Origin of the sequence: Sphaerospermopsis aphanizomenoides BCCUSP55 (genome assembly GCF_001586785.1) — a bacterium.
Taxonomy (GTDB): Bacteria; Cyanobacteriota; Cyanobacteriia; order Cyanobacteriales; family Nostocaceae; genus Sphaerospermopsis_A; species Sphaerospermopsis_A aphanizomenoides_A.
The window spans coordinates 1-53,821 of record NZ_LUFH02000029.1 but is presented as its reverse complement, the minus strand read 5'-3'; the positions used below and the strand labels follow the sequence as shown (position 1 = coordinate 53,821).

The following is a 53,821-nucleotide window of genomic DNA, read 5'->3' as shown; positions in this document are numbered from 1 at the left end:
GTGTAGGGGTGTAGGGGGAGGAAAAGCCGTTTTGATTACAGAAATTGGATAATTTATTTTTTGCAGTTCCTTAGTAACTGACTAATGACTAATGACTAATGACTAATGACTAATGACTAATGACTAATAACTAATAACTAATAACTAATAACTAATGACCAATATATTTAGAGAATTTATCCAAAAAGTTGGTAGTGGTAGCCATACATCAGAAAACCTCACCCGTGCTGAAGCTGCTACTGCTATGAAAATGATGTTATTAGCTCAAGCAACACCAGCACAAATTGGGGCGTTTTTAATCGCTCACCGTATTAAGCGTCCTACTGGTGAAGAGTTAGCAGGAATGCTGGATGCTTATTATGAACTTGGCCCTAAGTTACAACCCATATCTCAACCTGTTATCGTTTTAGGCATTCCCTATGATGGTAGAACTCGCACTTCACAAATTAATATCATTACGACTTTATTATTAGCTGCGGCTGGACAACCTGTAATTATGCACGGAGGCGATCGCTATCCGACTAAATACGGTTTACCCTTAATTGAGATTTGGCAAGGCTTAGGAGTAGATTGGACTAATTTACCTCTGGAAAAAACTCAGCAGGTATTTGAAAAAACGGGTATTGGTTTTATTTACACACCGGCACATTTTCCTCTCACCCAAACCATTTGGGAATACCGCGACCAATTAGGCAAGCGTCCACCATTAGCAACAATGGAATTAATTTGGTGTCCATACACTGGTGATGCTCACATTATTGCTGGGTTTGTTCACCCACCTACCGAAGCCATGTTTAACACTGCTTTAAAACGGCAAGGAGTGAAAAAATATACTTTTATCAAAGGTTTAGAAGGTAGCTGTGACTTACCACGCGATCGCACCGCTATTATCAGTTTCTCTTCATCCGACAAGCAAGAATTAGAACGGTTAAATTTAGCAGCCCGTGAATATGGCTTTACTAGCAAAAATGTTGCCCTCGGTACTACAGAAGCACTCATCAAGGATATGCACTCCATTCTAGCTGGAGAACCCGGTGAACTTATGGACACAGCTTTATGGAATGGTGGGTTCTATCTTTGGCATAGTGGTATTTGTCCAGATATTCCCACCGCCATAGACAAAGCCAGAGAACTATTTAGCAGCGGTTCAGTAGCGGCTAAACTCAAAGAATTAATTTCGTAATTCGTAATTCGTAATTCGTAATTCGTAATTCGTAATTCGTAATTCGTAATTATTTATTTTCTCCCCTGCTCCCCCTGCTCCCCTACTCCCTGTTCCCCACAGGTAATAACATACCTTCACAAGCTAGTAAGACATTAGGAAAAGCAGATTTCACTTGGTCTTGAATTTTGTCAAGAAAGACATCATCATCATCTGGGTGATGGTGTGATATCACTAATCTTTTGACATTAGCACTTTGAGCTAAATCTACTGGAGTTTTCCATAGTAATTCAGCGTACTCATGGTTTTTATCAGTTGGTGGAGTATAAGTAGCATTAGTAATCAGTAAATCAGCACCTTGAATAATTTGTAAAATCTGTTTTTGCTCTTCTATATCAAGACTCTTATGTAAATCCGTCGCATAGACAATGCTGTGGTCTCCCCAAGTCACTCGGTAGCCAACTGATCTTTGATTTTTGTTGATGATTGCCGTTGTTATTTTTACCTCGCCTAATTCTACTGTGTTACCAGGAGTCACATTATAAAAATGCAAATCTGACTGCATTACCTGCAAAGGGTAAGGAAAGTGGGGTTGGAGCATCTGATCGCACAAACATTGTTTAATTGATGCACCATTGCTTGCAGCCGTTCCATAAATATGGAAGCAATTACCTGTAATAAAGGCAGGAGCAAAAAAGGGAAATCCCTGAATCCGATTTGATTGGGAGTTAGTAAAAAATAAATGAGCTTCTAAGGGTTTTTGCTGCTGTTGCCACATTTTCCCTAAGATGCGTAAGCCAGTACCTCCATCAAAAATTAAGTGTTGACCCGCTACATATATTTCTACACAAGCAGTATTACTACCATAACGGCAGGTATGACTGTTGGGTGTAGGAATTAGACCTCTTACACCCCAAAATTTAGCCCAAAACTCCCCAGCAAGGTAATTGTGCCTGGAAGTTAATTGTTCATTGGTGCAGTTTTGGAAATTGGACAGCTCAAAATTTGACATTTTCCTTGAAATTAGAGCTTACTAAGCAGATCATCGTAGTTTCGTACTTCTAACATCTGGTTTTTTTCATCCACGATAACAACTGTAGGAGAGTAATGTTTTAACTCTTCTAGTGTAAACTGCCCGTAAGTCATTATAATCAAGCGATCGCCAATAATGCCTAGACGTGCGGCCGCTCCATTTAACTCAATGACTCCTGAGTTAGCTGGAGCAGGGATGGCGTAAGTAATAAAACGCTGACCATTAGCATTATTCACTACTTGTACTTGCTCGTAAGGCAAAATACCAGCTTTATCTAAAAGAACTTGGTCGATACTAATACTACCCACATAGTTAATATTTGCCCCCGTGAGGGTACAGTTATGAATTTTAGCCAAAAGGAGAGTCCGCTGCATTTCGTTTCAGGTTTTTCCGCCACAAACGGAAGTAGTTGAATTCTGTGAAGTAGGTTAGTGATGGGTAATTGGACAAAGGCAAGAGGCAAAAGGCAAGAGGCAAGAGGCAAGAAGTTATTTTTCCACCTATACCCTTACACCCTTACACCCTTTTCTTTCCCAATACCCATTACCATCTTTTATTATTTAGCAGCTTTGATGAACTTTTCTACTAAGGGTGCAACCCTGTCTACATCCTGCCAGCCGAGAATTTCTGTCACTTTCTTTTCTAAATTTTTATAAGTGCGGAAAAATTCAGCAATTTCGTCTAAACGGTGGGGAGGTACATCTTTCAATGATTTTACATGGGCGTAACGTGGATCTTTGTCGGGAACACAAAGAATTTTTTCATCGCGATCGCCACCATCAATCATTTCTAAATAACCTATTGGTCTGGCAGCAATGATACAACCAGGGAAAGTAGGTTCATCCATGATTACCATGCCATCCAGAGGATCGCCATCATCAGCTAAGGTGTTAGGTATGAAACCATAGTCATAAGGGTATTTTACGGAAGAAGAAAGCACCCTGTCCAGAGCAAAAGCGTTTAATTCCTTATCAAACTCGTATTTATTTTTACTCCCGCCTGGAATTTCAATCAGAACATTAATCACACCCGGTTTTGGTTGGGCAGGAATAAGAGATAAATCCACAACTAAACTCCTTTGCTAACATTGAATCTAGGTAGCACGTTATTTTGCTCCCCGTGTAAGATAGATTTTAGGGCAATTTTGCATTTCTTCCCAAAGTCTTTGTGCAGAAAACACAGATCCCCAAGTTCCAGGAGAAGTTGGGGATCTTGTAGTTCACGGTCAGCTTGTCCGCAGAACTTATAATTTAGGGTTGCTTGAGTACAACTAAATTGGGGCTAAAAACAATTATTTCTTACTTCTGGCTAGGTGATAAGTCAGATTTTGCTGGTTACTCTGAACTTCTGGTGAAGAATAGTGGGAAATGATAAATACAGGTAGGGTAAGAGTTACGAGTGCGATCATCGTACCCACAATGTCTGCCAAACGTTGGGAATATGCATCGGGGGAATTGGCAGACTGGCTATTTGAATTCATACAAAATTTCAGTTTTTCTGATCACTGCTAGGTTTGCTCTCGATGAGAGAGTCTCAATTCTATTTTAGCGATTTTTATTCAATGAACTTTGTATTCATCATTAATCTTATCCAGTTTGAAAAGTGGCATACTAAGTTTTTGTTCACAACAATTTTGTTACAAATTGGATGCCAAACACCAAATGTTTGATACTGTAACTAATGTTTTTAGATGATCACTGACACTAAGTCATCAATCATTGACATTGAGATGATTGCTAAAGCATTATTCTTTACCTGTTTGATTGAATTGACATTGCATCAACAAAGTTGATAGACGCGATTTTGTTTGAGTATGACAGTCAAAATGCCTTGTTTATAGCTATTTGCGCTGTCCATGGAAAAATAGACCTAAGAAAATATAGGCTTACGTCACTGAAAGCTTGTGGGTGTCATAAATTGTTGAGCTATATATACACTCTGAATTTTGACCATTCCGCAAAATTAGTAAAAAACTATTTTGGGTAACAAGCATATTTACAGTACAAATACAGTTACCCCTATTAATAGGGAACTATATTGATGCATCGTAAACATCAACCTATAATCTCCGTAAATAGATTTTTTAGCTGTGAGTTGGATCACAACTAGGGCTACAAATCTATATATAGGTAGAGATTTCCTTGAGGATGAGATATAAATTGTTGATAACTATATACAGTAGGAGTCAGCAGTAAAAGCCTTTTGGTGCAAAGGTTTGTCATGAAAATTTGTACCTTATTGATCTGCAATATGCTGTATATGATTTCTGGTTAATAAATGGTTAACAATAGCAAACGGTTAGACAAGATAAAAAATGTATCGCAAACAACAATAAATGTGCTAATCATAATTTGATAATAAAACCGCCTCTAGGAAGAAGCGGTTTGATTAAGTAATCAGAGGGTTATTACTAGTTATCAATTGATAATTGATAATTGACAATTGATAATTGTTTCATTGTCAGGATTACTGATTACTTAAGCTAGGGATACTTACATTTTCTCAACCTTTGCTATATGCACTCATAGGTTCTTTGATAAACCGGATGTAAAGATGTCTAAATGTAGACCTAATCACGCGAGGCATAGCGAAATCAATAGGCATTAATGTTTCTGGTAGTTGCCAATCATTAATTTGTAATAAATCAGGGGATAAATTCGGAAATTCAATATCTGTTAATTCTGGACAAATTCCCAATCTTTGAGAAGCAGCTACTGTGGGAACTTGATGAGGTGAAACTTGCAGAACTTCCAATATTGCCCGATCTAAAGCAAACACATTTGTTGATGCTGCTAAAACACCCAAATCACGAGGTTCACCACCACTTGGTCCATTACCTTCATGACCAATAATACCATCTAAAATGGTTAAATTAGGATTAATTGCTCTAGCAGTTTCTACTAACATTTCTCCAAATCTGTTAGCATCTTTTCCCGCTTCCAGATGCCACCAAGCTTTCATTTTACCGGGAACGCAACCAAAGAGATTTTTTACACCCAAAGTTACAGTTAATTGGGCATGAGATTTTACTTTGGGCAAGTTAATAATTACATCTGCTTCCATTGCTTCTTTTGATAGCAGCAGGTGATTAAAATTGTCGTTCACGGTTTGGTAACGTTTACCGTGAAACTCAACAATGGGAATATTTAATTCTTCTAAAATTGGTAATAAACCATTGGCTATGGCTACACCTTTTGCACTACCAAAAGCGGGACTATCTCCTAAAAATGGTTTACCACCAACTTCTATAACCATTTGGGCAACAGCGCGGACTAATTCCGGGCGGGTGGTACACTCTTTAGTAGGACGAGAACCTGTGAGTAAATTGGGTTTGAGAAGGACACGATTACCTGGTTTAACAAAAGCTGCCATTCCCCCTAAAGGTTCTAGCAGCGTTGTCAAGGATTCTCTTAAAGCCTCTTGTTCGTAGGATTTAGCCCGAATTAAACTAACGGATGGTTTTGGTGTCTGCATAATTAATAATTGCGTTATTATCTCACAATATAGACGATTTTTAGCTAAAATTCAGGTAAGAGGAAAACACAACCATTCAATATCCAGTAATTCCGCAAGGGAGTAAGGACATTCTGAGGGGAAATTGACAGAATTTTGAGTTTTGATTTTCACAAAGCCTAACGCATCTTTGTAAATAGAATCTAATTCAGTTTCTAAATAGTTACGCAAGGTGGTATTGAGTCGGCGGTTTAATTGAGTTCTAAAAGTATAAATTTCTCCTTGCCAGTGAACTGCATTATTTTCTTGTTCTATTGTCCAATATTGCAGTATTAATAAATGATGAATAATTTGTTCTATAAGGCTGACTACTGCATTTCTATCTCTTTTTCCTAAATCTTCTAACTCCTCAATTAAATTATCTAAGTCTAATTCTTGAAATTGGTGATTTTTTAGCAATTTGATGGTTTCTTCTAACCATTGAGAATCATCAATTTCGTAGAGTTGTTTTAAATCATGAATAGTTTTCATAACTCTGACATATTGAGAGTATTCTGATCATAGCAATTACTGTGTCACTAAGATAGAGAAGTAAACGCAGATAAACGCAGATAAACGCAGATGATTGTGAATCATATCCCCGATTTCTTGAAGAAGTCGGGGAGATTGTATTATGTTAAAGGAACAATTGCGCTCATTTGTTCTAAATCTAAAACAGTTGCTAATTCTGCTTCTGTCATTAAGCCTTTTTCTAGAACTATTTGCCGCAGTGATTTTCCGGTTTCTAAAGATTCTTTAGCGACAGCAGCAGCGTTAAGATAACCGATGTGGGGATTTAAGGCGGTAACTAATGCTAAACTACCTTCGGCGTAGGCTAAACATCTTTCTTTGTTAGCGGTAATTCCTTGAATACAATTGTTAGTTAAGGCAGAAATTGTATTCCCTAAAATTTCGATGCTGTGAATTAAATTGTAAGCGATGAGGGGCATCATCACATTTAATTCTAATTGTCCCGCTTGTGCTGCCAGTGCGATCGCATTATCGTATCCCATTACCTGAAAACATACCATTGATGTCATCTCTGCCATCACCGGGTTATATTTCCCTGGCATAATTGAAGAACCAGGTTGGACTGGAGGGAGTTGAATTTCCTTAAACCCGGTTTTGGGGCCTGAGTCCATTAAACGCAGGTCATGGGAGATTTTAACCATGTCCTGGGCTAAATTTCGCACTGCCCCGGATACATTCACAAATGCACCCATACTTTGCATAGCAGCCATTAAATGGGGTGCTGGTTCTAAAGGCATTTCTAACAACTGGGAAAGCACTTCTACCACCCGTTGACGATATTGGGGGTGGGTGTTCATTCCTGTACCGGCTGCACTCCCACCTAAACCAAGTACCATTAAATCCCCAGAAGCAATGTATAATCGGTTTTGATGTTCGGTGAGAATTTGCGCCCAAGCCCGAAAGTTTTCGCCTAAGCGCACAGGTACGGCATCCTGTAAGTGGGTTCTTCCAGATTTGACGATATCTTGAAATTCTACTGCTTTGGCTTCTAAGGTGGAAATTGCTGTTTCTAAAGCGGGATGAAGGGTTTGGGAAAGTGCTAATAACCCACCAAGACGGATAGCAGTAGGGATGACATCATTGGTAGACTGTCCGTAGTTGACATGATCGTTGGGACTAACGCGCTTATAGTTGCCTTTTTCATCTCCGAGAATTTCTAAAGCCCGGTTTGCGAGAACTTCGTTAATGTTCATGTGGTGGGATGTTCCTGCACCGGCTTGGTAGACATCAACGACAAACTGATCACGTAGTTTTCCTGCTAAAATTTCATCAGTGGCTTGAATGATGGCTTGGCTGATGTCTGCGGGAATACAACCAAGTTCTCCGTTAACAATAGCAGTTGCTTTTTTAATATATAAGCCAGCATTTACGTAAGTAGCTAGGGGCTTAATACCACTGATAGGGAAGTTTTCGATCGCCCTTTGGGTTTGGATACCATAGTAAACATGATTGGGGATGGTGCGATCGCCCATCGAGTCTCGTTCAATGCGAAAATCTGTATTGTCAGTCATAGTCTGTGTGGATAATCTCAAAATACAGATCATCCCATGCTAGGATGCTAAACGTCTAATTTGGCAATGTTTTATTTTGGATTTATTGAGAATAGGTAATGATTTTTAGTTTAACGCAGATAAACGCGGATATACGCAGATGTTGTGATATATCTTTTTTTATTATTTGCAAATTGAATGTTTTTTATATTTTTATTTAAACACAAATTTAGGGTGTTAGAATTGCTCAACTTCTATAATATAATCGAATATAGCCATTCCCATTCAAGCGAGGTACAAGCAGTAATAATTGAACGCGGATGGACGCAGATAAACGCAGATAACTTTGTACTTCATTAGACTGGAAAACGCTATATTAAGCTACATTAATTAGTTGTTCTAAAGATTTGGCTGTAGGTAAGGGTTTACCATCTTCTTGATATTCGGCAATTAGCATTTCTATAACTTCCTGAGCATTTTTAACAGCTTCCTCATAAGTATCACCATGAGTATGATATTTTTGAGTAGGAAATTCTGGTAAATGAACTAAATAACATTTATCTTCACTACTCAATTGAATAATAATAGTCTATGGTAAATTCATTCTTATGACTCCTGTTCTTGAATTAATTTTAATTTAGCTAATTTTTCGTTACCTTCTTTTTCTATATATAGTTTAGCATCATCTCCATCTTTACCAGATATGGTAATCGGATCACTAGGTAATAAAGGATGATACCACCGGGTATGACTTCCTTTTGCTGAACGGTAAATAAAACCAGCTTTTTGGAGTAAACTTTTTAATTCTCTGATTTTTTTAGGCATTTTTCATGGTTTTTCTGAGGGTTAAATCTATGTTGATTTTAACATTAATGAGCTAATTATTATAAATAAATCTTTTCTCTGTCTAAATATTCTGCTTTGACATCCAGTTTAAATGTAGGAAAATGATACTTACGTTTTTTGATGGGAATGATGACAATTTCCACTTCATCACCATTTTGTAAGGTATCCGGTAAACTGTCTTCGAGAATAATTGTTTGAGGATATATCCTTTCATAATTTTCATGCTGTTAATCTCACAAAATCAGTGCGTCTAGCAGCAAATATCAAACAGGCTTGAATATCTTCTATTTCTAAATCGGGAAAGTCTTCTAAAATTTCATTGACACTGACATTTTCTGCTAACATTTCTAAAATGTCGCTAACTCTAATTCTCATTCCGCGAATGCAAGGACGACCTCCACATTGACCGGGTATTTGTGTGATTCTAGTTAATAGTTCATTCATTGATTTAATTAATTAATTAATTAATTAAAGGTGATAATAAAAGATATTTTAGCATATTTTTAGAATGAATTATCAATAAATCCGATAACCCGCCTGGGAATGAATTCCCAGTCTCATAGCAAAAGTCATCTAAAGATGACTAAAAATACAAATACCCATCAATCTATAGTTTACTTTAGTAAACTTTGGTTATTAGCCATGAAATTCATTTCATGGCGGGTGTGGAAGCTAACAGATAACTTTAGCAACTCTTGATTCTCGGTTAGCAGCAGCAGCTAGTCGTTGTGGTGTTAGTTTGGTTATTTTTGATTAGTTTAACCCATTGGTAGAGAATAGAAGGTAAATTCAGGGATGGGAATATAACTTACAGCTTATTTATTATTTCCTGTGCGTTTTGATATCCTTGTTTATCACCTTGTTGTTGAAATAGTTGTTTTGCAGTTTCTAAATCTTTAATTGCTTGTTGTTTATTACTTTGCAAACCATAAGCTAATCCTCGACCCAAATAAGCTTTTGGATTTTGAGGATTAATGGCAATAGCTTGTTTATAATTTTGAAGTGCCTGGTCAAGTTTTCTTTGTTGAATATATGTATATCCCAAATTGTTATAAGCGTCTACAAATTTAGGATTTATTTTAATAACTTGGGTAAAATCAGCAATAGCTAATTCTAGCTTTCCTTTTTGAGCATAAATATTCCCGCGATTATGATAAGCTTGTGCATATTGAGGATTAATAGCAATAGCTTGGGTGAAATCTTGAATAGCGGAATCTACCTTTCTTTGATTACCATAAATAAATCCTCGATTATAGTAAGCCTCTGCATATTGAGGATTTATTTTAATAACTTGAGTAAAATCAGCTATAGCTAAGTCTACTTTTTCTTGCTCACTATAAGCAATTCCTCGGTCATAGTAAGCTTGTGTATATTGAGGATTAATAATAATGGCTTGGGTGAAATCTTGAATAGCGGAATCTATTTTTCCTTGATTACCATAAATAGTCCCGCGATAATAGTAAGCCTTTGCATATTGAGGATTAATAGCAATAGCTTGGGTGAAATCTTGAATAGCAGAATCTATCTTTCCTTGCTCATAATAAATAACTCCACGATTATAGTAAGCTCTTGTGAATTGAAAATTAATTTTAATAACTTGAGTAAAATCAGCAATAGCCTGATCATATTTTTCCAAGTTACTCAATATTTCTCCACGAGTTGCATAAAGCAAAAAATCTTCTTTATGATTTTCTTTAGATTGTAAAAATCCTTGATTAATTGCTTCTAAAGCATTTTGATATTGTTTTAAATTCCGAAAAATTACACTCTTGAATAAATATGAACGATAAAAACTTGGTTTTTCTATAATTGCTGTATTGATAGCAGCTAAGGCTGAATGATATTTTCCTTTTCCTGCCCAAATCCAAGAAACATTGTAATAAGATTGCCAAGAGTTTGGATCTTTGATAACTGCATTTTCCATTGCTTTAATTGCATTATCTGTATCACCAGTTCGCCATAATTGAATACCATAATTAAGCCACTGTATTCCAGTAGCATTTACAGAATTAGGTTCAGAAGTAATTTGAAAAAATGCTAAAATAACAGAAGCTGCATCTGCTGATTTAGGTTCATTTTTAGCAACATTTAATTGAGGTTGAGGTAACTTCCATACATTATCTTTTTGATAAAATAAAAAAGTCTGAATAGATAAACCTAAACTAAATCCTAAAACATCCGTTTCTGAATAATTATGAATACCAATTAATCGCCCTTCTGTATCCCAAATACCACCTCCACTCATTCCGGGATATCCTTCATTACTATATGCTAATTCATACCCTCTTGGTTTTGCCCAATAATCTCTTTTCTCCGCACTTTGTATTTTACCCACACTAAACAAAGAAGGATGATTTAATTCTTCCCCCTTCCAACCATAAAGAAAAACATATTGTTCCTTTAACTCATAATCCCCCAAAGTAGCAACTTGATAAACCTGAGAACTACGAAACTGTAAAACAGCCATATCAAGTCCCTTCCTAGTGCGAATAGTCTCATTATCCACCTTATAAACTTGTTTATTAGGTGCAACAACTTGATACTCCTGTTTATTTTCCACCACATGAGCAGCAGTTAACACATAATAAACATCTTTATCCTTAGCAATAATTACCCCGCTACCAATACCACTTTTACCTTGAATTTTCACCGAAGACTGTTTAGCAATATCTAAAACCTTAGCCGGAATACCGCCAACTTTCCTAATTACCCTCTCAGGAAACAAAGTTAAATCAGGTGCAGCTTCATCAACTAAATTAACCGCAATACCCCAACTATAATTACCCCATTCTTTTAAAGTTTTCTCATCAGGTTGTTCACCTTGTAAATAGCGAAAATCAGTTTGTAAAACCGGATTAGCAAGCTTACTATTTATCCCCACCAAATAACCTTTTTCATTAATAATTGCTCCCCCACTCATTCCCTGTTGAATATCATTGTCATAAGCTATTTGCTGTCCTTTAATTAACGGCTGATTTAAAAATAATTTCGCTGTACCTTTGGTAGTTTGCAAATTACCCTTCACATATCCCCCAGCAAAAACCTTTTCCCCTGGTTTAATATCCTCTTCCCCTAAACCAGCAACTAAATAAGTAGTTTCACTGCTAAAAGTCAACTTAGCTAAATCATATAAATCATCTTTCTTATTATCTTGTCTATCTAATTTAGAAAATTCCACATCATGAGTTTTATTATCAGGAGTGACAACTTTTACAGATTTAGCATTTTCTATGACATGAGCATTAGTGAGAACTGTATAAAACCCGTTTTGTTTTTTGATAATCGTACCTGATGCGGTTTCTTTATCATCTACTATGACTTTGAAGGTAATTTCTTTTAAGATATTCTTTAATTCTGATTCTGAAAATGTCCCCGGTTTGCGTGCGAATAGGGAAGAACTGCAACCAGTGATAATAATCGGAGAAGCGGGAAATAGGAGGAGTAAGAATAATAATAGATGGGATAATTTATAGAGGTTTTTAGGTAATTTCATAGATGGTAATCCTGGTATTTATATGTAGGTTGGGTTGACGCAAGGAAACCCAACATTTCCAACATTAAGAAGGTTTTTGTTGGGTTGCGCTATCGCTTAACCCAACCTACAATTTTTATTGATTAGATTGATTTTGTTGCAACCAATTTTCCAAATCTGACAGAACAGAAAAATCTAACAAATCTTCAGCTAATGTTTCTATTTCTTCTCTAGTTAACTGTTCAATTTTTGGTAATAAATCTTGAGTAACTGCACCAAAACGACGGTTTAATTGTCGCATAACAAAGTTTATCGCTGCATTCTCTTGAGATTTTATTATCTCTTGGTAATTTCCAGATTTATTTTCTTTTTTATCTACCCATTTTTCTAAATCTTCCAAAGTTGAAAAATCTAAAAATCCTTCTCTCAATTCTTGTACATTATCTGTTGATAATTCCTGAAGTCGAATTGATAACAGTCGAGGAATTGTACCTAAGCGTTTATTTAACTGTCGTATTAGTAAGAATTTCACTCCTATCTCTATTCCTATTTCCATTCCTAATTTAACACCTAGATTAATTCCTAGTTCTGTTTCTTGTTTAATTCCTATTCTCTCTGCTAATCTCATTCCTAAACGAGTTCCCTGTTTTAAACCTTTATCTTTCCATTCTGCTATTGTTCTAGCTTCTTCACTCATTGCTGCTAACATAGGTTTTATTTCTCCTTATTTATTAAACACCTTGAAAATATCAACGGTACAAGTTAAATTAGCACCTGTTTGTTGTGGTACTGTACAGGAAGAATTTTGATATGCTTTAGAAGCATCACCATTTAAAACAGCAGTAAAGTCTTTCAATTCTTTATCAGGATCATCTGATTCTAATAATGTTAAAATCAAAGTATGACACTCTTTTCCTGTAGTCGTACATAAAGATTTAAATCTTTTATTAGGATCGTTTTCATCTTCAGAATAACCCCAAGTTAAAGTTTTCAAAGTTCCATTATCATAAGCATCTTGTAATTTTGGTGTGACTTCTTGACATCTCCGTTGTGGAGGAAACCCTGCTTTTACAAAGTCGGTGCGTTTCCACACTATTAAATCTCGTGTTTGGTTTTGATATTTAACTTTGGTTGTGTGTTCTCCATTTTTGTCTGTTTCACAGGAGAAAGCTACTTTGTTAGGTTCTTCGCATCCTGTTAAGATCAGGTTTAAACTAAACATAATCATGAATAACAACCACTGATAACTTTTCATAATTGCACTTGTGGGTATATTAGATTATTTGTTGTAGTATATTATGCCTCACATAGAGAGTTGATGTATATAAAATTTACGTAAATATTTGTTTAATTACGTCTTTCTCATTCCCATACTCTGTGTGGGAATGAATAAAGGAAGTCTCTGACTTCCGTTTTTGTAGAGTCCGAGATTTTGACTTCTGTTTGTGTCGAGTCAGAGACTCTATCAAAGCATTCCCAGTCTGGAGACTGGGAACGAGATAATGAGATATGGTTACTTAATATCTGTCACCCAAGCTTTAATTACATAGTCTCCTAAAGCTGCATTTTCTGATTTAATTTTCAACTCATATTCACCTTTGTCTACCATAATAGAAGCTGTGAAATTATTGTCTTTATTTGCGACATCTTTCACAGTCATAAAATTCGGATCATCTAATTTACGAACGGTGAAAATAGGACTAAACTCTTGACTCACTATTTGCACTGTTAAATATTGTTTTTTATCACTTTTGAATTTGTAACCATCAAAATTTTTACCGCCACCAAATTCTTTATCATCTGATGTTGTTAATTGTCCTGCTTTTTCTTTTCCATCTGCTATTAATTGATTTTCTGGGTTTCTCACTATTAAAGTGATCCCAATAACTACAACAACAGCTAAAACAAAACCTGCAATTAATTTAATAGGAAGTTTTATTTTTGGTAGTGGAGGTGGTGGAACTGGTTTTTTATTTAATGTTCTTAATGCTGCTAATGCTTCCGTTGCATTTTGAAAGCGTTGTTTATAACTTTCACAAATCATTTGATTTAATACAGCAGCAAATTCTGGACTGACATTTGCTTTTGGTTGCCAATTTTCAGCTAATGTAGGTGTATAAGTGGGGTCTTCTCCCGTGACTGCAAAAACCCCAATCATTCCTATAGAATAAATATCACTAGCAAATGATACTGTACCCAATAATATTTCCGGTGCAATATATCCTTTTGTACCGCCAAGAATTGAACCTATTTTTGTTCCGGGAACAGTTACTTCTTTCGCTAAACCAAAATCAATGACAACTAATTTATTATCGGTACTTTTACGAATAATATTCTCTGGTTTAATATCTCTATGAATTACAGAATAACCAGGATTAGTTTGAATATATTCAAAAACTTCTAAAATCTCAATTAATAAAGATATGGTTTTTTGTTCTGATAATGTTTGACCTTGTTTAACTTCAGTTTTTAAAGAATCTCCTTCAATATATTCCTGCACATAAAAATATTCATCCTGTTCATCAAAATATTCGTAAATTGTCGGTATCTGTTTATATTCTTCTCCCAGTTTTGCTAACACTTGAGTTTCTATTCGGAAAAGTCTCAGATATTCCTGCCAGTATTGATTTAATATTTGTTGCTGTTCTGGAATTGGGAGATTTTCAATATTTAATTTAGCTGCTGTTGGTTTTTTGAGTTGTTTTAAAATCCGAGTAGGTTGATTTGGATGATTAGAGTCTTTGACTTTATAGGTAATTCCAAATCCTGTATTACTAGATAAAATATTGGTAATTTTGTAACGTTCTCTCAAAACAGTACCAATTTGTAAAATTTTGTTCATAAAATGCCTAAATTTACAAAATATCCCAAATAAATTATACAATATTAAACTGTCTGATTTTGCTCTTATAGCCGTAGACAAAGCGTTGAGGACATTAACCAAAACTAAAACTTATACACTCAAAGGCTTTTAAAACTGTTACCTGTCACCTGTCACCTGTCACCTGTCACCTGCTCTTACCTCTAAATACAAGTAAACTTAATTTAGAGTACACTGGGAGTTAGATACTAAGAGGTAAAAATATTATGGTAGCCACACCAACCCGTCAATTAAGTTTAGAAGAATTTTTACAACTACCAGAAACTAAACCTGCAAGTGAATATATCAATGGAGAAATAATTCAAAAACCCATGCCACAAGGTAAACATAGCAGATTACAAGGGAAAACAGTTAACACCATTAACAATGTAGTTGAAGATGCTAAAATCGCTTTAGCTTTTCCAGAGTTAAGGTGTACATTTGGGGGACGTTCCATAGTTCCTGATATCGCTGTATTTGCATGGGATAGAATTCCTGTAGATGAAAAAGGTAATATTGAAAATGCTTTTAATACCTATCCAGACTGGACAATTGAAATTCTTTCTCCTGAGCAAAGTATAACTAAGCCTACCAAAAATATTTTGCATTGTTTAAATCATGGTACTAGCTTGGGTTGGTTAATTATTCCAGAAGAATTGAATATCATAATTTATCCACAGAACCAGCAACCAATATTTTTAGAAAATTCAGCAGATATATTACCAGTTCCAGATTTAGTTGGTGATTTACATTTGACTTTGGGACAATTATTTGATTGGCTGAAATTGTAGACAATCATCAACTGCATATCTCATCACAACTATATGAATCTACCCAACACGATTACTTTTTCCAGACTTTTGGGAATACCTTTTCTACTTTACGGTTTATATATTCCTACGTCCCAAGCTCAATGGATATGTTTAACTATATTTTTAATTGCGGCTTTAACAGACTGGTTAGATGGATATTTAGCTAGGAAACTTAACCAAATTACTGATTTAGGGAAATTTCTTGATCCCCTCGTAGATAAATTATTGGTACTTGCACCGTTATTAGTTTTGGTGGAATTGGGGAAAATACCAGCTTGGGGAGTTTTTATCATCCTAGCACGGGAATTAGCGATCGCAGGTTGGCGTGTTAATCAAACCACTATCACTGGTGCAAATATTTGGGGTAAGTTAAAAACAGTCAGTCAAATCATTGCCATAGCCCTACTCATAGCACCTTTATCACCAGCTTGGCAAATCTCTTCATTAATTGCTTTTTGGATTTCCGTAATTTTAACCATAGCTTCTGGAATTATCTATATACTACCGCCAAAAAACGGTACAATTACTGAATAAGCCAAATTAAGCAAGTTAGGTCGCATATAGTATACATCTCGTAATAAATTTTCTTGTTCTCCTAGCTTAGAACAGTATTTATGGTGACAAAAAATACTGGGTTTTTCTTAAAAACCCTAACTGTTAGATTGTTAACTGCTATTTTCATCATCTCCAGCTTACCAACACAGGGTAAAGCACAATTAACCCCTGGATATTTAGTTAGCGTTAAATTTCCATTAGCAACTAACCGGGGAGCGCCAGAACGAACTGCACCAGGAGGAAGAAGAGGCGGTTGTGATTTGGATAACCTCATAGAAGAAGCAACACCATCAGACTCTAATTCCAGCAAAATCAAGCTAACGGCTGTAGTACCAATCAATAACATGATTACAACCGTAGTTCCTAACCCTTCGGTTTACGTACATATTCCCGTCATTATAGATACAGAAGTTAAATTTCATGTAGTTGAAAAAGACACAAAAAAAGAAGTTTATACAACCGATTTTTCACTACCTCATATTCAGGGAATAGTGAAAGTCCAACTTCCAAAAACAGTGAAATTACAACCAAATAAAATTTACACTTGGGAATTTAAAGTCATTTGTGATCCTGATGATTCATCTGACGATAAATTATTAAAAGGATGGATAGAACGTACATCTTTAACTTCAGAAAAAATGGATAAAATAGAGCAACTTAAACAAAAACCACTAGAACAAGCTAAATTGTATGCAGAATTTGGTGTTTGGAATGAAACCGTAGAAATTCTTGAATCTTTGCGTGAAAATCCTCAAGCAGAAATAGAATGGGATGAACTTTTAGAATCTGTGGAACTGCAACAATTAGCTAATGCTCCTGTGAATAACTGTTGTCAAGTTGCTAATTCTCCCACTACACCTACCAACACAAATAACACCGAAAAAACTAAACCAACTTCTTCACTCAAAAATGACTTGGAGGGTAGTTTGTAGTTGTCAATTCCCACAAACAACTTTATCTTTAAACAAGCTTGAGCTTAATGCTCACTGAAAAATAATTACTCCTCCTAGCTCTTCCATCATTTGTTCTAGTAATTCTTCCATCATTTCTTCTTGTCTAGAACGTAAACTGGGAGGTCCTGCGAGAAACTCTTTAATGGTAATTTTTTGTTCTCTAAAATCTTTGATAAAGTCTCGAATATCAGCAATGACATTAATCTGAGTTTCCAAAGCTTTCAGCATGATACCAGTAGAATCAATACCTTTTTTAGCTGCTTTGCGAGCATCTGAAACCATTGCGCCTTCGGGAGTATTTTTAGCAAGACGTAGTTCTTGTTTCAGCTTCTCATATTGAGTTTTGAGGATTTCATTTTGTTGTTCTAGATTATTACATCTGCGAGTTAAATCATCTTCGCTATTGTTATCAATAGTTTCCCCTAACTGATGCTGTCGTTCAATTTCTAACAGTCTTGCTAAATCTCCCTCCTGATAGGCTTTGTTGATTTCTTTCATAATTTCTGTATGGGACTTATGAGTTTCACTGTCTTGTACTTTATCAGGATGAAAGATTTCAGCTAACTTCAAAAATGTCTGGCGGACTTTTCTTGATTCTTCCGTTCTACCAGCAGCAGTAGATTGTATTTCTTCTTGTGAGTCCCAATATTGACGACGGTTATTATGAGGTTCATCTTCCTCTGTATCTGGGTTCTCAAATAGTTCGTCTAGTTCTGCATCTTCTTCCTCTTCTTCGTGATTAGATTTTGGACTAATTATTCCTGACATTTGCAGGTTGAAGTAAAGTGATTCTATATTTTTTTGGGTTTGCTTACCAAATTTCCTAGTAGCAAAAATCTCCTTAAACAAAGCGTGGATTTCTTGATCTAAGTCTGCCATCCTTTTAAAGCTGGGACTGGCTTTTTGAAATATTTCTGTGGCTAAAGAACGCATTTGTTCTACAAAGTTGTTTAACTCAGTTCGCTTTTTCTTAATTTGTTTTAGAAGTGACTGATGTTCTTTTTCTAAAGCTGATAAATGTATATGCAGATCCGAAAGTGCCAGTATTGTGCTGGGGGATGTTGGTGATGCAGACTTGGGTTTTCTAGGCATGAAAAAAACAGGTAAGTTTACGGTTTAGGAAATAACTTAATTAGATGTGAGCAATTACTATTATTTTGGGAGTTGGAATTAATATTTTATTTTACTACTTTTCTTATCCGTGATGATGTTAAATAAATTTAATCTATCTCCAGGTGTATAACTCCTGAATTAAACGATGTTGCTGGTGGAGAATGGGTAATGAATGGGTAATGAATGGGTAATGTTTTGTTTATTACCCAATACCTAATCCCCAATTACCAGCTATAGCCGTGGACAGGATGGTTAGGACATCAACTGATAATAAAACTCCCTATACAAGAGGGTTTTACTCCTGACTCCTGCTATAATTAGATAGAATTCATCAACTGTGCTGCTGTCACCCAAGCACCGTGGAAACCATAGGGTACTCGTTGGGGAATAATTACTCTTGCAACAGGTTCACTGCTGACATCTTGAGCATTTATAACTACTAATTCAGAAGTTTCTGAATTTTCATCATGCACAAAAGTGACAAGCCAACCATCATCTTCTGCTGTTGCATTTAAACGAGGTGCAAACACGGCTTCACCACCGTAACGTCCTTGTCCAAATTCATGGGTTTGAGATTTGCCACTAGCAAAATTATATTTAATTACGCCGTCAAATAAAGGTACGGGACTATTAGCCATTTTCCCAGCATAGCCGTATTGGGTATTTCTTCCCACCAGGTTTTCGTTAACGCGGGGAAATTCTGCTGGTACGTCGTCTAGCATTTCTTCTGTGACTGCACCTGTGCTGAGATTAAACCGCCAACGATGTAAGAAAGGTAGGTTTGCTGTGGGATCAGTTGATGAACCATTTTCCAATACAGTTGTGGAACTCATACGACAAGCAATAAGTATTACTTCGTCTCCGGCTTCGTAGGCGTTAAGGGTGTGGAAGATGTAGCATGAAGGAGTTTCAAACCAGCGGATATTGCTGTTGTCTCCGTGACGTGGGACAATGCCAAAACGACTGGGAAGATGACTCTCAAACATCATCATTGCTTCCCCCCGTTGCATCCGTTCTACACTGAATGTTAGGGGTAAATCCATAAAAATCGTGTAATTTTCAGTAATAGCAAAATCGTGCATCATTACTCCCATTGGTATTTCAATGGGTACTGTCCGCAATAATTCCCCTTGGGCTGAAACTACACTATATTGCAAGTATGGAGGTGCAAAGGAGTAGCCAAAAAACATCATTTCCCCGGTAACAGGGTCTACTTTAGGATGGGCAGTAAAAGGGGAAATCAGTTTGTTATTGTAAGTATATTCACCAATAGTTTCTAACTCAGGAAGTCGAATATTGTGAGGCGTACCCCCTTCCCACACGGCTAAAAATTGTCCTGCGTGCCAAACTAGGGCAGTATTGGCGGTATTTTTACCAGGTCCGTAGGGGTTGTCTATTTGGGGTGGTTCTAAAAGTCCCGTCCAAACCGCTTTACCTTCTTGATATTCAATGTTCCAACCTCTGGTACGGACGTAACGGTTGCGATAGGTAGCTTGACCGTTGCTAATTTCTACACCATGTAACATTCCATCACCATCAAACCAGTGATACTGACCAATGGGTGAATGTTGGGGGTTGGGTCCATTGCGGACAAACATCCCGGAAAGGTCTGGGGGTAGTTCTCCAATGACTTTCAGGGTGTCTTGAGTAATTTCTTGGCGGACTGGTGCGAAATTACCATCTAAATAGGGATTTACTACGGTTGCTACCATTGTTATTGTTGAGTTTTATGAAGTTACTTGATCTAATATAGCCATACTCCAAAATCTAAAATCCAAAATCTAACATCCAAAATCCAAAATTTTTATGAGTCTCACTCTTTACCTACTCCGTCATGGAGAAACAGAATGCAGTCGAAATCATGCCTTTTGTGGTTCGATAGATTCAGAATTAACTCCTGAAGGTGTAGAAATGGCCAAGGCTTTTGCTGCTGCATACAGTTCTACCCCTTGGAGGGCGATTTTTTCTAGTCCTATGCGAAGAACTATAGAAACAGCAAAACCTTTGTATACAACTATAGGAATGCAACCACAATTGCGGGATGGTTTAAGAGAAATTAACTATGGTGCGTGGGAAGGAAAAACCCCAGAAGTGATTAGCCAGGAATATCATGATGATTATCTTCGCTGGTCTGCTGACCCTGCTTGGTATGCACCCAATGGAGGAGAATTAGCAGTCACAATTGCTTCTCGTGCTATGCAGGTAATTGAAGAAATTAAGCATCTTTATAGCAGCGGTAATGTTTTAGTTGTCACCCATAAAGCAACCATCAGAATTATTCTTTGTAGTTTGCTAGGAATTGATGTAGGACGTTTTCGTTATCGTTGGGGATGTCCTGTTGGTTCTGTGAGTATTGTAGAATTTACTGAACATGGGCCAATGTTGCAAACTTTAGCAGACCGGACTCATTTGGATGCAAGATTACGAAACTTAGGAGGAACATAAGAAGGCAGTAGAGATGGGGAGGTGGGGAGATGAGGAGATGGGGAGATGGGGAAGAAAATTTTAGATTTTAGATTGGAGATGACAAGAACAATCCAAAATCCAAAATCCAAAATCCAAAATTGAATCACCTATTAGGAGTTTTATTATGTTTCCTGTTATTGAAACTATTCCTTTACGTCAAATGGCTTCGGGTGATATCTTATCCCTTCAAGTTTACAAATTTATAGGTTCTCAGCCAGGAAAGAAGGTTTATATTCAATCTAATTTGCATGGAGCAGAAATTTCTGGCAATGCAGTTATCTATCAATTAATCGAGTTTTTATCAACGATCAAAGACAGTGATTTAGCTGGAGAAATTTGGTTAGTTCCTGTTTGTAATCCTATGGGAACAAATCAACGCGCTCAACATTTCTCTCCTGGGAGATTTTGTGCTTATGACGGTAAAGACTGGAATCGCATTTTTTGGGATTATGAGAAAGAAGCTAATGATGTGGTAGATTTTGCTAAATCTCAACTTGATCTGGATATAGAGGTCATCAGAAAAAATTATTTAACGGCAATTAGCAGGAAATTTTCCCAAAATTTAGCAAAAATCAATTCTCCTGCCAGTGTACCCTATAGTGATATCTTTCGCTATCAACTACAATCCCTGTCTTTAGATGCAGACTACTTGATTGATTTACATAGTTCTAATAATCAAGGGTTAGACTACGTTTATTATTTCCAAAATCGGGAAGATAGCGCCAAATACTTTCTGCTTGATTATGGCGTTTTATTAGATAAATATGATGGAGATGCATTTGATGAAGCTTTTATCAAACCTTGGTTAGCACTAGAAGCTGCTTTGCAAACACTGGGAAAAAATATCAGATTTGATATCGAAGCTTGGACATTGGAACTAGGAACAGGAATGCAAATGAAACCTGATTCAGTTGCTAAAGGTGTGCAGGGTATAAAAAATTATTTAGCTCAAAAAAAGGTTTTACAACTTCCTGACTTAATTCTCTCGCAAACACAATCTCATCAAATGTATTTTGCTGCCAGTAGCAAGAGAAAAAGGTATTATGCTATTGCAGGGGGTATGATTCAATCTAGAGTTGAATTGGGTAGTGTTGTCAAAGCGGGAGATAGGCTGTATCAAATTATCAGTTTTAATAAAGAAGGTAAATTACCTGCTGTAATTGATATTAATGCAGAAGCAGATGGCTTAGTTTATGATGTATCAACTAATCAGGCTGTCAATCAAGGTGAGTTTGTCCTGGGCGTGCTTCAACAATAAAATAAAAATCTAAGACTTATATTTGATATTTGATAGATTGCATGGTGCAACCTTACAAAACTCAGTACACCTAAATTCTCTAAAACCCTATTCCCTATTCCCTATTCCCTATTCCCTGCCCCCACAAATAATTTTAGTAATCAAACCGGATTCCTATATATTCTGTAATAGATTAAACTAAACATAAGGACATTCTGGCACATACCAGGGTGATTTTATGTCTAGTTTTGATTTGAGAAAAAACCAATTTATCCCGGCTGTAAAATATGAAGGTGGAGTCAAAGGTGAGTAATAGTGATAATTATAGCTTCTCGTTTTCAGAAGCAGTTACAATTCCCCAAGCTCCTCCTGAGTTTAAATCTGGTTTTATCGGCATTATTGGTCGTCCTAATGTCGGTAAATCTACTTTGATGAATCACGTAGTAGGTCAAAAAATTGCTATTACATCACCAGTAGCGCAAACTACCAGAAATCGGTTAAGAGGTATTTTAACCACAGAAAAAGCGCAGTTAATTTTTGTCGATACTCCAGGAATTCATAAACCACATCATCAATTAGGAGAAGTGCTGGTACAAAATGCCAAAATCGCCATTGAGTCGGTAGATGTGGTACTTTTTGTAGTTGATGGAACGGCTGCTTGTGGTGGTGGCGATCGCTTTATTGCTGATTTACTTAGCCGTAGTCACACACCAGTAATTTTGGGAATTAATAAAATTGACGAACAACCATCAGATGCAGAAAAAATAGATGCTAGTTATCTTCAGTTAGCTAAAGAACATGAATGGCAAGCTGTGAAATTTTCTGCTAAGACAGGTTTAGGATTAGTAGAAACCCAAGAATTATTAATTGAACATTTAGAACCTGGTCCTTTTTACTATCCACCAGATTTGGTGACAGACCAGCCAGAACGATTTATCATGGGGGAATTAATTCGGGAACAGATTTTATTATTAACTCGTGAAGAAGTTCCTCATTCAGTAGCGATCGCCATTGATTTAGTAGAAGAAACCCCAAGCATTACCCGTGTACTTGCAACTATCCACGTGGAAAGAGATTCCCAAAAAGGAATTTTAATTGGTAAAGGTGGCACAATGCTAAAAGCAATTGGTAGTGCTGCTCGTGAACAAATCCAAAAACTAATTGCGGGTAAAGTTTACCTAGAATTATTTGTAAAAGTACAACCAAAATGGCGACACTCACGAGTAAGATTAGCAGAATTAGGTTATCGCGTGGAAGAATAGGCAATTAAGAAGCATGGAATCAGGCTATTACCCACATCCCAGCCCCTGTTCTTCTCCATTCCCCGATATGTACAATTAACCACACCATTTCCTGATAAAATTACTGTGTTGTTCTTCTGGAAAGTCAGCACCAAAGATAGGAAACTATGATGAAATCTTGGATGGTAATCGGGGGTGTGGCTTTCTTAGTAGCCTTTGTGAGTAACCGGATTACACCTAGCGATCGCCAGTGGTTTAGGCATTTACAAAGACCTAGATGGCTGACTTTTGAAGGCGCAATTCCGCTCATCTGGACAGTAATCTTTATTTGTGGCGCTTGGTCAGCTTATATTATCTGGGAAGACAAACCCAATAATAGTATAACTTGGTTAATGATGGGTTTATACCTACTGCTAGAAATATTTACCATTGCTTATACACCTGTCATGTTTAGGTTACGTAGTCTCAAAGTTGGTACAATACTTGGTGGTACAGGTTTCATCATCTGTTTTTTAGTCGCCTTCGCAGTTTTACCCGTTTCTATTTGGGCTGCATTATTACTAGTTCCTTATTTATTGTGGAGTCCCATTGGCACATATACCACTTGGGAAATGATTCGTCTTAACCCACAAGATGCTTAACTGAATAATTCGTAATAGTGCCTCCGGCACGCTGCGCGAACGTAATTCGTAATAGTGCCTCCGGCACGCTGCGCGAACGTAATTCGTAATTCGTAATTATTTATTTTCTCCTCTACCACCCTGCTTCCCCTGCTCCCCTATTCCCTATTCCCTTTTTAAACAAGAAACATATCTTGTCAACATTCAAATCAGCGTTCAATTTGAAAGTCCAGGAATACTCTTAATTTGTGAGATTGAGTTATCACAAGCTTCAGTAAAAGCTAAATAAGAAAAGATATATAACCATTATATCATATTTGTGAAGCTAAAAAATATGTAATAAGAAATAGTTTTTGTTCATAGCCATGTTCACTGCGATAGGATTCCTAATTAAGTTTGGCAAAGCCAGGGAGACTGTTTTTTAATTTTTTTGTTCCTGATGAACTATTACTTGCATCGATAAATAATTTTAAGGATTAAAACGTATTCATACACGAGGTTTTGAGCAGCTAATTTTACTGATTAATTAAGTTGTACTTATCAGATGATTCCTTGTTACTAACTAAATAATATTGAGGTTAGCTTATGTAACGTATATGACATTTTTATAGAGATTATCCGTTCTACAATTGACTGAGAGAATAGGCAAACATTTCTCAAACATTGATACTGCTTCAGTTCAGCTATATTTTAATTTCTACAGTGACCTTCTGTAGCACTGGATACTTTTATCACCCTATTTTTTGTGATTGATATAGGGGATCGCAATATTCGATATCAGTAATTAATAAGTTAAGGTAATACCATTTTTATTATTTCTTTGTTATTTTGTATTTAACGGGACAGTTATTCAACACACTGTGAGTTTAAATAACAATTAGTTGAAAGATGTCTCTGCTGATTCCATGTAAGATATCTAAGTCAAAATTGTCTTAAACACAATTACCAAGACAACGCAGAGTTATGCAACAAATTGCATGGACATAGCCCATATTGAAAAAATTTCATCAATCTAAAGACAACAGGGTTTATAACTATGGTCACCACAAATACTCAAACTATCATTCTTCCTGCTTTAATTAGTCCTATTGGCGCAAATCATCAACAAGGAAATAAATTTGATTTATTACAACCAATTCGTCAATGGTTAGATGCTATCGAAATTCACAACCGTAAACTCGCCAAATTGATTGCTAAACTAATTCCTGCTCAGTGTCCCTTTGAACGTGATATAGTTTTATTCGGTCATAAAATTGCTCACATTCCCCCAATGTGCAAGCTAAATCCACTGTATGATCAATTAGTTGGCTTGCGTTTTCGCGCATTGTGTTATTTAGTAGATCAATGTGGAGAGGATATCCAATCCTACTGCTAAATACAACTAGATCAAACACCAGATGGAAATTAAGATCGAGCATCAACCTAGTCAAGAGAGCCTTCAGCAATTAGGTGTATACAAATGGGAAATTTGGCAAAAAGAAGCTTCCAAATTCCCGTGGACTTATGATTCTCAAGAAACTTGCTACTTTTTAGAAGGTGAAGTCATTGTAACTCCCGATGGTGGTCAACCAGTGCAAATGGGTAAAGGGGATTTAGTTACTTTTCCGGCTGGTATGTCTTGTACATGGGAAATTATCCAAGACGTAAAAAAACATTATTGCTTTGATTAATTCTGCTCCAAGAGCCAAAATTTATCATCTTTGTCTCCTGGTATAGTTGACAATTCAGAAAACAAACATCTCATCATTTAATTTGGAGTTATATTTGTCTGGAGATTCGCAACGAGTGTTATTAACTAAAGTTGCAGTATGGGTAAATTGTTTGTATCCTTATCTTTCCGTACTTGTTGCGACTCCATCCCTAAGTAGAGAATTGCTGTGATAATTATAGCGGCGCTTCCGCCAGTAGCGTAACCCAAAAGCTCCCCCTAGAATCAGTAACCCGGAAGTGGAATTGAATTCAAAAGGAACAGCAGTAGTATTTTGAGTAGCATTCAATTGTATATTATCAATCCCGTTACCGCCTGTAGCAGTGGTAGCACCGTTAAAAGTAATGCGAAAGAACACTGTAGAAGCACTATCGAGAGCATTGACATTGCTGAAGTCGAAAGTTTGTATACTTACACTTGATACTGGGATGTAGGGATTCGTTCCGATAATTCCTGCTGTGGAGAATGTAGAACCATTAGTAGACCATTGAACTGAATTGTTATTGAATCCGTTGGGTGTTCTCACGGTTGCAAATGAGAGAATTGGGTCAGAATATTGAGAGAGATTAAACTGAAGTGTAATATTTCTGCCATTATTAATATTAGATGTACCAGCTTGCAGGACAAGAGCATTACCAGCAGGATCGCTACCTACTGCATTGACAGTTGTACCTGGGAAATAGTTAATGTTTGCAGGCGCAAAATTACTTGTTAGCGTACCATTACCTTGACTAGAATTAAAGTTGTTGCTGTTGAAGTTCCAGGAATCAACAAAAGTGAGAGCTTGAACATCATCAGGAGAAATCATGGTGAATCCCACAGCGAGGGTAGGAATTAACACCAAAGGAGATAGTGAAAGAAAACTCTTTTTCATAACAATTTATACTTTAAGTGCCACGATGATTATATCAAACCTGGTGCTTTTAAGCAAGATGTTATTTGATATTCTTATGTTTGAGGATGTTGGGAGGTTAAGCCAATGCACTCAAATTTACTTAATTTATTCAAGTAGTAATACTGCAATAATAGACAATCATTTATAATAGATTTAAGAAGAAATTTAAATATACAGCAGTTTCTGAAGATAGGAGGTACACCTGTAACGGGTAAGATGCCCGCACCACAAGAGTTTGATGATTCCAGTTTGTACCTCATTTGAATGAAATAGGCTGTAAAATGCTATTACATCTCAGCACCTGGCCAGAAATCGAAACTTATTTACAGCAATCTTCAGGAATTATTATCCCTATTGGTTCTACAGAACAACATGGACCGACTGGTTTAATTGGTACTGATGCTATTTGTGCCGAATCTATATCCCGTGGAGTTGGTGAAGCGACTCAAGCTATGGTTGCACCAACCATGAATGTGGGTATGGCATTACATCATACTGCTTTTCCAGGGACTATCAGTTTGCGTCCTAGCACTTTAATTTTGGTAGTGCGAGATTATATAACTTGTTTAGCAAAAGCTGGTTTTAGGAAGTTCTATTTTATCAATGGACATGGTGGAAATATTGCTACTCTCAAAGCAGCTTTTTCAGAAACATACTCTCATTTAGAAGATTTGCAAATTCCCAATTCTGCAAAGGTACAATGTCAAATTGCGAATTGGTTTATGTGCAGTTCTGTGTATAAACTAGCCAAAGAATTATATGGAAATCAAGAAGGTTCTCATGCGACTCCTAGTGAAGTTGCTGTGACTCAATTCGTTTATCCAGAAGCAATTAAACAAGGATATTTATCTCCTGAAGTTGCTTCTGGACATAGAATTTATAGTGCTGTTGATTTTCGTTCACGTTACGCTGATGGAAGGATGGGTTCTAATCCTGCTTTAGCAACTCCTGAACATGGTAAGCAGTTTTATGATTTGGCTGTTGAGGAATTAAGTAAAGGGTATTTGGAGTTTGTGAAAGAAGATTAACGGAGGCAGGGGGCAGGAGGCAGGAGGCCGTTTTTGTCACGAGGATTTATACCCCGTTCCAAAAACTTTGGACGAAGTCCGTTTTTAGACCCGATTGTTTCGATACTTAATAAGTATTTATGCGATTAAGTATATAATTAAAAATACCGTATGATTAATACTGCACTACTTTTTTTCAAGAGATGTAGGTATTCAATTATGCGAGAGATAAAGCCTTGGACTACTACCTTAGTAGTTGTAATATCTGTTATTGCTACTTCAATAGGAGTTTACAATTTTGAATGGGTTTTAAACACTACTTGTGTAATCAAAACATTGCCCAAGGTGAGTAAACATTGTTCATAGGATTTATATTATATCATTGCTTTATCTCCCCGACTTCTTAAAAAGTGGGGATTCTTTTTTTCTAATTTTGTGTTTAAATTAGTTCTTGAAATTGCGTTTTCCTTTGTAACCAGAAATGTTAGCAATGGTTTCTAAAGATTGCATTCCTGGATATTTTTTACCTTTAATTTCCCAAGTAGGATAACCTTGAATTTTGGCTTTTTGACACAAATCAGGTCGGGGTTTAGTACCTTTTGGATCACATTCAATATATGTAATTGTTGCCCATGCTTGTTTACCAAAGAGTTCTTTTTGGTGGTGACAATGTGGACACCAAAAAGCACCATACATTTTCGCTTTGATTGTTTTGAGATGTTTGGCTAAAGCTATTTCTGCTGCACCTGATGAATTTTTGATATCAGTTTTTGTTTGTTTGGTTAATGTTTGATTGCTCGTGACGTTGGCAGAATCCAAGGAACATAATAATAGTTGTTCTTGAGCTTTGGCTACAGTAGTAAATAAAGTTAATGTAGCTGCTAGGGAAAAAGTAATAATTGGGTATTTCATGGTTGATCGAAATTCAGCAGTTAGATATTAGATAAAAGATGATTTGCCAGAGGGAATAGGGAATAGGAATGAGAAAGTTTAAAGTTGATGATTTATATCCTATAACCTAATTCCCTATATAGGACTTATTCAACAATTAAAAATTAAAAATTGACAATTACCTCTCCCTATAAATGAAAGGATTGGGGAATAGAAACTGTTGGATTTTTTCTCCTTTACAGAAAATTGTCAATTATCAATTATCAATTGTCAATTAACTTTGTGCTATTCCTTCTTCCCTTGCGGCTTGTTGTACAGCAGCAGCAACAGCGGTAGCTACACGACTATCAAAAACGGAAGGAATAATATGTTCTCGATTTAAGTCAGAAGGTTTAACCAAAGAAGCGATCGCACTTGCAGCTTGTAAATACATGGTTGTAGTAATCGTTTTCGCCCGACAATCTAAAGCCCCACGAAACACTCCTGGAAAAGCCAAGACGTTGTTAATTTGGTTGGGGTAGTCACTGCGACCTGTGGCCATAACTGCCACGTTTTTGGGGGCTAATTCTGGTTGTATTTCGGGGATGGGATTAGCCATTGCAAATACAATTGCATCCTTGGTCATTCCTTGTACCATTTCTGGTGTTAAAACTCCAGGGGCGCTAACACCGATAAACACATCTGCACCTTGGGTTGCGCCGGCTAAAGTTCCTTGGGCTTTCACTGCAAATTCCAGTTTTTCTTCGTTTAAATCAGTGCGATTAGTGGATATAATGCCTTTAGAATCACACATCAAGATGGTTTCTGCGCCGGCTTTGCGAAGTAAACGCGCGATCGCCACTCCCGCTGCACCAGCACCATTAATCACAATGCGGATGTCTGCAATTGATTTATTGACTAATTTTAAAGCGTTAAACAATGCAGCCAAAGTCACAATTGCTGTCCCATGTTGGTCATCGTGAAACACTGGTATATCTAATTCTTGCCGCAGTCTTTTTTCAATTTCAAAACAGCGCGGTGCAGCAATATCTTCTAAATTTACACCACCAAAGACAGGGGCAATATTTTTTACTGCTTTGACAATCTCATCTGTATCTTGGGTATCCAGACAAATAGGGAAAGCATCAATTCCTGCAAATTCTTTAAATAGCATCGCCTTACCTTCCATTACGGGTAAAGCTGCACCGGGTCCAAGATTTCCCAAGCCTAAAACCGCACTACCATCGGTGACAATGGCTACAGTGTTTTGTTTGATAGTCAGGTTGTAAACTTCCTCTGGATTTTGGGCGATCGCTGTACAAATCCGCCCCACACCCGGAGTGTAAGCCATTGCTAAATCAGAAACACTTTTTAAAGGAATTCTACTAGCAATGCTAATTTTGCCACCACGATGTAAATTAAAAGTCCGGTCATAAACACTAATTACCTTGATGTCGGGTAATGCTTTTACTGCTTGAACAATGGTTTCCGCGTGTTCGGTACTAGCAGCATCAACTGTAATATCACGGATGGATTCTTGGCGGGTTTGTTCAATTAAATCAATTTGACCAAGATTACCACCATTGACAGCGATCGCTTGCGTCACAGATGCTAACATTCCCACGCGATTGGGAATCTGCAAACGCAGAGTAACACTGAAACTAGAATTAGGAGTTAAGTTTGTCATTGTGCTGTTTGATTTGAAAGTTTAGATTTTATAGTGAATTGCTGGTAAAAATTCTATTTCGATAATTAAATATGAAATTTATATCTATGTAGTTAGGTATTCAGTGTCAAAAAAATATTTCCATTTGTATAAAAAAATACAAAATTAGACAATGAAAATCTTCAGCGATTACGCATCTGAAAATTTTATCATCCCAAGATAGTAAATTCTTGTAGTGCGGTCATCTTGCCCCCTAGACCTATAAAAATTAAATATACAACAGCTTAACATCACCCATAATAACCCTAAAATTGCTATGATAATTGCGTATTTACAACAGTAGTAGAAAACGGCAACTAGAGAATAAAACGCAGCTATGCCAGAAATAGCTAACGGGACTTAAAGAAAATAGAAAAATTTATCCTATGAAAGACAAATTATTTTTAAGAATTGCCATTTTTGGTGGTGTAATTTTATTACTTGGAACTCAAATTTATGGTTATACTAAATATAGTCTTTCTCCCTTTAATCAGTTATTTTTGCTTACCCATCTTCAGAGTAAATTCTTGCTGCAATCTACAAATGTGATTGGTAATACTGATCCTCTTGATTCTATAGCTATCAGCCCCGATGGTAACACTTTAGCTAGTGCGAGTAGTAATAGTGTTGAAGTTTTGGTCAATAAAAATAATGTTAGTGGTTGGATTACTTCTATCAAAATCTGGAACTTGCGAACAGGGGAATTGAAATCTACCCTCACTGGCAATCCTGGTTTTAATGCCCTAGCAATTAGCCCAGATGGTAACACTTTAATTAGTGGAGATCGTGACACTACTATCAAAATATGGAACTTGCAAACAGGAAAATTGAAATCTACCCTCACTAGTCATTCTGAAGGAGTTTATTCCCTAGTCATCAGCCCAGATGGTAACACTTTAGTCAGTGGAAGTTGGGATACAACTATCAAAATTTGGAACTTGCAAACGGGAAAATTGAAATCTACCTTGATTGGTCATTCTGGTTTACTGCATCCCCTATTTATAACCTCCGATGGTAAAACTGTGATCAGTGCGAGTAGTCTGAGTGCGGGTGATACCGATGCCATGACCATCAAAACTTGGCGGTTAGAGTAGTCTGCATCCTGATTCTGACAATAAAAATATCCTCTAAATCTCCAAATCCCCAAAAATCACAACTCTAACAAACATCCTGTAAATCCTTAAATTTTGTAAATTCTGATATGGCTACGCCACGCTACGCTATCAGACAATAAAAATATTAATATCGCTCATAATCACCCCAAAGTTGCTATGATGATTGCTTATTTCCCACAGTAGTAAGGAATAGAGAATAGGTGAAATTTATTATTATTCTTCTAACCTCCTGACTACTGACTCCTGACTACTGACTCCTTTTAAATTATGCTTTATCCCATTGTTTGGAAAAATAACTCAGTTTTACTCATCGACCAAACCCGCTTACCAAATGAGTATGCTGTGGTAGAGATTAATCGCAGCGAAGACATGGCAGAGGCCATTACCACTATGATTGTCAGAGGTGCGCCAGCGATTGGTGTTGCTGCGGCTTATGGTATATATTTGGGTGCAAGAGAAATTGAAACCACCGATAGACAAGAATTTTTAAACCGCTTAGAAAAAGTTGCCCAGTTATTGCGTTCTACCCGTCCCACAGCGGTAAACTTATTTTGGGCAATTGGAAGAATGATGCAAACTGCCTATGAAACTTTGGGAACAATTGCCGAAATTAAACAAATTCTCCTGGAAACTGCCCAAAAAATCAACGCAGAAGATATCCAAACTTGTCAACAAATAGGTGATCATGGTTTAGAGGCTTTACCCAAAACTCCCGACAAGCTAACCATACTTACCCACTGTAACACTGGTGCTTTAGCAACTGCTGGTTATGGTACAGCATTGGGTGTAGTGCGTTCTGCGTGGAGAGAAGGAAGATTAACAAGGGTATTTGCAGATGAAACCCGTCCTCGTTTACAAGGTGCAAAACTCACAGCCTGGGAATGTGTACAAGAAGGAATTCCTGTGACAGTTATTACTGATAGTATGGCTGCCCATTGTATGAAACAAGGTTTAATTGATGCAGTGGTGGTCGGTGCTGATAGAATAGCCGCAAATGGCGATACAGCTAATAAAATTGGTACTTACAGTTTAGCAATTGTTGCTAAAGCTCATAATATTCCTTTCTTTGTTGCTGCACCTATTTCTACTATTGATTTTACCTTAGCTGAAGGCAGTCAAATTCCTATTGAAGAACGTCATCCATCAGAAGTTTATCAAGTTGGTGATACCATTCTCACACCTTCAGGCGCAGAATTTTATAACCCTGCTTTTGATGTGACTCCAGCCAAGTTAATTACAGCCATTATTACAGAAAATGGTGCTTTTCCTCCTGGTGAGTTAATAAAATCTCAGTTAAAGCAAGGGGCTTAAATGAAAAGCTAATGCAAAAATTAATTCCTACAATTTCCTTAATTCTTTCCTGCATCTCTCTTGTCAGTTGTAGTAATTCACCAAATAGCACAACACAAGAAACATCAACTAATACTGTCGCCCAATCTCAACCACAAACTTCTCCAGAATCTGAAGGAAAAACAGAAATTCCAGTTCAAACAGAATCTACTTCCCAAACTGTTAGCAACACCAGAAAAAAAAATCAAACGACTCGCAAGAAATTACCCAAACAACCCCAAATTGGCACAGTCAAAGAATTAGTCAATGGTGATTTACTTTGTTATGTCACCTTAGTTGATGAAAAAGGTAAAGAAAGCCAAGTTGGTGCAAGTTTTGAAATTTGTGCAGAAGAAAGCAAATTTTTAAATAAGAAAGTACGCGCTGTTTATACTATAGAATCAGTCAATGATTGTCAAAGTGCTGAACCCTGCGGTAAAACTCGCCAAGAATCTATCATTACCAAAATGGAAGTTGTAGATGAGAAAACATCATCTAAACCTGAGAATAGTAAATCAGCATCGGTTATTGTAGGAAATGAAATAGTCAGTGGAGAAATAGCGAAAGAACAAACTCCGTCTGCAAATAATAAAACCCAAACTATCAGTAATGGTGAATGGACAATTACAACAGGTAATCATGACTCTTGGACAGGAGTTAATAATACAGGAGATATTAGTTATAAAGGATGTGATGCCAAAGGTAAATGTATTGAACTCTCAGGGGGAAAAGTTTCCTGTCGGGATGGTAGATGTGTAACAGGTTGGACAAATGGCGATTTTAACTACATTTTAGAACAACCAATTACAGAAGATGGAAACGCTGATTCAACCCTGATAGTGAGAAAAGGTGAAACCGAAATTCTCAAAGCTACAGGATTGAAAGCTGTACCTAATAATTAAATTTTGGATTTTGGATTTTGGATTTTGGATTTTATTTATGGGGATTACCTTCTACCTCCTGCCTTCGTCCTCCTGCTTCCTTAATCACTATCTATCTCTAATATTAGGTAAAGTGCGGATATTAGGAGGAAATTTTATTTTCGCTTGCTGTTGAAAGTATTCACGGGAGTAGTAATTCTGACGGCCACTATTATCTAGAAATTGAGTGTAACCTTGCAACATAATTTGGCTGCTACCGTAACTAAAAGTTAATAGAGAACTCGCAAAACCTTTATTATAGTTTGCTGTTCCATAACCATGATTTGCATCTTGGACATTCACACCATAAGTTACTAAGGGAACAGTTCCCCAATCACAATCTTGTGGATGACATTGACCAAATACTTGAATATTTAATTTATCACCACCAGCAGAGGTAATTACTAAGCGAGTAACACCACGAGTATTACTATCTTTGTTTACCCAAGTACCAATAAAATCAGCAGGTGCAGCTATAGCAGGACTAACTAAGGTTGTAGCTAAAGCTAAACTGGAAATAGCAAGACTTAAAGACTGTTTCAACATTTGATTTACTGTCTTTTTTTGATGTTGTGAATTAGCAAATTAAAATCTTTCTGGATTCTTATTTATTGCCTCCATTTTTCACTCCATGCACCTGTAACATCAAACCCACCAGTTACAGGAGTTAGTTTCAAAGACCCATAACCAAAGGTGTTGCAAATTGGACCAAAACCAGCAGCACAAATATCACCTGCACCGTAACCATTAAAGGAACGAGTTCCAATGTGGGAATAAGTTGTTCCTCCCCAGTTACCATTACCAAACCAAGTTGTGTTTTTGGGTCCGATACGAAGAACACAACGCAACCCTTCACCTTGACGATTTCCATTCAGGTCAGAAACTTTATATTCATCTAAATAGTCACCACAAGTTGTTGGTCTGGGTAAGGGTTTGTAGTTGGTAGATTGGACTAATTGCCATTCTTCATTCCATGCACCAGTAACATGAATTGTTGATGAATTTAAGATTTTAATTTTGATATTTCCGGGAAAATTATTGTTAATATCTTCGCCATTACCATGAATATCGGAAGCAAAACCAACCAGGTTAGAACCTCTATAAATTGCTTGTCCGAGATGGCGATATGTTGCACCACCCCAATTACCTTCACCATACCATGCTAATCTGGGAATAGTATTACCTGGTTTACCTTCACTCAATTTAACGCAGCGAATACCAAAGCCTTGGCGATTATCTAACGGTTTAACAATATAAGTACGAAGATGGGGCGCACAAGTAAAATTGGATTTTTGAACTATTGGAAAGTTGTGCAATGTTGGTACTTGGGCTAAGGTGCTAGTTGTAGCAGTTAGGGCAGTGATAGTACCAATTACTAAAGATTTCATGGTTGGGCGAAACATACTTATCTTTCCTTGTAGTAAAGTTGGTTGATGAAAGCTTTATTAACGCCTTCACTGGTTGTATAGGTAGAAAAATTATTTTTATGCAGTCTCGAAAAAACATCATTGAAATTTTTTCCACTTTTGTGCAGTTTGCGGGCGATCGCTTTGCTAACTGGGCGGTAGAATCTAAACTACGGCGTAGTATGCAAAGTTGTCTCAACCACACACCCCAAGCAAATTCTGAGTCAGAATCTTTTTGGGCGCTTTATTGGTATAAATATTGGCAAGTGACGGAAACAGAATCTTTAGCCAGGGAACATCTCACCGCCTATTTACAGGAAAGTTGTTATTGGGTATCGCAAAAAACAGTTGCGAGTTTCGCTAGTACACAATATCAACTCTCAGACTGCTTCCAAATTGCTATTTCCCAAGTTGAGAAAATTCTCAAAGCCTTTAACCCCAATCATAGTAATCTGAAAAATTACGCCACTACGATTTTTAGTAATTCCATTCGGGAAACTCTGCGTCAACGTCACGAAATTGATATCTGCACAGATTGGGGTTTATTGCGGAAAATCACCAAAAAACGATTGCTGGAGTCGTTAGCAACCGCTGGTTTATCTCCCAGTGATGTGAATGCTTATGCACTTGCTTGGGAATGCTTCAAAACTTTCTATGTTCCCACACCCACCGGTACATCTCGTCAACTTCCTCCACCAGATGTGGAAACTTGGAATGCGATCGCTAAAAGTTATAATTCTCAAAGCAGTCAGTCAGTAAATCCCCAAAATATGGAAAAATGGCTGTTAAATACCGCAAAAGCTATCCGCAAATATCTTTATCCCACCCTCAATTCTCTCAACACTCCCCAAGCTGGAGATAATTCTTTGGAATGGTTAGATAACCTTCCCGGCTTACAGCAAGAATCATTAGTTAACGAAATTATCGCCCAAGAAGAAGAACAAACACGAAACGACCAGCAAAAAGCCATAAATCAGGTTTTAATTACAGCAATATCCCAAATAGAACCACAATTACAACAAATTTTGCAACTGTATTACCGTCAAGGATTAACCCAAGACAAAATTGCCAAACAACTAGAAATGCAACAATATACCGTATCCCGCAGACTCAAAAAAGCCCAAGAAAATTTATTAAAATCCTTAGCTAACTGGAGTCGAGACACCCTGCATATTTCCATCACCTCAGACCTACTCAAAAAAATGAGTGTAGTCATGGAAGAGTGGCTACAGACTTATTACTGTAATTCATAATATATCTTCTTCCTTCTTCCTTCTTCCTTCTTCCTTCTTCCTTCGCGTTCTTCGCGTTCTTCGTGGTTCATTTAATCCATATTCTTTTAGTGAAAAACTCTTAACAAGTCCCCAATCACCAACTATGCTAACCTTTACTAATTCTACAGACTTGATTTTAGAAATTCCCGATACCACGCAGCAAAAAGCCAGACTGAGTAGTCAATCTTTTTCTAACTCCTATTCTCGCTATCAAGCATATATTAACGAACTTTGCTTAAATACAGTTTTGCAATGGCTACAAGAAGATTTAACACCACAAGCCAAGGTATGGCTATCTACCAATACATTACCCAGTTTTTGGGAATTTGTAAATGGAACTTCGGTAATAATAGACTCCAAAAAATTAATTTTAGTTCCTCAAGATACCATTGATTTAAGTGAATTGCGAGTACCTCAAGAATGGGTGGATATTCCAACTTGGGTGGGAGATTATTATTTAGCTGTACAAGTAGAACCAGAAGATGGTTATGTGAAGATTTGGGGTTATTGTACTCATGAACAACTGAAAACAAAAGGTAATTATGATGCAAGCGACCGCACTTATTCTCTAGATGCAAATGACATCACCCCAGATATCAACATCCTCACTTTAACATTACAACTTTGTCCCACAGAAAACACCCGCCAAACTATAACCTCATTACCACCTTTACCACAAACCCAAGCGCAAAACCTCATCACTCGGTTAGCAAATCCCGAAATTATCAACCCCCGTTCAGACATTCCATTTACCTTATGGGGTGCATTAATTGAACATGGTGGGTGGAGACAAAACTTATATCAACAACGTTTAGGAATACCAGAACAATGGTCAGTTTTGCAATGGTTACAACATGGTGTTTCCCAAATAGCTGAAAATTTTGGTTGGGAAAAATTAAATTTACAAAACGCCGCTGCTGGTGCTAGAAGTGTAACAGAAACCCAACCGCAACAAACACTGTCTCGTCAATTACAAATAGCTGGACAATTATACGAATTACTAATAACATCCCAAACAGAAGATACATGGCGCTTTGAACTACGTCATCTCACAGTTGGTTTAACCATTCCAGCAGGTTTTAAACTCCGACTTCTCACCGAAGATTTACAAACCTTTCCAGACAACGAAGCCGTAGCCACAACTGCTGTAGAATCATTATATATAGATGTGGCATTAGAACCAGGAGAAGGAATAGTTTGGGAAATTGAACCCTTACCGGAAAATTATGACCGTGAAATTCTCCGGTTTTAATTATGTTGAAATAAATGATTTAATTCTACTTTCTAAATTTCCAATATCTTCTTCACAAAGCTGACGAATTCTATTGTAACGTCGCGCTGCTTCTTCTGCTAAAATTTTCCTTCCCTCACCAGGTGCATCTAAAACATTTCGCTGTGCAGCAAAAGGAATAAAGTAAGCTTCTTTAGGATTAATTTCATGGCGAATTTCTTGCCAATTATAAGCTAAATCATGTCCAGCTAAAACCCAAACCTCTATTTCTTGCCAAGCATTTTCCGCTAACAATAACTTACCATCAGTTAAAATATTTTTAGCTTCTTCCTCAATTTTATCAAGTTGGTTTTTTCTTCCTGCTTTTCCATCTCTATCTACACACAGCAAAAAAAGGTCAACCATTCCTTTATATCTGTTAATAATGTTTTGGATATTCTCCCATTTTAGTGCTTCACTCACACCACCTAATAATGGGTCTTTGCAAACTATAACTTTAGTTTTAGGTTTTCCTAAAGCTTCCATCATTGCTGCAATAATCGGTTGCAGCATATATTGGTCTTTACGGAAATCTTCTGGAATGACAAGCACTCTCATTCAACTATTTCCTCATCTTCCAGAAATTCCACAGCATCTTCCAACCATCCAGATTCATGAAGTCGTGCTAAATCTTGTTCTTGAATAACTCGCTTTGCTTCTGGAATATCCAGAATACGTTTTATTTTAGCATCTGGTCTATCAGCTAAACGATAAGTTAAAGAAGCATATTCTAATGATTGTGGACTTAAAAGTCTGAGTAATTGCGGTGAATGAGTAGTAGCTACAACTTGAATTTTACCTTGAGAAACTTGGCGTTCAATTAATTGCAAAAGTAAATGTAAGCGAGTAGGGTGAATACCATTATCTATTTCTTCAAAAAAATAAAGTTTTGCAGGTTCTGAACCTAGTAAAGCTGCTATCATCGCTAAAAAACGCAGTGTACCATCAGATGCACTAATAGCAGAGATTTTTGTTCCATTTTTTTCCACTAAAGTTAGTAATGTCCTACCAGTAAAATCAGTAGGAAATTCAAAATCTACAACATCCATCGGGGTTAATTCTTGCATCCATTGTAATAAAGTTTGTTTGCGTTCTGGGTTTAAGCAAATATCTTGTAATACTGAAGAAAGATTTTCACCCCTATCACCTAAAATAGTTTGTCCTGGGATAGAAGGTTGTCTCATAGCATCGGGATTTAAATCTAAGAATCGCATTGAACTAAGAAAGGATATTACTTCTTTTGCTGCTTCTATCCTTGCTTTTAATTCCTCAGAGTTTGGTGATAATATTTCTGCATTTTGGTGAAGCAGAGAACGACGAATAGAAAAAGTAATTCTTTCTGTGATGGGAGGTTCTCCCAATATAAGAAATTTTTGCTTTTTGAATTCAGGTACTTTAACATCATGACCCGAATTAACTTCTATTCCATAATCTACTATTTTTTTAACGGAATTCATCAAAAAATTCAACTCAACTTCTAATGCAAAAGTTTCCTCACCAACAAAGGTGACTTCTCTTGTTCCTCCACGAATACCCCGCCATTGTAAAACCCCACCTTCAACCCATTTTTCACCAAAAATTTCAGCTAACTTATATCCTCTAGCAAGACCATGTAAAAAGCGAAAAGCATCCCGAATATTACTTTTACCAGAAGCATTAGTACCCACTATTAAAGTTAAATCGCCAAGATGTAGTTCCGCCTCTTTAAAATTTTTAAATCTTTCCAGCCGCAGTTTTGTAATCATAATTTTCCCAATACCAATATTATCAGGACTTACGCAAAATATCTCTCAAACCCTCTTTCCTTCGTGTACTTCGTGTCTTCGTGGTTCATTAATCCGTAACTTGTGCGTAAGTCCTAATTATATTATTTATTGGTGTAACCATACAATCAAAGCTTACGAAAAAATCTCTCTTAAATTCTCTTTTCTTAGTGTATTTGTGGTTCATCTCTTTATAGTTAACTGTGTTAGTAATAATTATACCTAAAATACACATTGAAAATTCTGAGTGTATTTTCACAATTTAATGTATAATTATAATATTCCAAAAACTACCGTTTTAACCCTTCAATTTTTAACTAACTATGATTGGTGTTGCAGTTGTCGGTACTGGATTTGGTCAAAAAGTACATATTCCCGCATTTCAAGTTCATCACAAAACCGAGATAGTTGCTATTTATCATCGAGATATTAATAAAGCTAAAACCATAGCCGCAACTCATCATATCCCCCACGCTAGTGATAACTTAACAGAAATTCTCGCTTTACCACAAGTGCAAGCAGTCAGCATTTCCACACCGCCATTTTTACACTATGAAATGGCCAAACAAGTCCTGCAAGCTGGTAAACATCTCTTACTAGAAAAACCCATCACCTTAAATGCAACCGAAGCCAAAGAACTATATCATTTAGCCAAAAAGCAAGATGTAATTGCATCTGTAGATTTTGAATTTCGCTTTGTTCCCGCATGGCAATTTTTTTCTCAACTTCTCTCCTCAAACTATGTTGGTAATTTGCGCTTAATCAAAATTGATTGGTTGGGTTCTTCCCGTGCGGATACATCCCGTCCTTGGAATTGGTATTCTAGCCAAGAACAAGGTGGTGGTGCATTAGGTTCTTTAGGTTCTCATGCTTTTGATTATATTAACTGGTTATTCGGTTCAGTTCGCAGATTAAATGCCTATTTAACTACAGCTATTCCCGAAAGAATTAATCCAGAAACAGGAAAATTAAAAGCAGTAGAAACAGATGATAATTGTCTGGTATCTTTGGAATTAACAAATGGTACACCTTGCCAAATTTCTATTAGTGCAGTGGTTCATGCAGACAGACCACATTGGCTAGAAGTGTATGGAGATAAAGGCACATTAGTTTTAGGAAGCTATAACCAAAAAGATTATATTCACGGTTTCCGGGTTTGGGGTTCACAACCAGGTCAACCTTTACAAGAAATAGAAATTCCTCAACATTTACTCTTTCCTCAACATTATAATGATGGTCGGATTTGTGCTTTTCTGCGTGTGGTAGACCAATGGGTAAAAGGTATTGAAACCAAGCAGGAAACTACACCATCTTTGTATGAGGGTGTGTATTCTCAATTATTAATGGATTTATCTCATCAATCTAATGAGTTAAGAACCTGGGTGGATGTACCAAGTTTAGATTCATTTTTAACAAATATTACGCCGTGTTGACAATTTTAGGTGAGATAATATACCTTTTATGAAGTGCGTTGAAATTTATCGACACCACTCGTCCGAACCTTGAAAACCGCATAACTTCGTTGACTGGTGTCGATAGCTTGCACCGTAAAGGTTTCAGCCTTTAAATGGCATTACTTGTTGAGAATTTTCTGGGTTTTATTGAGAATTTAAAAAGTGGTGTCGAAATGGGGGTCTGAAAGCCTTACTACGCAAAGTTTCCAGAAGTGAACTCTTTACAAACCCACTTCCCCGCAAGGGGATGGAAACGCAACAATGTTACCTTCACTTTGGAAGCGAAGCAGACTTTACAAAACCACTTCCCCGCAAGGGGATGGAAACCGGAAAGCACAACATTTTTAATGCTTTGGTGCTTTACAAAACCACTTCCCCGCAAGGGGATGGAAACACTTATTTTCGTGATTGCTTGTGGCAATAAAAATAAGTCTTTACAAAACCACTTCCCCACAAGGGGATGGAAACAAAAAAGAAGAGTCACCTTTTCAAGGAATTAGAGAAAAGCTTTACAAAACCACTTCCCCGCAAGGGGATGGAAACTGCCAATTACCTGGAATTAAAAATGTTATAACATAAGTTATAATGACATTAGCACCCCTAAAAATAATGCGGTGTCTTCACTCAAGAATTATCTTATGGCTGATAAAATTTATCCTATCAATCCGGCAAAAATTGGTAATCAAGATGGGTTTCGTCTCCCTCGTTCTTTTTTTAAAGACCATCCCCATTTAGCAAATGCTTCAGGTTACATAGAAGTATTATCAGATAACACATTTTTGGTAAAATTAGAGCCGGAAAATGTTAATAATCATGATGAAGATGAAGGGATAATGTTAAGCCTCTTTTTAGATTTTCTCGTCAAAGATGCTGTTCAAAATCCTAAACAATTAGTTATGTATACTCAGGAAATAAGTCAAGAAATAGATGATTTAGTTGCTGATGTAATCTTAGATTAGATTCAGAAATCAGGAACAAGGTAAATATTCTTTATTCACCAATACAAATTAGCAATTAATGGCTGAATTTACTTGTAATGGCTGGAAAATATTTTTTTATCCATTATTTAATACCCAATGGTTAGAACTGCGTGAAAAAGTCAAAAAATTAAAAGATGAATTACCCAAGGAGGAATTTCTACAACATCCAGATGCGAAATTATTAAAAGCGTTGAATATCGGAATTAAGGAAAAAATTCCCCAAGATCCTTTAGCATCATACTTTGTTTTACAAAAACCTTTACAAAAATATGGTCGTCTCAAAAAAATGGGACTGCCAGAAAGGTATAGATTATTTTTTAGAGTATTTAAAGAACCAAAAATAATTATTATTCTGTGGTTAGGATTTCCCCGCAAAGAAGGGGATAAAAAAGATTGCTACCAAGTGTTTACTAAAAAAGTAGAAAACGGTGAATTTCTCGAAAGTATTGATCAATTTATAGTTGAATCTAATTTAGATAATTCTGAATAGCTAAAAGGATTTTTCTAAATCAAATACGGATTTATTCATTAAAATGCTCCTGTCTGCGTTCCTGAATGAGTTCATCTACCAAATTTCTATCCGGGGATTTATCTTTTAATAACCCTCTTAATTTTTTAACTTGTTGTTTGAGACTAACTAATTGCAGTTTGCCATTATCTTCAAGTGTTAAAATTAATCTATCGCCGTCTTCTAAATTCAGAATTTGTTTAATTTCTTCAGGTAAAGTTAACCGTCCTTCTGGTTCAATGTCAAGTGTATAGTGTTGAGGAATTGATGAATTAGCAAGTGTCATAACTTGATATTCTCTTATTTTATACATCTTATTAGTTTAGCAAAACTCTAAACCAATGCTGATAGTATTACCTTTCTGACTCAGAATTCTTTATCTTCTCTTTCCCCACACCCTACACCCTTTTTCTCCATCCTGCCAACCATTAGGTACAATAATCATCTATTTAGAATTTTGTCGTCCAAAGGAAACTGGGGAATTATGGCGCGTCTGGCATTGCTGAGTGTATCTAACAAAACTGGTATAATTGACCTAGCCCGCAGCTTAGTGGAAGAATTTGGCTTTGATATTATCAGCAGTGGGGGAACAGCCAAAACCCTCAAGGATGCGGGAATTCCAGTGACAAAAGTTTCTGATTATACAGGTTCACCAGAAATTTTAGGTGGTCGGGTGAAAACTCTCCATCCCCGTATTCATGGCGGTATTTTAGCACGGCGGGATGTGGAGCAAGATATCAAGGATTTGGAAGATAACCAAATTCGTCCAATTGACTTAGTGGTGGTGAATCTGTATCCTTTTGAAGAAACCATTGCTAAACCTGGTGTCACTTTAGCCGATGCGGTGGAACAAATTGATATTGGTGGCCCTGCAATGTTAAGGGCTTCATCCAAAAACTTTGCCCATTTGACGGTATTATGTGATCCTGCTCAATATGATGAGTATTTGCAAGAATTACGCACAAATGGGTCAGCTTCTTTAGAATTTCGCCAAAAATGCGCCTTGAAGGGATTTCTGCACACAGCAAGTTATGATAACGCCATTGCTGCTTATTTGGCTGGTACACAAAGCGAAGGTCTACCAGAAACATACACTGTTTCCGGGACACAAATTCAACCTCTGCGCTATGGAGAAAACCCCCATCAACCCGCTGCTTGGTATCAAACAGGAACTAAACCCACAGGTTGGGCAGCAGCAACGAAACTGCAAGGTAAGGAACTCAGTTATAATAATTTGGTAGATTTGGAAGCTGCACGTCGCATTATTGCAGAATTTACTGAAAGTCCGGCAGCGACAATTATTAAACATACTAATCCCTGTGGAACTGCTGAGGCAGAAACCATTTTCGACGCTTATCAAAAAGCCTTTAATGCTGATTCTACCTCGGCTTTTGGTGGGATTGTGGCTTTAAACCGTACTATTGATGCAGCAACAGCAACGGAATTAACGAAGACATTTTTAGAATGCGTGGTTGCACCTGGTTGCGATGAAGAAGCCAAGGAAATTTTAACTAAGAAAGGTAATGTCAGAGTTTTGATTTTACCAGATTTGCTGACTGGACCGAAAGAAACAGTAAGAGCGATCGCAGGTGGTTTTTTAGTACAAACTGCTGATGATATCATTGCTGACACCAGTAAATGGCAAGTTGTCACCGAACGTCAACCGACACCTGCTGAGTTAGCCGAGTTGTTGTTTGCTTGGAAAGTTTGTAAGCACGTTAAATCTAACGCGATTGTCATCAGCAAAGACCGGACAACTTTAGGCGTAGGTGCTGGACAAATGAACCGCGTCGGTTCGACCAAAATAGCCGTAGAACAAGCGGGAGAAAAAGCGCAAGGTGCAGTTTTGGCTAGTGATGGTTTCTTCCCCTTTGATGATACTGTCAGAACCGCAGCCGCAGCCGGAATTACCGCCATTGTCCAACCAGGAGGAAGTCTGCGGGATAAAGATTCTATCAAAGCTGCGAATGAACTGGGTTTATTGATGGTTGTGACTGGGGTTCGCCATTTCTTGCACTAAGAGGTGACAGGTGACAGTGAAGAGGGAATAGGCCAGAAGTAATATGTCATTCTCCACATCACCCCATCACCCCATCACCCTAACCTTAGTGCAGTTGTGAAAGTGGCACTCAAGATACTACTTTTTCAATTCGCACTGATAATATTACTCTTGTGTGTGAGGAGCAATGTTGAATATAAAAAACGCTTGGGGTGGAAACACGGCAACACTCCCAGGCGTTTTTTATTGTGGCTACTAATAATATATTTAATTTACTAATATAAAATTTCCAATAAAACACTTGCTATTTAATTGAACCAGTGATATAGTTTATTTGTGTGTGAGGAGCAAAGTTCAAAAAGCGTTTGGGGTGGAAACACGGCAACACTCCCAGGCGCTTTTTGCATTAGATGAGATATGCAAAGCCAAAGATTAAATCAGCAAATTCAATTCATCATTGAAATTGACCAATTGAAGAAAATTTTACGACAAACTCTTCTTACCGATGCTTCAAGAAGAGAAAACAGTGCAGAACATTCTTGGCATTTAGCAATGATGGCTTTAACTTTAGCAGAATATGCCCCTCCAGAAGTTGAGATATTTCACGCTATTAAAATGTTGCTGATTCATGATTTAGTGGAAATTGATGCAGGTGATACTTTTTGCTATGATGTCCAGGGTAATAACAACAAAGCAGAACGAGAAACAAAAGCAGCATCTAGGTTATTTGGACTTTTACCAGAAGCACAAGCAAAAGAACTACATTTACTTTGGGAAGAGTTTGAAGCAGTCGAAACTCCAACCGCTAAATTTGCTGCTGCCCTAGACAGAATCCAGCCTTTATTGCATAATCAGCAAACTCAGGGTGGAACATGGAAAATTCATGGCATTACACAAAATCAAGTCATGAAAAGGATAGCACCAGTAGAAACAGGTGCGCCAACACTTTGGCCGTTTATTTTGCAGTTAATTGAAGATTGTATAAAAGCAGGATATCTCAAATCTTCTGCAAATTAAATTGTGTCAGAATTTCTTCCCACTCAGTTTCAGAAAGTGGTTGAACTTCTACCTGCATATTAAAACAATCACAAGCTGCAACAATTAAAGCCTCTATTACTGTTTTTCGATGGATATTTTGCGGAAGTTGAAGAGGAGTAAAAGCATCTTTTCCAAATACTTCCTTCAATAAATCTGCATCTGAATCTAGTAAAATAGAACCATGTTGTAAAATTGCCTTGCCTTTTGCCAGTTGGGCGCTACCAATTAATTTACTACCATCTGCTAAAATTAAATCTGCACCTGTCGCAGTTCCAAAACAGTTGGGATTGTGGATATAACCCCGGCCAGCTTGACCATAGTTTAACTCTACGCCGAGCGATCGCCATCCTTGAATCAAAAACTCACAAATCTTTGCATACACCTGTAAACGACTTCCCAGCAGTCCAGAAGTAACTACAGCGTAAGTTAAATCACCTTGGTGTAAAACTGCCCTACCACCACTAGGACGACGCACCAAATCAAGTTTATTACCTTGCCAAATTAAATTTGTCCAAAATTCCGGGTATTGTTTTTGATGATAACCCAGGGAAATAGCGGGTGGCGACCAAGTATAAAAACGTAGAGTGGGAGGATGCTTTCCTGACTCGTGTTGTTCCAGTAACCATCTATCAACTGCCATTTGCACATTACCAGCAGCTGTTAAAAAAGGAATTAGTCGCCAAACCTGTTTTATCAATTCAAAATCCCAAATCTAAAATCTAAAATCCCAAATCTAAAATTACCTATGCTGCACCAAATTCAGCAACCAACGCTTCATCATTATCATCGGCAATGGTGGCAACAATAGTAATGATGCGGGAAATTTCTCCTGGTGACAACTCTGCTAAAGTGCGTGTGGAAATAACAACAACTTGATTTTCAATAATCCCAAACCGGGCTTCAAAGGTACTCGTACAATTCAACTCTAACAGATGGCGTGTTAATTTGGGTTCATCTTTGGCGGGTAACTTCAACACCGCAGACCAAACGGTGATAGTATCTTCATCGGTAGAACCAGTGAGTTGTACATATACTTCCACGCTACCATATTTAAACTTCCACAGATAAGCACCCCCTGGTGTGTGGTTAACCATTGCGCTGTTATCTTGTTCCAGGGTGCCAATAACGTTTTCGATGACTTCTATATGGTTAAGAACTGATGTTTCGGCAATAATTTCATCAACTAATTCATCAGGAGTTAGGGTTTCTTGGTAAGTTGCCATACAGATTTATTCCTCAATATAGTTACTGCTTTAATCTACAACTACTTTATCGAAAATAGGGAAAAGGTGACAGGTGACAGGTGACAGGGAAAAGGAAAGAAAAAATAAAGGTGTACCTAGTTTCGTAAAAATCAAATAAGTAAGTTGGTGTGAAACAACAGAGGTATGTAACAAAATGTAAACTTGCTAAAAGTCCTTTCCCTCTTGCCTTTTGCCTTTTGCCTCTTGCCTTTTGCCTTGTGCCTTGCCATAATGACAATTTTTAATGCCAACCTACTTATGATTCCTATACCATATATTTTAATATACCTAAGTTTTAAGATTTTATGCAGCAAATAATACCTGAAGCTAATTCTTCTATCTCGCCAGTTTTACAAAAAAGTGTGCGAGAATTAGGTATTAACCCGAATCATTGGTATGTAGTTGCACGCAGTAGTGAAGTTACAAATAAACCTTTGGGTGTAACGATTTGGAAACAAGCGATCGCACTCTACAGAGATAGTAATGGCAAAGTTCACGCTTTAGAAGACCGTTGTCCCCATCGTCAAGTTAAACTCAGTCACGGGCAAGTTATCAACAACCAATTAGAATGTGCTTATCACGGATGGCAGTTTAATGGTGAAGGTGAATGTGCAGTAGTTCCCTATTTAGCAGCTAATCAAAAATTACCAACTTGTAAAATTCGCCGTTATCCAGTCAAAGAACAGGACGGTTTTATTTGGTTATTTCCCTCAAATATAGAACCATCTGTAGAACCATTGGGTTTACCAGAATGGGAACATTTAAATTATATTGCCACCGTTGCCGTTATTCAGACTCAAGCCCATTATTCCTATTTAATTGAAAACTTGATGGATATGTATCACGGACATTTACATCAAGATTTGCAAGCTTGGGCAGAAGCATCACTGCAAAATATTGATGAAGATGAAAATAGTGTTCATGCCCATTATACCGCCCAAAGTTATTACAAAATAGATAAAATTTGGTCGATATCCCAACTATTTTTCCCTGCTTTACGACGTTTACATCCTGAACCCTTAGATGTCAGTTATGTTTATCCCCATTGGGTATCTACCTTGGGTCAGGATTTTAAAATTTACTGTTTATTATGTCCTATCAATGAGACAGAAACCAAAGCCTATTTAATTCATTTTACTTCATTAAATGCCTTTTGGCGCTTGCACAAATTACCTTTATGGTTTAGGCGGTTTATCAAAGATAGCTTATTTGGTGCAGCCCAGAAATTACTTGATGGTTTGGTAATCCAAGATGTAAAAATGATTGAAGAAGAACAACAAGCTTATCTACAGAAGCCGGAAATACGTAATTATGAGTTAAATCGAGCTTTAGGTAGTGTACAGAAGCTGATGAAAACTCAAGTTGAGAAATTGAGGGTAGGGAATAGGGAATAATTAACCGTACTTGATATCACCTAATATAACTTGGCAACAATTTCTCCAGCTTTTGCGTCAAACTCAAAAAGATACTCAAATAATCAGATCCCCAATTTTTCAAACATTTGGGGATCTAAATCCAATACTCATCAAATATTTCTCATTTGCTGAAAATGAAAAACTTCTCTAACCTAAAAACTAATCTTTATCAAAGAAAAACTGCCGTTTCTTTGCTGTTAACTGCCATTTTATCCATCAGTGGCGGTTTAACTTTCATTAATAATTCTGCTGCTTCTGCAAATCCCGTTAATGCCCAACAAAGAAACATACAAAACACAAAAATTAAACCTGTACCAATTCCTAAAAACGAATTACCACCTCCTTTAGATAAAGGTGTAGTCTTCCGGGAAATTTCCAGTGGTGGTATAACTGGGGCAATTTATCAAACAGTTCTACTCAATGATGGAATTTTAACCCGCGTGCGTATTGGTGATGCTAATGATTCTGAACGTAGCGTTCGCAGGGTTTCTTCACAAGAACTAAAACAGTTTCAAAGGTTGTTGAAGAAAAACAACATCTCTAGATACAACAACCTCAGTTATCTAAGTTATGGTGCTGCTGCTGATTACATTACCTATACCCTAACTAGTAAAGAAGGAACATTTCAGTACAATGATCTTACCCAAAATGGACTGCCGAATAAATTACAGTCTGTTGTTTCCGCTTGGAATCAGTTGAAAAATAATGCTAAACCACTGTAATATCTGTTTGAACCTTTATCATATCTGTGGGGGCAGGGAATAGGGAACAGGGAATAGAAAGGAGGTACAAGGCAAAAGTTTTTGAATTTTTAATATTTAATAAGTAAGTCGGCACGAAAAAACCAAGCAAGTACAAAAATGTAAAATTGCTAAAAACCTCTTCCCTCCTGCCTACTGCTTTGCCATACCGACAATTTTTAACGCCTACTTACTTAGATTTGCTTGTACCTTCTACAAACTCCAACCTAAAGCAGATGCGACTTGACCAGCTAATGCAATAGGATCAAAAGGTTTAGCGATCGCACTTTTCATGCCTAATTGAGCATAGCGACGACGGTCAGTAGCTTGAATTTTTGCAGTTAATAAAATCACCGGAATCTGTTTTGTAGCTGGATTTGCTTGTAATTTTTCAAAAGCAGCAAGTCCATCCATATCTGGCATCATCACATCTAGTAAAATCGCATCGGGTTGGTCATTTTCTGCTTGTATTATCCCTTCTTTTCCTGAACTAGCAGTTAGCACTTCCCAACCAGCAACAGTTTCCAAGCAAACCTTGACAACTTCTTGAATAGTTTGTTCATTATCAACTACTAAAATGCGCTTTTTTTCCATGATTCTATCTTCTCATTTTTAATTTTTATTTTTTAATTTTTAATTTCTATGAGTCATTTTTTTCAATAAAGACATAACTCTTTGTTCAAATTCACTAGTAGTAACTCTTCCTTTGGTCAAAAATTCTGTATGTCCTAATTTTAGCCTATGACGTTCCGATACATCCAAATCCTTGGCAGAATAAACAACCACAGGAATACTGCAAAGTTGATTATGTTGCTTCAGCCAATCTACGACTGTAAAACCATCACTTTCCGGCAAAATTAAATCCAGAATTAGTAAATCAGGATTAACTTTTTGACTGACATGAATAGCTTCTCGACCGGTTCTGGCGATAAAAGTGTCAATATCATGTCTTTCAAATAAAGTAGCTAACAAATTTGCTAAATCATGATCATCTTCAACAATTAAAATTTTGACTTTTCTCGAAGGTTCATTGACAACTTTACTTAAAGAATGTAATAGAGATATTTCCTCTACTGGCTTGCTTAACCAGTCTACAAACTCAGCGTTAGGAGAACTACTTTTACTAGGTTTATAAACACTACAAATCACAATGGGAATATTCTGTGTATCTTCCCGTTCTTTTAAAACGGCCATTGTTTCCCAACCATTCATCTTGGGCATCAATAAATCTAGGACAATCACATCTGGATGGGTAGTCACTGCTTGAGCGATCGCTTCTTCTCCTGTACCTACTGTTATCACTCTATATCCACCCTTTTCTAATAAATTTTGTAACTCCAATCGAATTAAATCATCATCATCACAAACCAAAACCAGCGGAGAATAGGATTGTTCAGTGATAGATTGATCTACACCATAATCTTCCACATCATCACTGTAATTAATTGCTAAAAACGGCAACGTAAAATAAAAACTACTTCCTACCCCCAAGGTACTCTCCACCCATATTTTACCACTGTGTTGTTGGACAATGCTCTTACAAATTGCCAAACCTAAACCAGTACCCTCATGATTTCGAGAATCGGAAGAATCAACCTGTTGAAATCGCTCAAAAATACTCTCTAATTTATCTACTGGTATTCCCCTACCACTATCTTTCACTGTTAACAGAATTTGTTCATTTTGTTGTTGTGCTGTTAGCCAAACTGTTGATTCAGCAGTAGAGAATTTAATAGCATTACTCAACAAATTAGTTATAGTCTGCACAATCCGGTCTGGATCAGCCCATAGTTGTACAGGCACACTAGAAATAGATAAATTTACTCCGGCTTTATCAGCAAGAGGCTGCATAATATTTACAGCAGAAGCAATTAAATCCTGTAAATTACAGGTTTCTCGCTCCATTTTTACCTTACCCGATTCAATTCTTTCGATATCCAGAATATCATTAATTAACCGCACCAATCGCTCAGTGCTATCAGTAGCAATTTGCAGCAAACGTTTACCTTGTTCTGAATCTGTTGGCAATAAACCACTAGCTAACATCCCTAAAGAACCATGAATTGAAGTTAGGGGAGTACGCAGTTCATGACTGACTACAGACACAAACTCATCTTTCATTTTTTCCACTTGCTTGCGGTCAGTTATGTCACGCAAAATCACAGTGTAAACACATTCATTGCCCATATCTAATTTAGAAATAGAAGCCTCGGCGGGAAATTCAGTTCCATCTTTATGCCGACCAAATATTTCGCGTCTTTCTCCCATTCTTCGCGCCGGACTAGGAGATTTACCAAAATCAGTTATATGATGACGATGTTGTTCACTAAAACGCATGGGTAACAACATATCCAAATCTTTACCGAGGACTTCATCAGCAGAGTAACCAAAAATTTTTTCTGCACCTTGGTTAAATAAAGTAATCCTTTGACTACCATCAATAGAAATAATCGCATCATCAGCAATACTCAAAATTCCTTCAAATCGAGTTTGAGAAATTCTTAAAGCTTCCTGTGTACGTCGGCGTTCATCCAGTTGGGCTTGCAACTGATGATTAACAGTAATTAATTCGGCTGTGCGTTCTGCTACTCTTAATTCTAGTTCTTCATTGGCTCGATACAAAGCTAACTCTGTCTGCCTACTTTGAGTAATATCACGAATTACAATTTGCGCTGCGGGTTTACCTTGATAAGTCACAGCAGCAGCCACAATTTCTACATCAATAACAGTTCCATCCAGCCGTAAAAACTGTTCTTCATGTAAAGGAATTGACTGTTGATTTGTTCTCAGATTTTGCAGTTGTTGTTCAACTCCTGTTTTTGAATTTGTTGATACAAAATCAAGTAATTGTTTGCCTAATAATTTCGTCGGTTGCTGGGCACCAAACAGCTTGACTGCTGCACTATTAACTAAGACTACCTTTCCTTGGGTTTCTACCAAAATTGCTTCTGGAAAAAGTTCTACTAACTGTTGATAATTTGCCTGGTTTTGTAGTCCTGTTGCCACTGCACTAGTGACAGTACCATTGGCGATGTCTGCTAGTTGCGCTGCTGCTAAAGTTTCATCAGCATCTGTTAACCGTTGCTCACCAATTGAGTCTTGATCAGCAATCATCACTAAAGGTAATTCCTGAGTATTTGTAGATGGAATGATATTTTCTTGCTTCTTACCCTCAATTTCTTGACGCAATAACTTGACCCAAGTTTGCAGTTTAGTCGTTTCAGTTGCACTTAAAGTTTTACTAGATTTCAGTAAATTCTCAATTTTTCTAGCTAACTCTGAACCAAATTTTAAACCAAAAGTTCCTAAAGATCCCGCCAAGGTGTGAGCTTCTGCCACTGCTTGGGTACGCAATTGTGGAGTTAAAACTAAGGCGGCTTGCTCTAATATACTTACCTGTTGATTTATCCGGCCATAAAATCGTTGCCAAATATCTGCAATGGCTGTCAGAATTCGCTGGGATTTTGAATTGGTATCATCTTCATCTACTTCCCCTACTTCCCCTCCTCTCTCCCTGCTGGTTGCTTGTTCCCCCTCTTCTTCCTGAGCTTTGAGGCGATAACCAATGCCATATACTGTTTCTATGAAATCATTGTTAGCCCCCACGGATCTCAGCTTCATTCGCAAACCTTTAATATGGGTACGAACGGCTTCTTCTCCTGGTGTGTCTTCATAAGACCAAAGATGCTCTAAAATCATCCCACAGCTAAATACACGGCGATTATTTCTTAAAAATAGTTCTAATAGTGCATACTCTTTTGGTGTCAGGGAGAGTAAATTTTGATTATAAGTGACTTCACAATTGCTAGGATCTAATCGTAAATTTCCCCATTCCAATATAGGTTGTGAAGCTACACCACCGCGTCGTAATAATGCTCGTACACGCGCTACCAGTTCTTCTGGCTCAAAAGGCTTAACTACGTAATCATCAGCACCGGCATCCAAGCCAATCGCTTTTTCGTGGCTGCTATCACATCCTGTTAATAATAAAATAGGTACTGACCGACCACTAGAACGGATTTTCTTGCATAAGCTAATACCGTCTAGTTTCGGCAACATGATATCTAATAAAATTAAATCATAATCGTAAGTTTCCACTAAATCCCAAGCAGCATTCCCATCATTGGCTATTTCTACAGCATAATTTTGATCTGAAAGCACAGTAGTGAGTGCATAAGCATTTAACTCATCATCCTCAACAACTAAAATCTTCATTGTAAATGCTTTCCTAATGTAGTGTTTTAAAAATCGGATACTCAGTAAAATAACTTTATAGTAAAATAATTTATGATCAATTTGTAAAAAATTGAATAGGCTTAAAGATAGATCCTAAGTATTAAATTTAGTTTAAAAAATAAAAAAACTTAAAGTCTGGGTAGTATAGCAGTAATCAAACAGGACTTGAGCAAAATATCTCAGCAAACCCTATTTCCTTAGTGTTATTAGGGTCTGTGTGGTTTATTTTTCAGCTACCTGTGCGTAAGTCCTATAAAAAATATATCCTCACAAGTTCCTCAAATTCTTGGTTTATAAGGAGATTGTAGAACACAGCTATGGGAGTAATATCAAGTCCGACAAATTACTGATGATTCCCGCATCTGTAGAACATCATCAGGCATATCTTTCCTACATCTCCTACCCCACAGTCTTACATCCTGACCAGGAGAAGTTATCACTTGTTATCAATGCAAGCAACAAAATTATCTCCTTTACTTTTCATTCAGCACTCCGCACCCTATTGGTGAGACTACAGAAAGGTATTCTATGTTTAACAACATTCTCGTGGCATTAGATCGGTCAGAAATGAATCAATCGGTTTTTGACCAAGCCTTATCTTTAGCAAAGTTAACATCTGCTAACTTAATGTTACTTCACGTTTTATCACCGGAGGAAGACACTATTCCTGATGTCATGATTTTACCTAATACGGATTACTATCCAGGCTGGGGTGATGAAAGTATGAAATTGTACCTAAAAAAACTAGAAATTCATAAAAACGAAGGTTTGCAAATGTTACAAAAATTCAGCGCCCAAGCTAATAATGCCAATATTGATACGCAGTTTATCCAAAAAGTCGGTAGCCCAGGTAGTGTTATTTGCAACTTAGCTAGAGAATGGAATGCTGACTTAATTATGATGGGGCGGCGGGGACTTTCTGGAATCACAGAATTCTTAATCGGTAGTGTCAGTAACTATGTGCTTCATCACGCGCCTTGCTCTGTGCATATTATACATTTGCCTGTAAAAGTAAAAGCTGATTGAGTCAACAACAGGGTGTGGGGTGTGGGGTGTGGGGTG

At 37.0% G+C, this 53,821-nt stretch carries 53 protein-coding genes; 25 read left to right on the top strand and 28 right to left on the bottom strand.

The window, feature by feature from the left end:
* The first annotated feature begins 154 nt into the window (after positions 1-154).
* Positions 155-1,183 carry an anthranilate phosphoribosyltransferase family protein gene (locus tag A0J48_RS09645; protein ID WP_200322560.1) on the top strand — a complete coding sequence of 343 codons (1,029 nt, stop codon included), beginning with the start codon at positions 155-157 and terminating at the stop codon, positions 1,181-1,183.
* A gap of 82 nt (positions 1,184-1,265) precedes the next feature.
* Here A0J48_RS09645 and A0J48_RS09640 read toward each other — a convergent pair whose 3' ends face one another.
* From A0J48_RS09640 to A0J48_RS09575, 14 genes are all read right to left on the bottom strand, one after another.
* Complete coding sequence (locus A0J48_RS09640) at positions 1,266-2,174, bottom strand: MBL fold metallo-hydrolase (RefSeq protein WP_200322559.1); 909 nt, start codon at positions 2,172-2,174, stop codon at positions 1,266-1,268.
* Between the two features lie 11 nt (positions 2,175-2,185).
* Positions 2,186-2,569, bottom strand: a complete 384-nt coding sequence (gene panD, locus A0J48_RS09635) for an aspartate 1-decarboxylase (RefSeq protein ID WP_200322557.1) — start codon at positions 2,567-2,569, stop codon at positions 2,186-2,188.
* 182 nt (positions 2,570-2,751) lie between these two features.
* Positions 2,752-3,261 (bottom strand): inorganic diphosphatase, encoded by a 510-nt coding sequence (locus tag A0J48_RS09630; RefSeq protein WP_200322555.1) that lies wholly within the window; start codon positions 3,259-3,261, stop codon positions 2,752-2,754.
* 225 nt (positions 3,262-3,486) lie between these two features.
* A complete protein-coding gene (locus A0J48_RS09625) occupies positions 3,487-3,675 on the bottom strand; it encodes a TLTLP motif-containing protein (RefSeq protein ID WP_200322553.1) in 189 nt (62 codons plus the stop codon).
* Positions 3,676-4,697: 1,022 nt separating this feature from the next.
* Positions 4,698-5,669 (bottom strand): Npun_F2552 family protein, encoded by a 972-nt coding sequence (locus tag A0J48_RS09620; protein WP_200322551.1) that lies wholly within the window; start codon positions 5,667-5,669, stop codon positions 4,698-4,700.
* Between the two features lie 51 nt (positions 5,670-5,720).
* Positions 5,721-6,179: a DUF29 domain-containing protein gene (locus tag A0J48_RS09615; RefSeq protein WP_200322549.1), complete on the bottom strand. Its 459-nt coding sequence runs from the start codon at positions 6,177-6,179 to the stop codon at positions 5,721-5,723.
* Between the two features lie 140 nt (positions 6,180-6,319).
* Positions 6,320-7,729, bottom strand: coding sequence for an aspartate ammonia-lyase (locus tag A0J48_RS09610; protein WP_200322547.1), 1,410 nt, complete (start codon positions 7,727-7,729; stop codon positions 6,320-6,322).
* A 355-nt stretch (positions 7,730-8,084) separates the two neighbouring features.
* Positions 8,085-8,282 (bottom strand): type II toxin-antitoxin system HicB family antitoxin, encoded by a 198-nt coding sequence (locus tag A0J48_RS09605; RefSeq protein WP_234300820.1) that lies wholly within the window; start codon positions 8,280-8,282, stop codon positions 8,085-8,087.
* 32 nt (positions 8,283-8,314) lie between these two features.
* The gene (locus A0J48_RS09600) at positions 8,315-8,533 is read right to left on the bottom strand and encodes a type II toxin-antitoxin system HicA family toxin (RefSeq protein WP_200322545.1); all 219 of its coding nucleotides are present in this window, start codon (positions 8,531-8,533) and stop codon (positions 8,315-8,317) included.
* 240 nt (positions 8,534-8,773) lie between these two features.
* On the bottom strand, positions 8,774-8,998 hold the full coding sequence (locus A0J48_RS09595) for a DUF433 domain-containing protein (RefSeq protein WP_200322544.1): 225 nt from the start codon (positions 8,996-8,998) through the stop codon (positions 8,774-8,776).
* Between the two features lie 364 nt (positions 8,999-9,362).
* Positions 9,363-12,047 carry a serine protease gene (locus tag A0J48_RS09590; protein ID WP_200322543.1) on the bottom strand — a complete coding sequence of 895 codons (2,685 nt, stop codon included), beginning with the start codon at positions 12,045-12,047 and terminating at the stop codon, positions 9,363-9,365.
* 115 nt (positions 12,048-12,162) lie between these two features.
* Positions 12,163-12,735 carry a DUF4351 domain-containing protein gene (locus tag A0J48_RS09585; RefSeq protein ID WP_200322542.1) on the bottom strand — a complete coding sequence of 191 codons (573 nt, stop codon included), beginning with the start codon at positions 12,733-12,735 and terminating at the stop codon, positions 12,163-12,165.
* A gap of 15 nt (positions 12,736-12,750) precedes the next feature.
* Positions 12,751-13,281: a COP23 domain-containing protein gene (locus A0J48_RS09580; RefSeq protein WP_234300819.1), complete on the bottom strand. Its 531-nt coding sequence runs from the start codon at positions 13,279-13,281 to the stop codon at positions 12,751-12,753.
* 258 nt (positions 13,282-13,539) lie between these two features.
* Positions 13,540-14,868 (bottom strand): serine/threonine-protein kinase, encoded by a 1,329-nt coding sequence (locus A0J48_RS09575; protein ID WP_200322541.1) that lies wholly within the window; start codon positions 14,866-14,868, stop codon positions 13,540-13,542.
* A 245-nt stretch (positions 14,869-15,113) separates the two neighbouring features.
* Here A0J48_RS09575 and A0J48_RS09570 point away from each other — a divergent pair, with 245 nt between their 5' ends.
* The 3 genes from A0J48_RS09570 to A0J48_RS09560 all read left to right on the top strand — a co-directional run bounded on the left by A0J48_RS09570 (position 15,114) and on the right by A0J48_RS09560 (position 17,185).
* On the top strand, positions 15,114-15,677 hold the full coding sequence (locus A0J48_RS09570; protein ID WP_200322540.1) for a Uma2 family endonuclease: 564 nt from the start codon (positions 15,114-15,116) through the stop codon (positions 15,675-15,677).
* A gap of 33 nt (positions 15,678-15,710) precedes the next feature.
* Positions 15,711-16,232 carry a CDP-diacylglycerol--glycerol-3-phosphate 3-phosphatidyltransferase gene (gene pgsA / locus A0J48_RS09565; RefSeq protein WP_200322539.1) on the top strand — a complete coding sequence of 174 codons (522 nt, stop codon included), beginning with the start codon at positions 15,711-15,713 and terminating at the stop codon, positions 16,230-16,232.
* A gap of 80 nt (positions 16,233-16,312) precedes the next feature.
* Positions 16,313-17,185, top strand: coding sequence for a DUF928 domain-containing protein (locus A0J48_RS09560; protein ID WP_200322537.1), 873 nt, complete (start codon positions 16,313-16,315; stop codon positions 17,183-17,185).
* A gap of 51 nt (positions 17,186-17,236) precedes the next feature.
* Here A0J48_RS09560 and A0J48_RS09555 read toward each other — a convergent pair whose 3' ends face one another.
* Both A0J48_RS09555 and A0J48_RS09550 read right to left on the bottom strand, forming a co-directional pair.
* The gene (locus A0J48_RS09555; RefSeq protein ID WP_200322535.1) at positions 17,237-18,298 is read right to left on the bottom strand and encodes a J domain-containing protein; all 1,062 of its coding nucleotides are present in this window, start codon (positions 18,296-18,298) and stop codon (positions 17,237-17,239) included.
* 338 nt (positions 18,299-18,636) lie between these two features.
* Positions 18,637-20,031: a carotenoid oxygenase family protein gene (locus tag A0J48_RS09550; protein ID WP_200322533.1), complete on the bottom strand. Its 1,395-nt coding sequence runs from the start codon at positions 20,029-20,031 to the stop codon at positions 18,637-18,639.
* Positions 20,032-20,125: 94 nt separating this feature from the next.
* Between A0J48_RS09550 and A0J48_RS09545 the strand changes: the two genes are divergently transcribed.
* From A0J48_RS09545 to A0J48_RS09520, 6 genes are all read left to right on the top strand, one after another.
* Entirely contained in the window at positions 20,126-20,764 is a 639-nt protein-coding gene (locus tag A0J48_RS09545) for a histidine phosphatase family protein (RefSeq protein ID WP_200322531.1), read from the top strand.
* A 145-nt stretch (positions 20,765-20,909) separates the two neighbouring features.
* The gene (locus tag A0J48_RS09540) at positions 20,910-22,043 is read left to right on the top strand and encodes a succinylglutamate desuccinylase/aspartoacylase family protein (RefSeq protein ID WP_200322529.1); all 1,134 of its coding nucleotides are present in this window, start codon (positions 20,910-20,912) and stop codon (positions 22,041-22,043) included.
* Between the two features lie 266 nt (positions 22,044-22,309).
* Entirely contained in the window at positions 22,310-23,284 is a 975-nt protein-coding gene (gene era, locus A0J48_RS09535) for a GTPase Era (RefSeq protein ID WP_200322527.1), read from the top strand.
* 146 nt (positions 23,285-23,430) lie between these two features.
* A complete protein-coding gene (locus tag A0J48_RS09530; protein ID WP_200322525.1) occupies positions 23,431-23,904 on the top strand; it encodes a TspO/MBR family protein in 474 nt (157 codons plus the stop codon).
* Positions 23,905-24,919: 1,015 nt separating this feature from the next.
* Positions 24,920-25,258 carry a Mo-dependent nitrogenase C-terminal domain-containing protein gene (locus A0J48_RS09525; protein ID WP_200322523.1) on the top strand — a complete coding sequence of 113 codons (339 nt, stop codon included), beginning with the start codon at positions 24,920-24,922 and terminating at the stop codon, positions 25,256-25,258.
* A gap of 22 nt (positions 25,259-25,280) precedes the next feature.
* Positions 25,281-25,553 (top strand): cupin domain-containing protein, encoded by a 273-nt coding sequence (locus tag A0J48_RS09520; RefSeq protein ID WP_200322521.1) that lies wholly within the window; start codon positions 25,281-25,283, stop codon positions 25,551-25,553.
* A 159-nt stretch (positions 25,554-25,712) separates the two neighbouring features.
* On the opposite strand, the gene A0J48_RS09515 is transcribed toward A0J48_RS09520, so the two are convergent.
* Positions 25,713-26,465, bottom strand: a complete 753-nt coding sequence (locus A0J48_RS09515; RefSeq protein WP_200322519.1) for a PFE-CTERM domain-containing protein — start codon at positions 26,463-26,465, stop codon at positions 25,713-25,715.
* 302 nt (positions 26,466-26,767) lie between these two features.
* Between A0J48_RS09515 and A0J48_RS09510 the strand changes: the two genes are divergently transcribed.
* Positions 26,768-27,514 (top strand): creatininase family protein, encoded by a 747-nt coding sequence (locus tag A0J48_RS09510; RefSeq protein WP_200322517.1) that lies wholly within the window; start codon positions 26,768-26,770, stop codon positions 27,512-27,514.
* A gap of 423 nt (positions 27,515-27,937) precedes the next feature.
* Here A0J48_RS09510 and A0J48_RS09505 read toward each other — a convergent pair whose 3' ends face one another.
* Together A0J48_RS09505 and A0J48_RS09500 are read right to left on the bottom strand one after the other, a co-directional pair.
* Positions 27,938-28,405, bottom strand: a complete 468-nt coding sequence (locus tag A0J48_RS09505; RefSeq protein ID WP_200322515.1) for a thioredoxin domain-containing protein — start codon at positions 28,403-28,405, stop codon at positions 27,938-27,940.
* A gap of 253 nt (positions 28,406-28,658) precedes the next feature.
* Positions 28,659-30,050, bottom strand: coding sequence for a malic enzyme-like NAD(P)-binding protein (locus A0J48_RS09500; RefSeq protein ID WP_200322513.1), 1,392 nt, complete (start codon positions 30,048-30,050; stop codon positions 28,659-28,661).
* A gap of 404 nt (positions 30,051-30,454) precedes the next feature.
* Between A0J48_RS09500 and A0J48_RS09495 the strand changes: the two genes are divergently transcribed.
* The 3 genes from A0J48_RS09495 (at position 30,455) to A0J48_RS09485 (ending at position 33,414) form a co-directional block, all read left to right on the top strand.
* Positions 30,455-31,162 (top strand): WD40 repeat domain-containing protein, encoded by a 708-nt coding sequence (locus A0J48_RS09495; RefSeq protein ID WP_200322511.1) that lies wholly within the window; start codon positions 30,455-30,457, stop codon positions 31,160-31,162.
* Between the two features lie 288 nt (positions 31,163-31,450).
* Positions 31,451-32,494, top strand: coding sequence for an S-methyl-5-thioribose-1-phosphate isomerase (gene mtnA, locus A0J48_RS09490; RefSeq protein ID WP_200322509.1), 1,044 nt, complete (start codon positions 31,451-31,453; stop codon positions 32,492-32,494).
* Positions 32,495-32,505: 11 nt separating this feature from the next.
* Positions 32,506-33,414, top strand: coding sequence for a hypothetical protein (locus tag A0J48_RS09485; protein ID WP_200322507.1), 909 nt, complete (start codon positions 32,506-32,508; stop codon positions 33,412-33,414).
* Positions 33,415-33,501: 87 nt separating this feature from the next.
* Here A0J48_RS09485 and A0J48_RS09480 read toward each other — a convergent pair whose 3' ends face one another.
* Together A0J48_RS09480 and A0J48_RS09475 are read right to left on the bottom strand one after the other, a co-directional pair.
* Positions 33,502-33,978 carry a hypothetical protein gene (locus A0J48_RS09480; protein ID WP_200322505.1) on the bottom strand — a complete coding sequence of 159 codons (477 nt, stop codon included), beginning with the start codon at positions 33,976-33,978 and terminating at the stop codon, positions 33,502-33,504.
* Positions 33,979-34,040: 62 nt separating this feature from the next.
* Positions 34,041-34,835 (bottom strand): hypothetical protein, encoded by a 795-nt coding sequence (locus A0J48_RS09475; RefSeq protein WP_200322503.1) that lies wholly within the window; start codon positions 34,833-34,835, stop codon positions 34,041-34,043.
* Positions 34,836-34,918: 83 nt separating this feature from the next.
* On the opposite strand from A0J48_RS09475, the gene A0J48_RS09470 reads away from it, so the two are divergent.
* Both A0J48_RS09470 and A0J48_RS09465 read left to right on the top strand, forming a co-directional pair.
* Positions 34,919-36,091: a sigma-70 family RNA polymerase sigma factor gene (locus A0J48_RS09470; RefSeq protein WP_200322501.1), complete on the top strand. Its 1,173-nt coding sequence runs from the start codon at positions 34,919-34,921 to the stop codon at positions 36,089-36,091.
* Positions 36,092-36,215: 124 nt separating this feature from the next.
* A complete protein-coding gene (locus A0J48_RS09465; protein WP_200322499.1) occupies positions 36,216-37,364 on the top strand; it encodes a DUF1822 family protein in 1,149 nt (382 codons plus the stop codon).
* Here the strand turns inward: A0J48_RS09465 and A0J48_RS09460 are convergent, their stop codons facing one another.
* Positions 37,365-37,940 carry a hypothetical protein gene (locus A0J48_RS09460; RefSeq protein ID WP_200322497.1) on the bottom strand — a complete coding sequence of 192 codons (576 nt, stop codon included), beginning with the start codon at positions 37,938-37,940 and terminating at the stop codon, positions 37,365-37,367.
* Positions 37,937-39,127, bottom strand: a complete 1,191-nt coding sequence (locus A0J48_RS09455; RefSeq protein WP_200322495.1) for an AAA family ATPase — start codon at positions 39,125-39,127, stop codon at positions 37,937-37,939. The genes A0J48_RS09460 and A0J48_RS09455 overlap by 4 nt, the downstream gene beginning before the upstream one ends.
* Positions 39,128-39,468: 341 nt before the next feature.
* On the opposite strand from A0J48_RS09455, the gene A0J48_RS09450 reads away from it, so the two are divergent.
* The 4 genes from A0J48_RS09450 to A0J48_RS09440 all read left to right on the top strand — a co-directional run bounded on the left by A0J48_RS09450 (position 39,469) and on the right by A0J48_RS09440 (position 42,069).
* A complete protein-coding gene (locus A0J48_RS09450; RefSeq protein ID WP_200322493.1) occupies positions 39,469-40,578 on the top strand; it encodes a Gfo/Idh/MocA family protein in 1,110 nt (369 codons plus the stop codon).
* A gap of 435 nt (positions 40,579-41,013) precedes the next feature.
* Positions 41,014-41,178: a hypothetical protein gene (locus tag A0J48_RS27735; protein ID WP_411841126.1), complete on the top strand. Its 165-nt coding sequence runs from the start codon at positions 41,014-41,016 to the stop codon at positions 41,176-41,178.
* Between the two features lie 59 nt (positions 41,179-41,237).
* Positions 41,238-41,558, top strand: coding sequence for an AbrB/MazE/SpoVT family DNA-binding domain-containing protein (locus tag A0J48_RS09445; protein ID WP_200322491.1), 321 nt, complete (start codon positions 41,238-41,240; stop codon positions 41,556-41,558).
* Between the two features lie 58 nt (positions 41,559-41,616).
* Positions 41,617-42,069 (top strand): type II toxin-antitoxin system YhaV family toxin, encoded by a 453-nt coding sequence (locus A0J48_RS09440; protein WP_200322489.1) that lies wholly within the window; start codon positions 41,617-41,619, stop codon positions 42,067-42,069.
* A gap of 31 nt (positions 42,070-42,100) precedes the next feature.
* Here A0J48_RS09440 and A0J48_RS09435 read toward each other — a convergent pair whose 3' ends face one another.
* Positions 42,101-42,373, bottom strand: coding sequence for an AbrB/MazE/SpoVT family DNA-binding domain-containing protein (locus A0J48_RS09435; RefSeq protein ID WP_200322487.1), 273 nt, complete (start codon positions 42,371-42,373; stop codon positions 42,101-42,103).
* 198 nt (positions 42,374-42,571) lie between these two features.
* Here A0J48_RS09435 and purH point away from each other — a divergent pair, with 198 nt between their 5' ends.
* Both purH and A0J48_RS09425 read left to right on the top strand, forming a co-directional pair.
* Positions 42,572-44,107 (top strand): bifunctional phosphoribosylaminoimidazolecarboxamide formyltransferase/IMP cyclohydrolase, encoded by a 1,536-nt coding sequence (purH, locus tag A0J48_RS09430; RefSeq protein ID WP_200322485.1) that lies wholly within the window; start codon positions 42,572-42,574, stop codon positions 44,105-44,107.
* Positions 44,108-44,503: 396 nt separating this feature from the next.
* Positions 44,504-45,103, top strand: a complete 600-nt coding sequence (locus A0J48_RS09425; protein ID WP_200322483.1) for an HD domain-containing protein — start codon at positions 44,504-44,506, stop codon at positions 45,101-45,103.
* Here A0J48_RS09425 and A0J48_RS09420 read toward each other — a convergent pair.
* The gene (locus A0J48_RS09420) at positions 45,084-45,764 is read right to left on the bottom strand and encodes a lipoate--protein ligase family protein (protein ID WP_200322561.1); all 681 of its coding nucleotides are present in this window, start codon (positions 45,762-45,764) and stop codon (positions 45,084-45,086) included. The two genes, A0J48_RS09425 and A0J48_RS09420, sit on opposite strands and share 20 nt — an antisense overlap.
* A 103-nt stretch (positions 45,765-45,867) precedes the next feature.
* Positions 45,868-46,347 carry a YbjN domain-containing protein gene (locus tag A0J48_RS09415; RefSeq protein ID WP_200322481.1) on the bottom strand — a complete coding sequence of 160 codons (480 nt, stop codon included), beginning with the start codon at positions 46,345-46,347 and terminating at the stop codon, positions 45,868-45,870.
* Between the two features lie 326 nt (positions 46,348-46,673).
* Between A0J48_RS09415 and A0J48_RS09410 the strand changes: the two genes are divergently transcribed.
* Positions 46,674-47,762 (top strand): aromatic ring-hydroxylating dioxygenase subunit alpha, encoded by a 1,089-nt coding sequence (locus A0J48_RS09410; protein WP_200322479.1) that lies wholly within the window; start codon positions 46,674-46,676, stop codon positions 47,760-47,762.
* 155 nt (positions 47,763-47,917) lie between these two features.
* Positions 47,918-48,505: a hypothetical protein gene (locus A0J48_RS09405; protein WP_200322477.1), complete on the top strand. Its 588-nt coding sequence runs from the start codon at positions 47,918-47,920 to the stop codon at positions 48,503-48,505.
* Between the two features lie 231 nt (positions 48,506-48,736).
* Here the strand turns inward: A0J48_RS09405 and A0J48_RS09400 are convergent, their stop codons facing one another.
* Positions 48,737-49,117 (bottom strand): response regulator, encoded by a 381-nt coding sequence (locus A0J48_RS09400; protein ID WP_200322475.1) that lies wholly within the window; start codon positions 49,115-49,117, stop codon positions 48,737-48,739.
* Between the two features lie 39 nt (positions 49,118-49,156).
* Complete coding sequence (locus tag A0J48_RS09395; protein ID WP_200322473.1) at positions 49,157-52,738, bottom strand: response regulator; 3,582 nt, start codon at positions 52,736-52,738, stop codon at positions 49,157-49,159.
* Positions 52,739-53,287: 549 nt separating this feature from the next.
* Here A0J48_RS09395 and A0J48_RS09390 point away from each other — a divergent pair.
* On the top strand, positions 53,288-53,785 hold the full coding sequence (locus A0J48_RS09390) for a universal stress protein (protein WP_200322471.1): 498 nt from the start codon (positions 53,288-53,290) through the stop codon (positions 53,783-53,785).
* The last annotated feature ends 36 nt before the right edge of the window (positions 53,786-53,821 follow it).

Coding starts and splice junctions, on each gene's coding strand:
- A0J48_RS09645 (WP_200322560.1), top strand. CDS start 155: ATGACCAATATATTTAGAGAATTTATCCAAAAAGTTGGTAGTGGTAGC.
- A0J48_RS09640 (WP_200322559.1), bottom strand. CDS start 2,174: ATGTCAAATTTTGAGCTGTCCAATTTCCAAAACTGCACCAATGAACAA.
- panD (WP_200322557.1), bottom strand. CDS start 2,569: ATGCAGCGGACTCTCCTTTTGGCTAAAATTCATAACTGTACCCTCACG.
- A0J48_RS09625 (WP_200322553.1), bottom strand. CDS start 3,675: ATGAATTCAAATAGCCAGTCTGCCAATTCCCCCGATGCATATTCCCAA.
- A0J48_RS09620 (WP_200322551.1), bottom strand. CDS start 5,669: ATGCAGACACCAAAACCATCCGTTAGTTTAATTCGGGCTAAATCCTAC.
- A0J48_RS09615 (WP_200322549.1), bottom strand. CDS start 6,179: ATGAAAACTATTCATGATTTAAAACAACTCTACGAAATTGATGATTCT.
- A0J48_RS09610 (WP_200322547.1), bottom strand. CDS start 7,729: ATGACTGACAATACAGATTTTCGCATTGAACGAGACTCGATGGGCGAT.
- A0J48_RS09600 (WP_200322545.1), bottom strand. CDS start 8,533: ATGCCTAAAAAAATCAGAGAATTAAAAAGTTTACTCCAAAAAGCTGGT.
- A0J48_RS09595 (WP_200322544.1), bottom strand. CDS start 8,998: ATGAATGAACTATTAACTAGAATCACACAAATACCCGGTCAATGTGGA.
- A0J48_RS09590 (WP_200322543.1), bottom strand. CDS start 12,047: ATGAAATTACCTAAAAACCTCTATAAATTATCCCATCTATTATTATTC.
- A0J48_RS09585 (WP_200322542.1), bottom strand. CDS start 12,735: ATGTTAGCAGCAATGAGTGAAGAAGCTAGAACAATAGCAGAATGGAAA.
- A0J48_RS09580 (WP_234300819.1), bottom strand. CDS start 13,281: ATGAAAAGTTATCAGTGGTTGTTATTCATGATTATGTTTAGTTTAAAC.
- A0J48_RS09575 (WP_200322541.1), bottom strand. CDS start 14,868: ATGAACAAAATTTTACAAATTGGTACTGTTTTGAGAGAACGTTACAAA.
- A0J48_RS09570 (WP_200322540.1), top strand. CDS start 15,114: ATGGTAGCCACACCAACCCGTCAATTAAGTTTAGAAGAATTTTTACAA.
- pgsA (WP_200322539.1), top strand. CDS start 15,711: ATGAATCTACCCAACACGATTACTTTTTCCAGACTTTTGGGAATACCT.
- A0J48_RS09560 (WP_200322537.1), top strand. CDS start 16,313: ATGGTGACAAAAAATACTGGGTTTTTCTTAAAAACCCTAACTGTTAGA.
- A0J48_RS09555 (WP_200322535.1), bottom strand. CDS start 18,298: ATGCCTAGAAAACCCAAGTCTGCATCACCAACATCCCCCAGCACAATA.
- A0J48_RS09550 (WP_200322533.1), bottom strand. CDS start 20,031: ATGGTAGCAACCGTAGTAAATCCCTATTTAGATGGTAATTTCGCACCA.
- A0J48_RS09545 (WP_200322531.1), top strand. CDS start 20,126: ATGAGTCTCACTCTTTACCTACTCCGTCATGGAGAAACAGAATGCAGT.
- A0J48_RS09540 (WP_200322529.1), top strand. CDS start 20,910: ATGTTTCCTGTTATTGAAACTATTCCTTTACGTCAAATGGCTTCGGGT.
- era (WP_200322527.1), top strand. CDS start 22,310: ATGAAGGTGGAGTCAAAGGTGAGTAATAGTGATAATTATAGCTTCTCG.
- A0J48_RS09530 (WP_200322525.1), top strand. CDS start 23,431: ATGATGAAATCTTGGATGGTAATCGGGGGTGTGGCTTTCTTAGTAGCC.
- A0J48_RS09525 (WP_200322523.1), top strand. CDS start 24,920: ATGGTCACCACAAATACTCAAACTATCATTCTTCCTGCTTTAATTAGT.
- A0J48_RS09520 (WP_200322521.1), top strand. CDS start 25,281: ATGGAAATTAAGATCGAGCATCAACCTAGTCAAGAGAGCCTTCAGCAA.
- A0J48_RS09515 (WP_200322519.1), bottom strand. CDS start 26,465: ATGAAAAAGAGTTTTCTTTCACTATCTCCTTTGGTGTTAATTCCTACC.
- A0J48_RS09510 (WP_200322517.1), top strand. CDS start 26,768: ATGCTATTACATCTCAGCACCTGGCCAGAAATCGAAACTTATTTACAG.
- A0J48_RS09505 (WP_200322515.1), bottom strand. CDS start 28,405: ATGAAATACCCAATTATTACTTTTTCCCTAGCAGCTACATTAACTTTA.
- A0J48_RS09500 (WP_200322513.1), bottom strand. CDS start 30,050: ATGACAAACTTAACTCCTAATTCTAGTTTCAGTGTTACTCTGCGTTTG.
- A0J48_RS09495 (WP_200322511.1), top strand. CDS start 30,455: ATGAAAGACAAATTATTTTTAAGAATTGCCATTTTTGGTGGTGTAATT.
- mtnA (WP_200322509.1), top strand. CDS start 31,451: ATGCTTTATCCCATTGTTTGGAAAAATAACTCAGTTTTACTCATCGAC.
- A0J48_RS09485 (WP_200322507.1), top strand. CDS start 32,506: ATGCAAAAATTAATTCCTACAATTTCCTTAATTCTTTCCTGCATCTCT.
- A0J48_RS09480 (WP_200322505.1), bottom strand. CDS start 33,978: ATGTTGAAACAGTCTTTAAGTCTTGCTATTTCCAGTTTAGCTTTAGCT.
- A0J48_RS09475 (WP_200322503.1), bottom strand. CDS start 34,835: ATGTTTCGCCCAACCATGAAATCTTTAGTAATTGGTACTATCACTGCC.
- A0J48_RS09470 (WP_200322501.1), top strand. CDS start 34,919: ATGCAGTCTCGAAAAAACATCATTGAAATTTTTTCCACTTTTGTGCAG.
- A0J48_RS09465 (WP_200322499.1), top strand. CDS start 36,216: ATGCTAACCTTTACTAATTCTACAGACTTGATTTTAGAAATTCCCGAT.
- A0J48_RS09460 (WP_200322497.1), bottom strand. CDS start 37,940: ATGAGAGTGCTTGTCATTCCAGAAGATTTCCGTAAAGACCAATATATG.
- A0J48_RS09455 (WP_200322495.1), bottom strand. CDS start 39,127: ATGATTACAAAACTGCGGCTGGAAAGATTTAAAAATTTTAAAGAGGCG.
- A0J48_RS09450 (WP_200322493.1), top strand. CDS start 39,469: ATGATTGGTGTTGCAGTTGTCGGTACTGGATTTGGTCAAAAAGTACAT.
- A0J48_RS09445 (WP_200322491.1), top strand. CDS start 41,238: ATGGCTGATAAAATTTATCCTATCAATCCGGCAAAAATTGGTAATCAA.
- A0J48_RS09440 (WP_200322489.1), top strand. CDS start 41,617: ATGGCTGAATTTACTTGTAATGGCTGGAAAATATTTTTTTATCCATTA.
- A0J48_RS09435 (WP_200322487.1), bottom strand. CDS start 42,373: ATGACACTTGCTAATTCATCAATTCCTCAACACTATACACTTGACATT.
- purH (WP_200322485.1), top strand. CDS start 42,572: ATGGCGCGTCTGGCATTGCTGAGTGTATCTAACAAAACTGGTATAATT.
- A0J48_RS09425 (WP_200322483.1), top strand. CDS start 44,504: ATGCAAAGCCAAAGATTAAATCAGCAAATTCAATTCATCATTGAAATT.
- A0J48_RS09420 (WP_200322561.1), bottom strand. CDS start 45,764: ATGGCAGTTGATAGATGGTTACTGGAACAACACGAGTCAGGAAAGCAT.
- A0J48_RS09415 (WP_200322481.1), bottom strand. CDS start 46,347: ATGGCAACTTACCAAGAAACCCTAACTCCTGATGAATTAGTTGATGAA.
- A0J48_RS09410 (WP_200322479.1), top strand. CDS start 46,674: ATGCAGCAAATAATACCTGAAGCTAATTCTTCTATCTCGCCAGTTTTA.
- A0J48_RS09405 (WP_200322477.1), top strand. CDS start 47,918: ATGAAAAACTTCTCTAACCTAAAAACTAATCTTTATCAAAGAAAAACT.
- A0J48_RS09400 (WP_200322475.1), bottom strand. CDS start 49,117: ATGGAAAAAAAGCGCATTTTAGTAGTTGATAATGAACAAACTATTCAA.
- A0J48_RS09395 (WP_200322473.1), bottom strand. CDS start 52,738: ATGAAGATTTTAGTTGTTGAGGATGATGAGTTAAATGCTTATGCACTC.
- A0J48_RS09390 (WP_200322471.1), top strand. CDS start 53,288: ATGTTTAACAACATTCTCGTGGCATTAGATCGGTCAGAAATGAATCAA.